Source organism: Polycladospora coralii, from assembly GCF_014773435.2.
In the GTDB taxonomy this organism is placed as follows: domain Bacteria; phylum Bacillota; class Bacilli; order Thermoactinomycetales; family Thermoactinomycetaceae; genus Polycladospora; species Polycladospora coralii.
In genome coordinates, this window is sequence record NZ_JACXAG020000002.1 from 519,045 (window position 1) to 576,715 (window position 57,671).

At 40.5% G+C, this 57,671-nt stretch carries 57 protein-coding genes, 1 pseudogene and 1 CRISPR repeat array (2 of these 59 cut by a window edge); of the genes and pseudogenes, 48 read left to right on the forward strand and 10 right to left on the reverse strand.

The genetic code is table 11. The annotated features are described in order from the left end of the window. From IC619_RS06915 to IC619_RS06935, 5 genes are all read left to right on the forward strand, one after another. A protein-coding gene (locus IC619_RS06915; RefSeq protein ID WP_191139973.1) for a CPBP family intramembrane glutamic endopeptidase crosses the window boundary here: on the forward strand, positions 1 to 685 show its 3' portion. Its footprint begins 149 nt before the window's first position; 685 of the gene's 834 nt are visible here — the last part of the coding sequence; the start codon falls outside the window, past its left edge; it ends in the stop codon at positions 683 to 685. A gap of 153 nt (positions 686 to 838) precedes the next feature. Then, positions 839 to 1,876: a Delta(5) desaturase DesA gene (gene desA, locus IC619_RS06920; protein WP_191139974.1), complete on the forward strand. Its 1,038-nt coding sequence runs from the start codon at positions 839 to 841 to the stop codon at positions 1,874 to 1,876. Positions 1,877 to 1,993: 117 nt separating this feature from the next. Continuing rightward, positions 1,994 to 5,665 carry a dynamin family protein gene (locus IC619_RS06925; RefSeq protein WP_191139975.1) on the forward strand — a complete coding sequence of 1,224 codons (3,672 nt, stop codon included), beginning with the start codon at positions 1,994 to 1,996 and terminating at the stop codon, positions 5,663 to 5,665. Position 5,666: 1 nt separating this feature from the next. After that, positions 5,667 to 6,572, forward strand: coding sequence for a TIGR01777 family oxidoreductase (locus IC619_RS06930; protein WP_191139976.1), 906 nt, complete (start codon positions 5,667 to 5,669; stop codon positions 6,570 to 6,572). 170 nt (positions 6,573 to 6,742) lie between these two features. Further along, positions 6,743 to 7,903, forward strand: coding sequence for a peptidoglycan DD-metalloendopeptidase family protein (locus IC619_RS06935; RefSeq protein WP_191139977.1), 1,161 nt, complete (start codon positions 6,743 to 6,745; stop codon positions 7,901 to 7,903). Between the two features lie 31 nt (positions 7,904 to 7,934). On the opposite strand, the gene IC619_RS06940 is transcribed toward IC619_RS06935, so the two are convergent. Next, complete coding sequence (locus IC619_RS06940; protein ID WP_191139978.1) at positions 7,935 to 8,357, reverse strand: DUF1885 family protein; 423 nt, start codon at positions 8,355 to 8,357, stop codon at positions 7,935 to 7,937. A gap of 141 nt (positions 8,358 to 8,498) precedes the next feature. Between IC619_RS06940 and IC619_RS06945 the strand changes: the two genes are divergently transcribed. The 12 genes from IC619_RS06945 (at position 8,499) to cmr6 (ending at position 20,329) form a co-directional block, all read left to right on the forward strand. Beyond that, complete coding sequence (locus IC619_RS06945; protein ID WP_191139979.1) at positions 8,499 to 8,936, forward strand: GAF domain-containing protein; 438 nt, start codon at positions 8,499 to 8,501, stop codon at positions 8,934 to 8,936. A gap of 263 nt (positions 8,937 to 9,199) precedes the next feature. Then, positions 9,200 to 9,502: a DUF3055 domain-containing protein gene (locus IC619_RS06950; RefSeq protein WP_191139980.1), complete on the forward strand. Its 303-nt coding sequence runs from the start codon at positions 9,200 to 9,202 to the stop codon at positions 9,500 to 9,502. A gap of 208 nt (positions 9,503 to 9,710) precedes the next feature. Continuing rightward, positions 9,711 to 9,833 carry a GapA-binding peptide SR1P gene (locus IC619_RS06955; RefSeq protein WP_191139981.1) on the forward strand — a complete coding sequence of 41 codons (123 nt, stop codon included), beginning with the start codon at positions 9,711 to 9,713 and terminating at the stop codon, positions 9,831 to 9,833. Between the two features lie 268 nt (positions 9,834 to 10,101). Next, positions 10,102 to 11,562: an MDR family MFS transporter gene (locus tag IC619_RS06960; RefSeq protein WP_191139982.1), complete on the forward strand. Its 1,461-nt coding sequence runs from the start codon at positions 10,102 to 10,104 to the stop codon at positions 11,560 to 11,562. A 92-nt stretch (positions 11,563 to 11,654) separates the two neighbouring features. Then, on the forward strand, positions 11,655 to 12,515 hold the full coding sequence (locus IC619_RS06965) for a hypothetical protein (RefSeq protein ID WP_191139983.1): 861 nt from the start codon (positions 11,655 to 11,657) through the stop codon (positions 12,513 to 12,515). A gap of 515 nt (positions 12,516 to 13,030) precedes the next feature. After that, positions 13,031 to 14,059 carry a hypothetical protein gene (locus IC619_RS06970; protein ID WP_191139984.1) on the forward strand — a complete coding sequence of 343 codons (1,029 nt, stop codon included), beginning with the start codon at positions 13,031 to 13,033 and terminating at the stop codon, positions 14,057 to 14,059. A 22-nt stretch (positions 14,060 to 14,081) separates the two neighbouring features. Then, positions 14,082 to 15,068: an RAMP superfamily CRISPR-associated protein gene (locus IC619_RS06975; protein WP_191139985.1), complete on the forward strand. Its 987-nt coding sequence runs from the start codon at positions 14,082 to 14,084 to the stop codon at positions 15,066 to 15,068. Beyond that, positions 15,065 to 16,912 (forward strand): type III-B CRISPR-associated protein Cas10/Cmr2, encoded by a 1,848-nt coding sequence (gene cas10, locus IC619_RS06980; RefSeq protein ID WP_191139986.1) that lies wholly within the window; start codon positions 15,065 to 15,067, stop codon positions 16,910 to 16,912. Before IC619_RS06975 ends, cas10 begins: the two co-directional genes overlap by 4 nt. Then, complete coding sequence (locus IC619_RS06985; protein ID WP_191139987.1) at positions 16,913 to 18,136, forward strand: type III-B CRISPR module-associated Cmr3 family protein; 1,224 nt, start codon at positions 16,913 to 16,915, stop codon at positions 18,134 to 18,136. After that, entirely contained in the window at positions 18,133 to 18,993 is an 861-nt protein-coding gene (cmr4, locus tag IC619_RS06990; RefSeq protein ID WP_191139988.1) for a type III-B CRISPR module RAMP protein Cmr4, read from the forward strand. The genes IC619_RS06985 and cmr4 overlap by 4 nt, the downstream gene beginning before the upstream one ends. Then, positions 18,971 to 19,408, forward strand: a complete 438-nt coding sequence (gene cmr5, locus IC619_RS06995; RefSeq protein WP_191139989.1) for a type III-B CRISPR module-associated protein Cmr5 — start codon at positions 18,971 to 18,973, stop codon at positions 19,406 to 19,408. The genes cmr4 and cmr5 overlap by 23 nt, the downstream gene beginning before the upstream one ends. A gap of 12 nt (positions 19,409 to 19,420) precedes the next feature. Beyond that, a complete protein-coding gene (cmr6, locus tag IC619_RS07000; protein ID WP_191139990.1) occupies positions 19,421 to 20,329 on the forward strand; it encodes a type III-B CRISPR module RAMP protein Cmr6 in 909 nt (302 codons plus the stop codon). Positions 20,330 to 20,397: 68 nt separating this feature from the next. Next, positions 20,398 to 21,167: direct repeats of the CRISPR family, unit length 30 nt; unit sequence GTTTCAAATCCTCATAGGTACGATGGAAAC. A gap of 852 nt (positions 21,168 to 22,019) precedes the next feature. Here the strand turns inward: cmr6 and IC619_RS16770 are convergent. The 4 genes and pseudogenes from IC619_RS16770 to IC619_RS17195 all read right to left on the reverse strand — a co-directional run bounded on the left by IC619_RS16770 (position 22,020) and on the right by IC619_RS17195 (position 25,629). Further along, on the reverse strand, positions 22,020 to 22,355 hold the full coding sequence (locus tag IC619_RS16770) for a sulfatase-like hydrolase/transferase (protein ID WP_249669731.1): 336 nt from the start codon (positions 22,353 to 22,355) through the stop codon (positions 22,020 to 22,022). 314 nt (positions 22,356 to 22,669) lie between these two features. Continuing rightward, on the reverse strand, positions 22,670 to 23,833 hold the full coding sequence (locus tag IC619_RS07010) for an iron-containing alcohol dehydrogenase (protein ID WP_191139991.1): 1,164 nt from the start codon (positions 23,831 to 23,833) through the stop codon (positions 22,670 to 22,672). A 186-nt stretch (positions 23,834 to 24,019) separates the two neighbouring features. Continuing rightward, positions 24,020 to 24,691 (reverse strand): sulfatase family protein, encoded by a 672-nt coding sequence (locus IC619_RS17190; protein ID WP_347239766.1) that lies wholly within the window; start codon positions 24,689 to 24,691, stop codon positions 24,020 to 24,022. A gap of 37 nt (positions 24,692 to 24,728) precedes the next feature. Beyond that, positions 24,729 to 25,629: pseudogene (locus tag IC619_RS17195) on the reverse strand (sulfatase-like hydrolase/transferase). A 134-nt stretch (positions 25,630 to 25,763) separates the two neighbouring features. Between IC619_RS17195 and IC619_RS07020 the strand changes: the two are divergent. Beyond that, a complete protein-coding gene (locus IC619_RS07020) occupies positions 25,764 to 26,465 on the forward strand; it encodes a DsbA family oxidoreductase (RefSeq protein ID WP_191139992.1) in 702 nt (233 codons plus the stop codon). A 38-nt stretch (positions 26,466 to 26,503) separates the two neighbouring features. Here the strand turns inward: IC619_RS07020 and IC619_RS07025 are convergent, their stop codons facing one another. Next, positions 26,504 to 27,967 carry an aminotransferase class I/II-fold pyridoxal phosphate-dependent enzyme gene (locus IC619_RS07025; protein ID WP_191139993.1) on the reverse strand — a complete coding sequence of 488 codons (1,464 nt, stop codon included), beginning with the start codon at positions 27,965 to 27,967 and terminating at the stop codon, positions 26,504 to 26,506. An 81-nt stretch (positions 27,968 to 28,048) separates the two neighbouring features. Then, positions 28,049 to 28,678, reverse strand: coding sequence for a YktB family protein (locus tag IC619_RS07030; protein ID WP_191139994.1), 630 nt, complete (start codon positions 28,676 to 28,678; stop codon positions 28,049 to 28,051). 359 nt (positions 28,679 to 29,037) lie between these two features. Here IC619_RS07030 and IC619_RS07035 point away from each other — a divergent pair, with 359 nt between their 5' ends. The 6 genes from IC619_RS07035 to IC619_RS07060 all read left to right on the forward strand — a co-directional run bounded on the left by IC619_RS07035 (position 29,038) and on the right by IC619_RS07060 (position 33,086). Beyond that, positions 29,038 to 29,229, forward strand: coding sequence for a hypothetical protein (locus IC619_RS07035; protein WP_191139995.1), 192 nt, complete (start codon positions 29,038 to 29,040; stop codon positions 29,227 to 29,229). A gap of 119 nt (positions 29,230 to 29,348) precedes the next feature. Beyond that, on the forward strand, positions 29,349 to 30,836 hold the full coding sequence (locus tag IC619_RS07040; protein ID WP_191139996.1) for a leucyl aminopeptidase: 1,488 nt from the start codon (positions 29,349 to 29,351) through the stop codon (positions 30,834 to 30,836). Between the two features lie 23 nt (positions 30,837 to 30,859). Then, on the forward strand, positions 30,860 to 31,588 hold the full coding sequence (locus IC619_RS07045; protein WP_224749520.1) for a glycerophosphodiester phosphodiesterase: 729 nt from the start codon (positions 30,860 to 30,862) through the stop codon (positions 31,586 to 31,588). A 66-nt stretch (positions 31,589 to 31,654) separates the two neighbouring features. Next, positions 31,655 to 32,485 carry a deoxyribonuclease IV gene (locus IC619_RS07050; protein WP_191139997.1) on the forward strand — a complete coding sequence of 277 codons (831 nt, stop codon included), beginning with the start codon at positions 31,655 to 31,657 and terminating at the stop codon, positions 32,483 to 32,485. A 25-nt stretch (positions 32,486 to 32,510) separates the two neighbouring features. Continuing rightward, positions 32,511 to 32,783 (forward strand): YlaH-like family protein, encoded by a 273-nt coding sequence (locus tag IC619_RS07055; RefSeq protein WP_249669733.1) that lies wholly within the window; start codon positions 32,511 to 32,513, stop codon positions 32,781 to 32,783. 15 nt (positions 32,784 to 32,798) lie between these two features. Continuing rightward, complete coding sequence (locus IC619_RS07060) at positions 32,799 to 33,086, forward strand: hypothetical protein (RefSeq protein WP_191139998.1); 288 nt, start codon at positions 32,799 to 32,801, stop codon at positions 33,084 to 33,086. Here the strand turns inward: IC619_RS07060 and IC619_RS17325 are convergent. Continuing rightward, a complete protein-coding gene (locus IC619_RS17325) occupies positions 33,069 to 33,227 on the reverse strand; it encodes a DUF2197 domain-containing protein (protein ID WP_191139999.1) in 159 nt (52 codons plus the stop codon). The two genes, IC619_RS07060 and IC619_RS17325, sit on opposite strands and share 18 nt — an antisense overlap. Positions 33,228 to 33,328: 101 nt before the next feature. Beyond that, positions 33,329 to 33,850: a YhcN/YlaJ family sporulation lipoprotein gene (locus IC619_RS07070; protein ID WP_191140000.1), complete on the reverse strand. Its 522-nt coding sequence runs from the start codon at positions 33,848 to 33,850 to the stop codon at positions 33,329 to 33,331. Between the two features lie 94 nt (positions 33,851 to 33,944). Here IC619_RS07070 and IC619_RS07075 point away from each other — a divergent pair, with 94 nt between their 5' ends. The 8 genes from IC619_RS07075 to fabV all read left to right on the forward strand — a co-directional run bounded on the left by IC619_RS07075 (position 33,945) and on the right by fabV (position 40,105). Next, positions 33,945 to 34,577 (forward strand): MBL fold metallo-hydrolase, encoded by a 633-nt coding sequence (locus IC619_RS07075; RefSeq protein ID WP_191140001.1) that lies wholly within the window; start codon positions 33,945 to 33,947, stop codon positions 34,575 to 34,577. 56 nt (positions 34,578 to 34,633) lie between these two features. Then, positions 34,634 to 35,218 carry a TlpA family protein disulfide reductase gene (locus tag IC619_RS07080; protein WP_191140002.1) on the forward strand — a complete coding sequence of 195 codons (585 nt, stop codon included), beginning with the start codon at positions 34,634 to 34,636 and terminating at the stop codon, positions 35,216 to 35,218. 12 nt (positions 35,219 to 35,230) lie between these two features. After that, positions 35,231 to 35,941 (forward strand): cytochrome c biogenesis CcdA family protein, encoded by a 711-nt coding sequence (locus tag IC619_RS07085; RefSeq protein ID WP_191140003.1) that lies wholly within the window; start codon positions 35,231 to 35,233, stop codon positions 35,939 to 35,941. Positions 35,942 to 36,005: 64 nt separating this feature from the next. Further along, positions 36,006 to 36,536: a thiol-disulfide oxidoreductase ResA gene (gene resA / locus IC619_RS07090; protein WP_191140004.1), complete on the forward strand. Its 531-nt coding sequence runs from the start codon at positions 36,006 to 36,008 to the stop codon at positions 36,534 to 36,536. A gap of 16 nt (positions 36,537 to 36,552) precedes the next feature. Continuing rightward, positions 36,553 to 36,876, forward strand: a complete 324-nt coding sequence (locus IC619_RS07095; protein WP_224749521.1) for a rhodanese-like domain-containing protein — start codon at positions 36,553 to 36,555, stop codon at positions 36,874 to 36,876. Between the two features lie 29 nt (positions 36,877 to 36,905). After that, positions 36,906 to 37,808, forward strand: a complete 903-nt coding sequence (gene cysK, locus IC619_RS07100) for a cysteine synthase A (RefSeq protein WP_430624106.1) — start codon at positions 36,906 to 36,908, stop codon at positions 37,806 to 37,808. A gap of 9 nt (positions 37,809 to 37,817) precedes the next feature. Next, positions 37,818 to 38,906 (forward strand): class I SAM-dependent methyltransferase, encoded by a 1,089-nt coding sequence (locus tag IC619_RS07105; protein ID WP_191140006.1) that lies wholly within the window; start codon positions 37,818 to 37,820, stop codon positions 38,904 to 38,906. Between the two features lie 5 nt (positions 38,907 to 38,911). Beyond that, on the forward strand, positions 38,912 to 40,105 hold the full coding sequence (gene fabV / locus IC619_RS07110) for an enoyl-ACP reductase FabV (RefSeq protein WP_191140185.1): 1,194 nt from the start codon (positions 38,912 to 38,914) through the stop codon (positions 40,103 to 40,105). Between the two features lie 58 nt (positions 40,106 to 40,163). Here the strand turns inward: fabV and IC619_RS07115 are convergent, their stop codons facing one another. After that, positions 40,164 to 40,460, reverse strand: coding sequence for a DUF2626 family protein (locus IC619_RS07115; RefSeq protein ID WP_347239769.1), 297 nt, complete (start codon positions 40,458 to 40,460; stop codon positions 40,164 to 40,166). Between the two features lie 43 nt (positions 40,461 to 40,503). Here IC619_RS07115 and IC619_RS07120 point away from each other — a divergent pair, with 43 nt between their 5' ends. The 16 genes from IC619_RS07120 to IC619_RS07190 form a co-directional block, all read left to right on the forward strand. Next, positions 40,504 to 41,283: an enoyl-CoA hydratase/isomerase family protein gene (locus IC619_RS07120; RefSeq protein ID WP_191140007.1), complete on the forward strand. Its 780-nt coding sequence runs from the start codon at positions 40,504 to 40,506 to the stop codon at positions 41,281 to 41,283. A gap of 1,941 nt (positions 41,284 to 43,224) precedes the next feature. After that, positions 43,225 to 43,923, forward strand: coding sequence for a CRISPR-associated endoribonuclease Cas6 (locus IC619_RS07125; protein WP_191140008.1), 699 nt, complete (start codon positions 43,225 to 43,227; stop codon positions 43,921 to 43,923). Positions 43,924 to 43,938: 15 nt separating this feature from the next. After that, positions 43,939 to 45,846: a hypothetical protein gene (locus tag IC619_RS07130; protein ID WP_191140009.1), complete on the forward strand. Its 1,908-nt coding sequence runs from the start codon at positions 43,939 to 43,941 to the stop codon at positions 45,844 to 45,846. A gap of 1 nt (position 45,847) precedes the next feature. After that, positions 45,848 to 46,792, forward strand: a complete 945-nt coding sequence (locus tag IC619_RS07135; RefSeq protein ID WP_249669776.1) for a type I CRISPR-associated protein Cas7 — start codon at positions 45,848 to 45,850, stop codon at positions 46,790 to 46,792. Between the two features lie 12 nt (positions 46,793 to 46,804). After that, positions 46,805 to 47,560, forward strand: a complete 756-nt coding sequence (cas5b, locus tag IC619_RS07140) for a type I-B CRISPR-associated protein Cas5b (protein WP_191140011.1) — start codon at positions 46,805 to 46,807, stop codon at positions 47,558 to 47,560. Positions 47,561 to 47,604: 44 nt separating this feature from the next. After that, positions 47,605 to 50,163 carry a CRISPR-associated helicase Cas3' gene (gene cas3 / locus IC619_RS07145; RefSeq protein ID WP_191140012.1) on the forward strand — a complete coding sequence of 853 codons (2,559 nt, stop codon included), beginning with the start codon at positions 47,605 to 47,607 and terminating at the stop codon, positions 50,161 to 50,163. Further along, positions 50,160 to 50,654 (forward strand): CRISPR-associated protein Cas4, encoded by a 495-nt coding sequence (gene cas4, locus IC619_RS07150; RefSeq protein ID WP_191140013.1) that lies wholly within the window; start codon positions 50,160 to 50,162, stop codon positions 50,652 to 50,654. Before cas3 ends, cas4 begins: the two co-directional genes overlap by 4 nt. A gap of 9 nt (positions 50,655 to 50,663) precedes the next feature. Then, on the forward strand, positions 50,664 to 51,215 hold the full coding sequence (gene cas1 / locus IC619_RS17060) for a CRISPR-associated endonuclease Cas1 (RefSeq protein WP_283770938.1): 552 nt from the start codon (positions 50,664 to 50,666) through the stop codon (positions 51,213 to 51,215). Further along, positions 51,152 to 51,646 (forward strand): CRISPR-associated endonuclease Cas1, encoded by a 495-nt coding sequence (cas1, locus tag IC619_RS17065; RefSeq protein WP_283770952.1) that lies wholly within the window; start codon positions 51,152 to 51,154, stop codon positions 51,644 to 51,646. Before cas1 (IC619_RS17060) ends, cas1 (IC619_RS17065) begins: the two co-directional genes overlap by 64 nt. After that, positions 51,646 to 51,936 carry a CRISPR-associated endonuclease Cas2 gene (gene cas2 / locus IC619_RS07160; RefSeq protein ID WP_191140014.1) on the forward strand — a complete coding sequence of 97 codons (291 nt, stop codon included), beginning with the start codon at positions 51,646 to 51,648 and terminating at the stop codon, positions 51,934 to 51,936. Before cas1 (IC619_RS17065) ends, cas2 begins: the two co-directional genes overlap by 1 nt. A gap of 699 nt (positions 51,937 to 52,635) precedes the next feature. After that, the gene (locus IC619_RS07165; RefSeq protein WP_191140015.1) at positions 52,636 to 53,253 is read left to right on the forward strand and encodes an RsfA family transcriptional regulator; all 618 of its coding nucleotides are present in this window, start codon (positions 52,636 to 52,638) and stop codon (positions 53,251 to 53,253) included. Positions 53,254 to 53,522: 269 nt separating this feature from the next. Then, entirely contained in the window at positions 53,523 to 54,863 is a 1,341-nt protein-coding gene (locus IC619_RS07170) for an acetyl-CoA carboxylase biotin carboxylase subunit (RefSeq protein WP_224749522.1), read from the forward strand. Between the two features lie 5 nt (positions 54,864 to 54,868). Next, positions 54,869 to 55,087, forward strand: a complete 219-nt coding sequence (locus IC619_RS07175; protein ID WP_191140016.1) for a biotin/lipoyl-containing protein — start codon at positions 54,869 to 54,871, stop codon at positions 55,085 to 55,087. Between the two features lie 8 nt (positions 55,088 to 55,095). Next, complete coding sequence (locus IC619_RS07180) at positions 55,096 to 55,992, forward strand: hydroxymethylglutaryl-CoA lyase (protein WP_191140188.1); 897 nt, start codon at positions 55,096 to 55,098, stop codon at positions 55,990 to 55,992. Positions 55,993 to 56,005: 13 nt separating this feature from the next. Further along, positions 56,006 to 56,782 carry an enoyl-CoA hydratase gene (locus tag IC619_RS07185; protein WP_191140017.1) on the forward strand — a complete coding sequence of 259 codons (777 nt, stop codon included), beginning with the start codon at positions 56,006 to 56,008 and terminating at the stop codon, positions 56,780 to 56,782. A gap of 12 nt (positions 56,783 to 56,794) precedes the next feature. Then, on the forward strand, positions 56,795 to 57,671 hold the 5' portion of the coding sequence (locus IC619_RS07190) for an acyl-CoA carboxylase subunit beta (RefSeq protein WP_191140018.1). It continues 659 nt past the right edge of the window; 877 of the gene's 1,536 nt are visible here — the first part of the coding sequence; the start codon lies at positions 56,795 to 56,797; its stop codon lies off the right edge, out of view.

Below are 57,671 nucleotides of genomic sequence, written 5' to 3' on the forward strand. Positions count from 1 at the left end.
GGTTTACTTTTTAAGTAGCTTTATCAGTTTGATGATTATCCTCTTTGTATGGGTTAGATTTATAGAGAGAAGGTCACTAGTTACACTTGGACTAGCAAATGAACGGATACTTTTCTTATACGGTAAAGGGGTTTTAATTGGTTTTTTATATTTAAGTATATGCGTTTTGATCCTATGGTCATTTGGGTATCTCGATCTGTCCTTTAGTCTCTCACAGCCAGGTGTTTTCCTGATACTACCGCTATTTGTTTTTATGATTCAAGCCGCTACAGAAGAAATATTAGTCAGAGGATGGCTTTTCCCCGTTCTTGCCAAGCGGATGCCTATTCTTGTAGGTGCAGTCATTTCAAGTCTCTTTTTTGTCGTGGCACATGTGTTAAATCCTAACTTCACATGGATATCTGCGCTAAATATTTTTTTGTTTGGTATGTATGCTGTCGCTTATACACTAAAGGAAGGCGGCATATGGGGAATTTGTGGCTGGCATATGGTTTGGAATTTTGCGCAAATCGCTCTATTTGGGATTCCAGTGAGTGGGATTACACCTTTTTTTGATTCCGTGTTATTTGCGTCTGTTGAAGGACCGGATTACATGAGTGGCGGTAACTTTGGTGTAGAAGGGAGTATCGTCTTATCAATCGTGTTAGGAATTGCAACATTGTACCAATGGATCTATAAAAAATAGTCGTTTTAATTAACCAAGATACACGACGCTTTATATAGTGAAATCATGAAAATCGTTACGACAAAAAATGGAATATGAAGACGGTGGCGTCAGATTTTGTTATAATAAAAACGAATCTGATGAAAACGATACGGATATGAAGAGGATGATGTTATGGACACGAATTCCAAATATGATTTACGAGAGTGGAAGAAAAAGCTTGCTAATTTTGAGCGACCTCGTATTTCAAAGAGTGTATGGCAACTTGTCAATTCGCTCGGCCCATTTCTAATATTATGGGGGCTCGCATACTGGAGTTTATCTATTTCGTATGGTTTAACTTTACTTTTCGCATTGCCTGCTGCGGGCTTTCTCGTGCGTACCTTTATCATTTTTCATGATTGTACCCATTACTCTTTTTTCGCCAATCGTCGTACGAATGAAATTGTCGGCATCGTTTTAGGCTTCCTCACCTTTTGCTCCTATGAACAATGGAAAAATAGTCACGCTGCGCATCATGCTGGTAATGGTAATTTAGAAAAGCGTGGAGTAGGTGATGTATGGACAATGACCTTACAGGAATATGAACGTGCTTCAAAAATAAAGCGCTTTCTTTACCGAACCTACCGCAATCCGATTGTTATGTTTCTTATCGGACCGCTTTATATTTTTCTAATTGATTATCGTTTCAATCGCAAGGGAGCAAGCAAAAAGGAGAAACTGCACGTTTGGCTTACCAATGTGACTTTGGTGACCATTCTCGTAATGGTTGGCTATACGATAGGTTGGAAAGCGTTTGTACTCATTGAGCTCCCCATCTTCTATGTGGCGTCTCTATTAGGCGTATGGTTATTTTATGTGCAGCATCAGTTTGAAGAAGGCTACTTTGAAAATAACGAGAACTGGAATTATGTTGAGGCGGCGCTTAAAGGAAGCTCTTTTTACAAGTTACCGAAAGTGTTACAGTGGTTCTCAGGTAATATCGGCTTTCACCATGTTCACCATCTCAATTCCCGTGTACCCAATTATTATTTGGAACGAGCGCATAAAAGCGATCCGCTATTACAAGAAGTGACGACATTAACGCTGTGGACGAGTTTAAAGTCCCTTACCTTTAAATTATGGGATGAACAATCGAAGAAGTTCGTCGGAAATCGAGCGATTCGTGTCTATTTACGGAGAAATAGACAAGCGCATCATTCCAAAATGTGATATGCAAACAAGACGACCTCCAACGTAGAGGTCGTTTTTTTTATACCCCTATATTCAATGAGGGAAATCGAGTAAAATAAATAAGGATTACTATGAACTGAGGAGCGGCAAGCAACGATGCAAACAATCAACTTGAAATGGTTAGATCGACTAGGATATCTATATCAAGAGATAGAACAACATGGTGATATTGAAAATCGTAATAAAGTACATGATTTAATTCAGAAGGCCGATCGACAAGAGCTTTTGATCGCTTTTTGCGGTCATTTCTCAGCAGGAAAGTCTACCCTGCTTAATCGACTCTATGGAGAACCAATCTTGCCAACAAGCCCGATCCCGACCAGTGCCAATGTGGTCAAAATTGAACGGGGAGAAAATCGTGTCGTATTGGAACTGAGCACTGGAGAGAAACATCTTTTCACAGGAACCTACTCGGATGAAGAATTAAAAGCGTTATGTAAAAACGGGGAAGAGATCTTAGCCGTTCATATTTACCGTGAAGTATCGCATTTGCCCGAACGTGTGGGTTTACTAGATACACCGGGGATCGATTCGGTAGATGAGGCGCATCGAGAAGCGACCGAATCAGCGCTACATGTGGCAGATTGTATTTTTTATATGATGGATTATAATCATGTACAATCTGAAGTGAACCATGACTATATTAAAAGATTAACGGAACGTGGCAAGAAGGTTTACGTCATTATTAACCAAATCGATAAACACCAAGAAAATGAGCTTTCTTTTTCTGCTTATCAAGCGAGCATAGAAAGTTCTTTTCGTGCATGGGAAGTGCCTCTAGCCGGTATTTTTTATACTTCTATGCGAGATGAAACGCATCCAAATAACCAGTTTTCTACATTAAAAAAGAAAATCGATAGCATCATTCAAAATAAATCGACATATATGGAAGAGAGTATCTATGCAGAAGCATCATTTTTAATTGAGTCTCATATGGCATATTGCAAACATGAACAACAAGATCAGCTGCATGCGTTGGAGCAGTGTATTAAGGAAATGGGGCAACCCAAAGAAGAGCTAGACAAAAAAGTAAAACAGGTTACTGAAGCGTACACACAAGTGGAAAAAATGAGTCAAAATATACATGTGAATTTCCATCAGGGACTGGATCAAATCCTGCAAAATGCCTATTTAATGCCTGCTGATTTACGGGATCTTGCATATCGTTATTTAGAGAGCTTACAGACTGGTTTTAAAGTGGGGTTATTTCTAACCAAAACGAAAACAGAAACAGAGAAGAGCGCGCGACTTGAGCACTTTCACACACGCTTATTAGAAGTTGTCACAGCTCAACTTGATACGCATATTAATCAGTATCTGGCTGATTTTATGCGGAAGCAAGAGATTTACAGTGATGAACGCGGAAATGTGATCTATCGAGAGGGGGTCACACTAGAACCTAACTTATTACAGGAGATCCTTAAAGCAGGGGCGGGTCTCACTGGCAATTACGTATTACAATATACGGAAGATCTTGCTCAAGAAATTAAACGGCGTTATAAACAAAAAGGCTTGCATATTTTTTCAAAGATGTATCCCTGGATTGAGGTCAAGTATGCTGAGCAATTAACAGAACTACAACTATCCTTAGATCAACTGAAACAAGCACAAGTAGCCTACGTGCAGTTAGCGAAGTATAAAGATGATTGGGCATTGATGCGTGAAAAATTATGGCATTACCTAGACGGTAAGGTACAGCCTGAGCGAAAGATCGATATCCAACAATTGATACAGGAGGAGCGCGTGATTCGCTCATCCACTAAAATTGGAATGAAGCAAAACATACAAGTTCCGGTAGAAAAAGTTCCAGTTGAATCGGTTACGATAAAGGATGTAAATCCTGATTTGCAATTATCAGGTGTGTGTGATCTATTTGTCCGAGCAGAAAAAACCGTATCTGATCTGACTGGGTTTGAAAACTTGGTATCCACGATGCAGCAAAAGCGAGAGCGAATTCAGAATCAGCAGTATACGATTGCGCTTTTTGGTGCTTTTAGCAGTGGGAAATCATCATTTGCCAATGCTTTAATAGGCGAAAGAATTTTGCCTGTTTCTCCTAATCCGACTACAGCTACGATTAATCAAATTATGCCACCTCAAGCAGGTTTTTCACATGGAGATGTGAAAGTGTTTTTTAAACCCGCGGATATGTTGTTAGAAGATGTAAGACAGGCATTACAGTGGTTTGATTATCATATCGAACGACTAGAAGATGCTTTTTCATATATTGAAGCTTGTATGAAGAAAAAAGCGATGTCGCCCAAGCAAAAATTAGTCCTACCATTTTTAATAGCGGTCCAGAAGGGATTTCACCACTTCGTGGATCTTTTGGGCACTTCGATTACATGTACATTATCAAACTTTCAGGAATATGTAGCGAATGAAGCGAAATCTTGTTTTGTAGAACGTGTCGAACTTTACTATGATTGCCCGCTCACGAGACAAGGAATTCGAATTGTGGATACACCAGGTGCTGATTCGATTCATGCAAGGCATACTGATGTTGCTTTTCAATATATTAAAAATGCAGATGCGATCTTTTTTGTGACGTACTATAATCACGTATTTTCACGTGCAGATCGTGAATTTTTGATTCAATTGGGGCGCGTTAAAGATACATTTACTTTAGATAAGATGTTCTTCATCCTAAATGCGGTTGATTTAGCCGGCTCAAGCGAAGAGCAACATGAAGTACAGCACTATCTGCATGAACAATTACTTACCTATGGCATTCGTCGTCCTAAGCTATTTCCTTTATCAAGCTTGCAAGCACTCGCTGAAAAAGAAGGACGGGCTAAGAAAGACGTAAACTCGGGTATATCGCAATTTGAACAAGCGTTTATGCAATTTGTTCAGAGCGAACTGCAATTGGTAACGATTCAAGGATTAAGCCAAGACTACCACACATTTTGTCAGAAACTAGATCATTTCATTCATTCAGCTACACAGAGTGAAGAGACAAAAAAAGCGCAGCTGATTCAAAATCAACAAGAGCAAACGGAGATTAAAAGTAGATTTGACCGCTTTCAAACAGATACAGAACTTCATATCTTACAGCAAGAGATAGATGAACTAATCTATTATGTAAAGCAACGACTTTTTTATCGTTATCAGGATTTCTTTCAAGAAATTTTTAATCCGTCCATTTTAAAAGAGGATGAGCATACGATGTCTGATAAGCTCATGAGCTGTATGAAAGAATTGCTTGTCTACATGGGTAGTGATTTGATGCAAGAATTACGAGCGACATCTTTAAGGTTGGAAAGTTGGATGGATGAGAAACGCGCTATCGCGATAAAAAATTTACAGGAGGAAGGTCATAAAATAAATGATAAACTCGTTTTCTCGGTTAATGAGCAAGTAAAATATAATTCGATTTTGCTGGCGGAACCCTTTCAAAACCATACTTGGCGCACATTTAAAAAAGAGCTGTCTATGTTTAAAAATCCGAAGCATTTCTTTGAGAAAAATGGGAAAGAGCAAATGCGTGAGCAGATTAGTAAGCGCCTCGAACCTGCTATAGATGATTATTTACAAGCGGAAAAGGATTTATTTATTACGCATTTCCGTAGCGAGTGGGAAAATACATTTCAATTGATGAAAAAACGGGTATATCATGAAGTAAATGCTTTTTATACAGAGATGAACCAGTTTTTAACGGATGAGACGGATATCACAGCATACCATGAAGTGCGAAGTCAATTAGAACATATACTAGACGAGATCGATCAATTTGTGAAAGAGGAACAACTGAGGGGAGAAAACTAACATGAAAATCGCGATCACCGGTGCAACAGGCTTAGTAGGAACGGAACTCGTTAATCAATTAAGTAAACAGGGACATGAAATCACACCTATTTTACGTTCTTCACATAATCCTTTTTCTACAAATGAGCATATTCATTGGAATCCCAATGAAGGAATCATTGAACAAGATAAGCTAGAAGGGCATGATGCGGTCATTCACCTTGCTGGTGAAAGCATTGATGGACGATGGACAGATGAGAAGAAAAAACGTATTCTTTCAAGTCGAGTAGCAGGCACAACCCTATTATCGGAAACGATTGCACGTCTTAAAAATCCACCTAAAGTTCTTTTGTCTGCATCAGGCATTAGTTATTATGGCAATCAGGAAGGTGACCATGCTGTAGATGAAAGCAGCCCAGTAGGGTCTGATTTTTTGACCCAAGTAGTCGTAGAGTGGGAGAAGTCTACAAAGCCAGCAGAAGCGGCTGGCGTTCGTGTTGTATATTTGCGATTCGGAATTGTCTTATCCAAAGAAGGTGGTGCATTAGCTAAAATGCTAACCCCTTTCCAAATTGGAGTTGGTGGGAAGATCGGCAATGGCAAGCAAATGATGAGTTGGATCGCGATTGATGACGTTGCTGGTATAGTAGCCTACTTACTGAAGCATGATGAAATCTCGGGTCCGATCAATATGGTTGCACCCAATCCAGTAAACAATGAAACCTTTACCAAAACGCTAGGAGAAGTATTGAATCGACCTACGATTCTCCCCCTCACACCTTCGATGCTAAGGCTTATATTTGGAGAGGTAGCTGACGAACTTTTAATTAACGGTGTAAAAGTTTTACCTACTCGATTACAAGAAACTGGATATACATTTAAATTTCCAGATCTAAAAGAAGCTTTAATTCATCTGCTAAAAAAATAGCTTGCACTTTCTTATTCAACGAAAAAATTAAAAAAGTCAACCACTAACCTCTTGACCAAGGCAGAGACTTTTCATACAATATATGCTACACTACTATTTTCATAGCGATGAAATACACGAATGACAAATTCAGTGACTGTATATATAAAGTTGCGTAGGGAGAAAAAAAGATGAGAAATCCATCTTTATTATTTGCTTCAGCTTTATTGTCCTTAGTTGTCATATTTACTCCACCTAGTAACCATGCGTGGTGGTACATGTGGCTAAAGTTTGTAAACACAACGGACATTTCAGTTAAGGATGAATTATTGGGTGAAAAAAATCCCTCAGAGCGTGGAAAGGAAAGTTTTTCACGAAATAACACGAAAATTTTTTCAGTGAAAAGCTTTGCCAGTCTAGATCATAGTGGTCAGAAAACCGATCAGTCTGAAATGTATATTCGATTAGATGATGTCAAGAGATATTTGCCAATTCAGACGCTAGTCGACTCGAGAAACGGTACCATACAAATCACTTTAAATGAGAATGTCTTTAAACTGACTAGAGATATTCCTGTTTATGAAGAAAATGGGTTATATGCACCACTCACAGCTCCACCTATCATGGCAGAGGGGGACGTCTGGCTTCCGGTCTCATTTATTGAGGAAACGTTTGGTCAAGTACTACAAATAAAGGGAGACACAGCGAGCTGGCATGTTGACCTAGCTACGATCCCTGCTTTTTCACCACGATTGTCTACAGAAAAGAAAAGTGTAGATGAAATGATTGAAATTTTATCTGTGCTTCGAACACCGATAGATGATGCTCATGTCAGTACTTATGATTCCCATCTTCCGGGCGCAGCACGTACTTATCGTAAGGGAGTACATGAAGGTATTGACTGGTATAGTTATGGAACAGGGATTAAAATCGACCGATTTACGCCCATCTATTCTATGGAACAAGGAAAAGTGATTCGTGCGGATCATGCGTATCAAGAAATGACTTTAACTGAGCGCGAACGTTTGCTTAAAACCAGTACGGCCAATAATGGAAAGACACCCGATTATATCTTGGATAAATTGCGTGGCCGTTCAGTATGGATTCAATATGATAACGGACTAATGGCAAGGTATGCACACATGGATCGTATTGAAGGGGATTTAGAAGTTGGAGATATCGTAAAAAAAGGTGAACGAATTGGTTATGTGGGCAATTCAGGGACTAGTGATGGCGTAAAGAATAGTGCCCGAGGAGTGCACTTACATCTCGATCTGTTTATGTATGGGAAATGGTTCTGGGAAGATTACACATTTGATGAACGCAAACAAATATTAAAATCTATTTTTTAGCGCATGTCCGTATGGACATGCGCTTCACTTTTTACCTGGATTTTCGATCGTTAAAATACATGATGCGACCGTTTAACATATGTAACTCACCTTGTAATGCTTTGGCTAGCCATTTGGCATATTCATTTACTTTCCCTAGATCGCCATGGGTGGCTTGTGATGGTAAGACAATCTGGATAAATTGGACTTCTGTTTCGGCTTCGGTACCCGTTCCTATTATAAAATATTCATAGTGTTCAGTTCCTTTCCCGTTTAGAAGAAGGTAAGGCTGTCCGTCTTGTTCTTTCTCTTCTAGTCGATATGGAAAGGCTGCATCTGCATAATCCCAATCCAATTGTGTCCCAGTTAATCGTGTTCTTTCTTGATAGGTATGTAGGAGTTCTTTCACTTCATTAAGTGAAATTTCAGTTTGCTTAGAGCCTGGCACGAGTTTAATGTATGCGCTTTTACTCAATGTATTGGCCACCCTTCACGAAGTCTCTTTCGTTCCATCTTAGCATGGTGTACGGGGTTGAATCAAATCATGTGTTATGAGATTGTATATTTAGACAATTTATGATAAAATAAATTTTAATAACGTTCTGGAGGATATGTGATGAGCAAGGCCGATTTGCTAGATGATATCAGATATGAAGTAGGGTTGAAGTCTGATAAAAGTAGACGACTTGAGCCGGTTTATGCATTTATCTGTAAAACCATGGTTGAAATGATGACAGATTATGAATCAGTTAGTATTTACATGGCCCAGACATCAGCATTTATCCGTATGTATCATTCTGGCTCTCATTTGTTGCGTAAAGATATACCTTACGGAGATAGTCTACTTAGCTTAGCTGCAGTACGAGGAAATGTCGTACGTGAAATGAAAGATACTGTGACAGAAGTATACGTGCCATTTTATCATGGACACCATCTCATCGGCGTATTAGTAGTTGTCAGTATACCTTTAGGACGCATTGATGATGAAGATGTTACATTATTTTGCGAAATTCGCTCATTATTAGAAACAAGGTTAAAGGAAATGAACAACTAAGTGGTTACTTGGTGTAGACAAAAGTTTGACCGATCATGCTTTTTGGTGAAAGTACACGATGAATCATATGGAAAATCAAAATGCTTGGTTTAAAATGTCCGATCAGGGGGAAATGTATTAAATAGCTTACTAAGTAAACTATTTGAATGTACCCCTCAGAGCATGTTTTTATTCAGGTTAAATGGGGAAGAGAATACTCAATCTCCCTGCGTTTTTGCGCTGACTAACCTTAATATCTGTAAATGAAAGAGGAGGATATGAGTATGAGCCTATTTGACCGCTTGTATGATGATGCTGAGCAAGCTAAAGTACGCTTTGTTGGTTTTGTATCGGAGAATGGACGTTATGATTTTGGTATCATATACACAAACATGTTTTTTGGAAAGCCACTAGTGGTTTGTATGCAAACCGGACGTTCTTCCTTGCTCTCTCTAGAGGATATGGATAACTTAGAATATCTACAAAAGGTTTTTAATCTCAAATCAAGAGAAGAGGCAGATGAAATTGCTGTATTCTTCAAAAATAACCTTCCGGCTGAGTCAATGGAAGCCGAATCTGAACATTAATCGTTGGGATAAAAAAATGTGCGATCAACTGTGAACATGCTATTCGTGTTCCAGATGGATCGCACATTTTTTGTGCTGTCTTCCCTCACTTGTATAATAATGAGTAAAACATATTGACGTAATTAGTATGTCATAATATAATATTTATGACTTCATAAACAAACATTAACTTACTATTGATATATACCATTATGTGGAGGGGTTACGAATGGAAGCGATCGTTTGTCAATCATGTGATCAGGTAATCGAATATATGTACTCTGAAAAAGTAGGCACATTATATGGGAAATGCGTAGGTTGTGACGACGAAGAACCCCAAGAGCAAAATTAAAAATATAAAGCAAAGAGGTATACGAGATGAAGTGTACCTAAGTAAAAACTGAATAACGAAAACGGTCCGATATCATAGGGACCGTTTTTTTTGCATGAAAGGGCCTATTATGCCGATACTATGACAATTGAGTAGACTTACATCTAGGAGAAGACCGTTGAGCCACTACTTAACAGAATGGGGTTATATGAAAGTTGGTGCTTCCTTCTAGATAGGAGTATAATGTATGGGCAGTTATCAATTAAGTAAATAAGGAATGACGCAAACGATGATTAAAGAAATAGAATTTTTAGCCGAAGATCCGAATGTAAAGGTAAAATCAATCATGATCTCACTAATCATTGGTGCTTTTTTTGCCATCTTAAATGAGACGTTACTCAATGTGGCACTGACGACGCTTATGGAAGAATTTCACGTTACAGCTACCACAGTTCAATGGTTGGCAACGGGCTTTTTGTTGGTGATGGGGATTATTACGCCAATCTCTGCGCTCTTACTTCAATCTTTTACCACACGTCAAATGTTTATGGGGACGATGACGGTCTTTGCGATTGGAACCCTCATATGTGCACTAGCTATCAATTTTCCGCTCCTGTTTATGGGACGCATTTTGCAAGCAGTGGGAACTGGGCTACTCATTCCCCTTATATTTAACGCGATTCTGCTGATCTATCCACCTGAGCGAAGGGGAGCGGTTATGGGCACCATTGGTTTGGTGATTACATTTGCACCAGCGATTGGACCGCCTCTATCAGGAATTATTGTGGAATACTTAGGATGGCGCTATCTTTTTATTGTTGTGATCCCTTTCATTCTCTTTTCGATGGCATTTGCGTATAAGTATTTGACCAATGTCGGGGAAATGACCAAGCCTCAGGTCGATCTCAGATCGATTGTGTACTCTACTTTAGGCTTCGGAGGGATTGTTCTCGGGTTTAGTCTAGTCGGGGAAGGGAGTAAAGGTTTTTTTGATCCGAAAATCATACTCATGATTTTACTGGGCTTCATTTTAACTACCTTATTTGTTACAAGACAACTAAAATTAGCGGAACCGCTTCTGGATATGCGTGTATTTCGTTATCCGATGTTTTCACTTGGAGTTATTTTGTTTGTAACTGTGGTCGTGGTGATGTTTTCCACTGAAATTATATTACCCATGTATATGCAAGGACCGCTTGCGCTTACAGCAGCTACCACCGGCTTGATTTTATTACCGGGAAGTCTTTTAAATGGTGTGTTTTCACCTGTTATGGGTAAGTTGTTTGATCGATATGGGCCACGGAAAATTATCATTCCCGCAGCTGTCGTGCTAGCCGGTGATGTTTTGATTATGAGTCAAATCAAAATTGACACCCCGATCTGGATGATTATCGTCACCTTCACTGTGCTTATGATTTCTATTTCAGCGATTATGATGCCAGCACAGACCAATGGTTTAAATGAACTCCCGAAAAATCTTTATCCACACGGCAGTGCAGTGATGAATACCTTAATCCCAGTGATGGGGGCAGTGGGGATATCAGTCTTCATGAGTTTATTAGCTCAAAAACAACAAAGTTTTATCGAGATGAGCCATGATCCGACCGCTCAAACTACACAACAAGCCGCTTTTGTCTCTGGTTTTGAGTTTGTATTTTTTGTTTCATTCGGGATTGTGTTTATCGGACTGATCGCATCCTTATTTGTCAAACGCCCTACACCTGCTGAGTCGATTGAAGAGACAAGCTAAGATCAACTGGTTAATGGATTTTTGACCATTCTTAGCAGAAAAGAGAAAAGCTTACATAAATTTTTCATTTAACATTATGGGAGATAGAGAAAATGAAAATGAATCCAATCGATACGATGATTAAACGTGTACAAGCTGAGCAAAAAGTAGTGTCGATTTATGCAAACCCCGAGCAACCTGATGCATCCATAGTTGGTTATATACACCGTGCTTCCTATGATGATGTGCTTATTCGTCATCTTACACCTGAAGGGAAACAAGATGGTTATGTACTACAGCGTATTTCGGATATTTTTCAGTTAGATGTTGATGGGGATTACGAACAACGTCTAGCCTTACTCTATGACCTCCAAAACCAGCAACATGAACAACTTGATGTTGAACAGGACTTACTATCTGAAATACTATATTACGCTTTGGAAAATGATGAAGTGGTAACGTTATATACAAATCCGGATGACCCTAGTGGTGCTGTAGCAGGATATATTCATGCGTTTACAGATGAGCATGTTTTGATGCGTCACATTACGCGTGAAGGAAGAGAAGATGGGTATGTCGTTCGTAGGGTGGAAGATATCTTTCACCTAGGTATTTTAGGTGAGTATGAAAACGGCTTAGATTGTCTCTATCGCATGCAAGAGCAGGAGCATATCTATTTCTTTCAAGTACTTAAGGATAATAAACCAGATCTACTACGTAATGTCCTTTTACAGGCCAAATTAAAAGGATGGATTCTTAGAATGGGCTTGGAGGACGAAGAGCGTGGAGATGTAATCGGACAGATTCAGCAAAGCGATGGGGAGCATGTAACGGTTCGGCGAATCGATGAATGGGGACATGAAGATGGCTACACGATCATATTTGTAGGTGATCTTGTCAAGTTAAATATTCATGGGGAAGAAGAACGATCCAGAGAGACACTCCTGGCATATCAGCAAGAAAAAGGGATATAAATGAAAAGAACGATAATCAAGTTATTTTTTTGTCTACTACTAATGTTTTGTGTGCTTATCACGCTGTTAAGTATAGGTACGCTAATCGAACAGCAATATACAAAGATTCATTTCACAACGATAATCGCATCTCTCTTCCTATTCTTAGCTTCCACTTTTGTGGGGGGTATATAGTTTGGGAGAAGGATATGTGGCTTGACTGGGTAGATTTTTATTTACTAGACCTAGTTGTCTTCCCCTTTTATAAATTTGTTTATCTATTTATGGTTTTTAGTTTAAGGAATATAGCAGAAAAAGAGCTATTCTGGAGACAATATATGAAAAAATAGTTGATATATAAGCGATATATGACAACGACTTTCAGCATGATGGGAGTCGTTTTTTAGCACTTTGGTAAAGCCTAAGAAAGGATATTTTTATAAAATTCTTTTCAAACCATAGTAAAAGTTATAGAATCTAGTTATCAGATAAATTTTACACTTTACATCGATGGCTTTGAAAGGAGGAGGGCATAAATGCGCTATTTTCATTTTATAATGGTTCTATTATGTAGCATGGGCTTATTTGTACTACAATCTCCGACTACTTATGCATTAGCTCCATCCGGCTCATTGGAAGAAAAAGTAGAGAAATTAGAAGAACAGGTGAAAGAGAACCAGCTTTCCTTTTTACAAGATGAGATAAAAAATTATCGGCAAGCTATGGAAGCGGATAGGGTCTCTCTTTTGACTACACTTGAGATTTGGCTCACAGTATTTACTTTATTCATATCATTCATCATAGCATTTTGTACGCATTATTTTAGACGTCAATTTGGTGAAAGTAAAAAAGAATTATTTGAAATACTACGTCATGATATGAGAGTAGAAGTAATGAAACAGACTGACCAGTTAAACAAAGAGCATGTAGAGGGAATGGCTATTATAAAAAGTAAAATGGAAAAAAACTTATTAGATATGGATAGTGAAATATTAAAGCAAAAAGATGAAGTTGAAAAACATCAACTAACTTTGGAGCAAATAATAAATAAAGAAAGAGCTTTTGTAAATACACGCATAATGGTAATAGGTAGTGAAAGAGAAAATGAAAGGATGAAGATCGAGGAGCTACCATCGGTATATAAAAGAGGAATTGGTGAAGACCAGGTTATCTTTCTAAATACAAATATTAGTGAGTTTCGACGTCATTTAAGCGATCGATTACAAATGAGCGATTATGATATTATCATCTATTCTTATGCAAGAGAGTGTCAACTAAAACCTCATGATAATAAAAATTGTAAAGATCAAGGTGACAAGAAATGCAAAGATATAGAAGAAAACATAGTGAAATCGGTAGCGAAAGAACTATTGGCGCAAAAGAAAAATATCCCACTACTTATCTATACTTATAAAGATTTTGCTAACTTTATTAACAAAAATGATCAGATGATTGTTGAGGAGTACTTGTGGACAACATATGCCAATTACCCAGCTACTCTAGTGGGCCATCTGTTTACATTAGCACATGCATTTAATAGAGAGATGACAGAGAACTCGAAGTGAATATTAAAGGAGTGAATTTCATATGGCTGACTTGCGAGTAGAGTTTTGTATATTAACGAAAATGAATGTTCGAGGATTTGAAAATAACAAAGAGTTCGCATTTCGTCTTTCTTCTTTTAAGGGAGTTTTACGCTACTGGGCACGAGCGATAGAGCCAAGTTTAACTGAACCAGATGTGGAAAGCATTACTGGTGAAGATCGTCTATTTGGAAGTGCGCGTACGGGACAAGCACAATTTCGAATGCGTTTGGATGAGAAGACGAGCGGGAGAAAGTTTTATGGATCTGAAAATCATACGTTTTCCATTATATTCTCGATGAAGGCTTCTAAAAAACAAGAATGGGAAACATTGGTGAAAAGTATTTGGGCATTAGGAATGTTTGGAGGAATTGGATCTAAAGCAGGGCAGGGAAAGGGGGCTGTACAAATAGAGAAGTGGGAGTTTCTTAGAAAAGGTAATGAATCCGAGGTAGAGTTCGGAGCATTAACGTTGCTTTGTGATAAATTACCAATACCCGAGAATAAAAAGGATAGTGGTAAGAAAGAGAAACTGGATAGTTGGTTAAATCAGTTTGAACAGGCGATGAAGCAACATATGCCAAATGGGGCTTATCAGTACAAGCACCCTCAACTTTCAGCGGATTTCTCGCCTTTTATTAGGAAAGAAGGGATTGTGAAATCAGAGTATGCCTTAAAGAAGGCTAGATCTTGCTTCGCGGGTTTTAAGAAACTGAGTGACGACGAAAAAGAGAATTACATGATGGATAAACTTTATCCGGAATACAGAGAAAGTGAAGAAACTTCCAAAGATGACTTTAAACGCGTGATTTCACCTATAAAATTTCGAGTTATTCAAGTAGGAGGATTATTTTATCCGATTATCATACCGATGGTCGTAAATGAACACTTGCCTTCCGATCTAACTGCGGATTTAAAAGTAAAACCACACGAACTTAACCAATTTCTTGACTATATCAAAGAGCAGTCGTTTGAGGAGGTGTATAAATGAATCAATTTCAGTTTACGATTGGTCCGGTGCAAGGTTTCGTGACGCAGTCGCGGCGGACACGTGATTTGCTCATTAGCTCCTTTTTACTCTCTTATTTAAGTGGACATGCCATAAAGAATGTCGTGGATCAGGAAGGGCAGATTCTTTTTCCTAAGGTGGAGAAGGTGGATGGGAAGTGGAATCAAAAACTGCTTACAGCGATTGAGCAGGGAGAAGGAGACGTATATATCGGAACGATCCCCAATCGCTTTACAGCGGAAGTGCCGCATTCCTTTGATCCCGCGAAGTGTGTAGAGACCGTTCAAGCTGCTTGGAAAAAGATTGCGGTTGCGGTGTGGGACGTTTATATCAAAGATATCGTAACTTGCGGGAATCAGACCAAGGAGATCTGGGATCGGCAAGTGGAACACATGTGGGAGATTGATTGGGTGTTGGGGGATGACCCTGATTTACTTAGTTCTCGTAAAGCGTGGCGGACACATATCCCAACGATTGAAGAAGGGGATAAATGCACCTTAATGCCGCACTTGCAAGAAATTTCAGGTTATGCCCGCCCTAATGATCGTAAAAAACAACATACATTTTGGCAAGAATTGCGGCGGAACCATCGTTTACCAGCACATGAAATTAGAGACAGCGAACGATTAAGTGCAATCGGCTTGATCAAGCGTTTGTTTCCGCATGTTTCAAAGCAAGCAATCAAATGGCAACTGCCCAAAAAAGCGATCGTCTTCCCTTCCAAGAGCGATATGGCAGTAATGCCATGGCGCGGTTTAGCTCATGGAGGGATTGAAAAGGAGCACTTTGTTCAAGTACTCCAACAAGCTCAGAACAAGAATAAATCACCACAAATAGATGGATTCGAGCGTAAATACTTTTTAAGAAATGAATGGGAGAAACTGCTTCGGGATAGGGGGCAAAATCAGGGAAATGTAGATCGAAAAACCATTCAAACGGCATACGATCAACTTGTGAATAAGAAAGTCGATGGGCAGGAACTAGGTGAACCAAGTCCTTATTTTGCGATTGTCGTGATGGATGGCGATGGTTTAGGGAATTTATTATTTGAAGCACAACAAAGAGGAGAAGCAGAAAGTAGGGCCGTAAGTGAAGCAGTTGCTGATTTCTCAGAAAATGTTTCAGAGTTGGTAGCGGCTCATAAAGGCGTGACCATCTATGCCGGCGGAGATGACGTGCTTGCTCTGTTTCCCAAAGACCGTGCACTAGCAGCAGCGACTGCATTAAAGGATTTGTATCAGAAACGTTTTGAAGCCATTAATGCGCGCTTTAAGGAGCATGTGACCTCACTGTCGGGCGCCATTGTATACGGTCATCATTTGACGCATATGCAGGCCTTGCTTCAGTATGGCCATTATTTGTTGGATGACGTAGCTAAAGCGAAGACTGGGCGTGATAGTTTAGCGATTGGTATATGGAAGCGCTCGGGCCCTGTCGTAGAGTGGTCAGCACCATGGGATCATATTGAAAAGCCGAGTGAAGATGGGAAATCCCTGCTTGTCTTGATCGATGAAATCAAGCAAGATCCCGCTAATGCCTTTTTCTCAAACCAATTTTTGTTTAAGTTAGAATCGGTTTTTCAGTCCTTTGCGGATCAGTATACGGATAGACAAGTTTTACTTGATTTAATCACAGCGGAATATATGCGCATTATGCAGCGTGATGTCAGTGTCAAAAGTGAAGGGGTCAAAAAGAAAGTGAAGCAACTGTTAGACTTTTCCTACCAGATGATTCGCAACGAAAAGAAAGAAGTGGTTCCTACAGGCGTTTTTCAAACTGAGATAGCGATGTTACTACGGTTTTTAGCGATGGAAGAGAGGGATTAGATGGAGAAGAGAGAAGCGCAAACCTGGTATTTTCAGGCATTAGATAGCTTATTTTTCCGTGATGGAACACCCATTCAGCAGGGTGAAACAGGTATCGTACATCCTCGATCGCAATTCCCGCCAACGATGATGACGCTCCAAGGTGCCATCCGCAGTCGACTGGCGTATGAGCGGGGATGGCGACCAGAGCCGAAAGGGAGAAGAAAGGATCAAACATGGGCAGAAAAGTACCCGTTCCCGAGTGAATTAGGCACGCACGAGTCGATTGGGGATCTCATACTTACCGGACCTTATCTCACGATAAAAAAAGATGGTGCTAGAGTCCGATTATATCCAGCTCCTGCCCGTTTAGTAGGCCAGAAAAAAGGGGGATCATGGACATTTTCCTACCTCAGACCAGGAAAAGCAGTTCACAGTGACTTAGCAGCAGAAGCCATACGTCTTCCACACGCGAGTAAAGAAAAAGGCAAGTATGTTCCTTTGTGGCTAACAACTACAGGTTTGGAGCAAGTACTTCATGAAGCGAAGCTGGAGGAGCAGGAGTATTATTTTCAGGAACAGTTGTGGCAAGAAGAGATGAAAGTTGGGATTGCCCGCGATGAACGTAAGCTGGCTGTGGAAGGGCAGTTATATACGTTTATGCATACGCGTCCGCATATTGGTGTGGAAGTTGGGGTCGATGTAAGCGGTGTTCTTTCGCAAGCGCAATTACCTGCCATCTTTGCTACGCCTTTAGGAGGAGAAGGGCGGTCGGCACAAGTAGAAGTGACAGAACTTACAGCGTATTCAGAGGGGAAGCAACCTACATATGAAGCGGACAAGGATGGCTACATTCGCTTCACGGCAACCTTGTTAACGCCAGGTTGGTTTATGCCGGAGGAAGGAGAAGCCGAGTACCAGCGTCGTTTGTTTGCACAACGCTTAAAGGAAGGGCCACTGCTGGCAGAGGAAGAGCTATCTGATCATCAGTCTATTAACCCCTTTCGCGCGATCTCAGCTTGTATGGGCAAGATGGAAACGATAGGTGGATGGGATATGGTGAATCGTAAGCCACGACCGCTCACGCCGATTGCACCTGCAGGCAGCACTTGGTTTTATGAAGTTTCGAGCGCGTTTCGTGCTGAATTTGAGAGAAGAATGAGGACACATTGTGGCTTTAAAAACGAATATGGGATGGGACAGCTGGTATATGGTAAGTGGACGAAAGAGGAGGAAGGAAAATGAAAGCAAGTATCCTAGGTATGTTAGCAGAAACACCGATTCATCCTGGAGCGGGTCAATCCCTGAGAGGGATTGACCAACCCGTCGCCCGTGAATCTGTCACGGGATATCCTGTGATTGCCGGTTCAGGTATGAAGGGGGCACTGCGGGATTGGGCTAGAGCACAAGTAGCGAAAGAGATAGATATACAGGCGACATTTGGTGAGTCCGATCAGGCAGGTTCTGTAAGTGTAACGGATGCTAGGTTATTACTATTACCGATTCGTACGTTAACGGGTGTATACAAGTGGGTGACGTGTCCTTATATCTTGGAGCGTTTGTGGCGGGATTTACGTTTGATGAAGGAGGAGTCTAAGTTCTCCATTCCGCAAGTTGGAAAAGGAGAATTCGTCTCATTTACGGATACAGACGGGAAGCATTTATTTTTAGAAGAGCATGTGTTTCAACATCGAGAAAAGTCGTCTGATTTAACGATTCTATCCGTAATCAAGGCTCTGATCAGGCATCAAGAAGTGAAGGAGCGTTTGAAAAATCAACTCATCCTGATCCATGATGAAGACTTTGCGCACTTTGCTGCGTATGGGCTATCCATACGGGCACGGAACCAACTCCATAATCAAACGAAAATGAGTGAAAATTTATGGTATGAGGAAACATTAGCACCAGATACCTTGATGTACAGCCTGCTGATTCCACGTGCGGGTATCGAGGATGGAAACAAGGCACATGCTACATTGCTGAAAAAGCTTGAACAAACCCCCTATGTGCAAGTGGGTGGAAATGAGACGCTTGGACAGGGCTGGTTCCATACGCAAGTCGTAAAGGAGGTTGCCGATCATGCAAACATCAAAAACGATTGATCAGAAACGCGCGCAACACGCCTTAGAAAAGATCCGAAAAATGATACCCTGTGATCGTGATCAACCTAAAGAAAAGGAACAGAAAGAGAAGTTGGGAGATGAGTATGCCAGCTATGTGACACAATTACCAGCCAATATGATCACCAATGGCATGGGCCAAGCGCTAGCACAACTGGTAGCAGCAGCCAAAGGAAGCAAAGAAGATGCGCACTACCTTCTCTACGAAAACCTTCAAAACTGGCTATGTGAAAAATACCCCTATTCTTCTAAGTATAAAGGGAAATCAGATTTACTGGATGCGATCATTCAAGGGGATCAACAAGATTACCGATGGGCTTTTCACGAGGCGATGTCATGGTTGGAGTGGCATAAAAAACTGGCAACTGCTTATTTGAAAAAAACGGATAGAAAGTAAGGAGGTGGAGATATGCAATTTGGGAAGAACGTCCATTTACCTTTATATGATAAGCATCACTACATAGGGCTAACTCCTCATGTTCATCGTGGACTGTGGTTTGATAAATTTTGTAGTTGTTGGCGATTTGCAGTTCCACAGGATAAGAAACAGAAAAAAGACCATAAGCGATCTGGAAAAAATAATAAATCACAAAAACCAGCGGTTACTGGTAAGCCATATTTACATGTGAATAAAAGCCAATGGCTTAATCATGTCGCTACAATTCCGACAAGCGATTCCTTCTCCGATGTGCAACAACGAACAAAAAGATTGGTGGAGTCGTTAGGCGGAAAAATGGAAACGTACCAGACGACGAGCCGGTTTGTCACGGGGATCGGCTTATCTAATCCCGTCGAAAACGGGATGGTTTGGCATCATATCTTGGGAGAACCTTATCTACCAGGTTCATCGGTGAAAGGGATTGTGCGTGCTTGGGCACTGGAACAAATGGAGGAATTAGCGTTAAAAGAGAAAATTGAAGCAGAGGAGATATTCCTTCGAATCTTCGGTTCAGCACCCAAACAGGAACCAGAAGGAGAAGCGCAACAAACGGGAAGCATGATCTTTTTTGATGCACTTCCTGAGGGTGCTGTGGAATTAGAAGCAGATATCATGACCCCGCACTTCTCTCCATACTATGATAACCCAAACCAAAATAAAGCTGTCGAATGGTATGATCCCATTCCAATTCCCTTCTTAACGGTTGCGGCAGGACAAACCTTTTGCTTCGCATTTGCGCCACGTCCGGGATATCAAAACGATAACGCTCATGCCGATGTACGCCATGTGAGCGCATGGTTAAAAGATGCCCTCATCGAAATCGGGGCAGGTGCAAAAACAGCGGTTGGCTATGGTCGCTTTAAACGAAAGTGGAAGTGAAAATAAGATAACCCCGTATGACATCTAGTTCTAGAACTAGATGTCATACGGGGTTTCTTTATAATTTAAGCTTAAATCTTTATAGGTACGATGGAAACGGTGCTAGTGTTTGGGGCGATCCCTTGTGTTTCGAGTTTCAAATCCTCATAGGTACGATGGAAACTGGCGTACTTGCATGACATCGGGTATAGTGAGCGATGTTTCAAATCCTCATAGGTACGATGGAAACCTGTTGACTTCGTACCAATCGGCATCACCACCTGGTGTTTCAAATCCTCATAGGTACGATGGAAACTAATAAAGATGGAACTATAGATCTATACGCCTTTGAACCGTTTCAAATCCTCATAGGTACGATGGAAACGAGCCACCGTTGGCATCGGTGGCTTTTATAGTATAATGTTTCAAATCCTCATAGGTACGATGGAAACTCATACGTAGATGTATTCCCATGTTGTCGTTACCCTCAGTTTCAAATCCTCATAGGTACGATGGAAACACCAAAACAATCAAAGATGTTATCAAAGACAAAAAAAGGTTTCAAATCCTCATAGGTACGATGGAAACTTGAACGTCCATTATCAAGTGCTAACTTCCATGCCAGTTTCAAATCCTCATAGGTACGATGGAAACTCTTGGAGTGCTTTCATTGTCTCAGTGACTGTTTGGGTTTCAAATCCTCATAGGTACGATGGAAACCTGGACATCGAGACACGATTTTTTCAAGATTGGAGAAGGTGTTTCAAATCCTCATAGGTACGATGGAAACTTCCACCAGCTGGAATTTGAGATAAGCGTTGCCACGTTTGTTTCAAATCCTCATAGGTACGATGGAAACCCCAAAAAGTAGGAGTATGCCTTATATCTATTATTAACCAAATTCAACAAATAATCTACTCTTTTTCGGGTGAATATTGCTTAGGCTAGGGATATTGCGGAGTTGTGGTGGTGAGGTGTTGTCGTCGATCTCCGGGGTTTAATACGCTATTGGAGGTCGACGACATCTATGGATATCTTTACCTTATTTTTTGCACCATAAGGTAATCATACGATAGAGGAAAAAAACCGTTATGTCAATCAGGTTTATAAGACATATGGCAATTTATTCCCCACCGATTTAATCCGAATTGGAATGATAGATGGGGGATATGATGCTTCTCAATTTGTGGAAGCATTTCATGTACCAGCTAGCTATGAACCTGTTCTGTTAATTGCACTCGGAAAAGCGACACAAGCTGGTTTCCCAAAAATAGGATACCGATAGATGAAGTGACGTCTTGGAATACTTTTCACTCATGCTCTAGCAAAGGATAGACAGATTTGAACATCAACCTGTCTATCTAATATCGGTTTGCAAGATTTCACCATATAAAAAGTCGTGAAAATAGACTTACGGCGAGGTACGGGCATCTTGCTCAAGTTGTTCGAGCAGAGCAATCGTTTGATTCGCATAAATCTCATCCCGTCCTTTCAACCCGATCGCTGAAGAAGGGCCGGAATTACGTGGATGTGCATCATGTGGTTCAGGGCCAGTCCAACCGGAAAAGCCAAATCCATTTAAGCGATCAGCATGTTCATAGCAAGCTTCTTTTTCTGGATCGGGGTAACCGAAGCGATCATAGCTTGATAAACCATCGTTTGTTCCAGGAATTTGGATATCAGCAGCGGAAACATGCCACTTTCCCTTCCATTAGGTCTGATAGCCGGCTGTGCGAAAGTAGTCTCCCATTGTGGGAACGCTATTGGGATCGAGCCAGAAAATATCTGGATTATAAGTATACTTGGCGACACCACTTGTTTGTGTGACGCCATGAAGAGAGGGATACTGACCAGTATAAAGCGTAGCGCGACTAGGAGAGCAGGCTGTACTATTGGTATAATGGTGTTGGAAACTAAAGCCGTTATCTTGCAAAAATTGTCGGGTACTTAAGTTTTGCTTACGCCAATCCTGCAATGCAGCTGTTTCATAAGCCGTTGAAAAGCGTTCTTTGTCCACCATTAAGATCAAAAAGTTAGGTCTTTTCATATGGATCAGCTCCTACAATGTGGGTGTTCAAGTCTGATAGGAAGTCTTCTCTCAAGTCTTAATAGAGTATTCTAAATGAAAAATAAAATGGAGATGATGATGTATATAAAATGATGCGCATATATGAAATGAATAGGTGGGTAACGATTTAGGCTATGAAGGAGATATTAAAAATATGGCAAAATGAAAGGTATCATTTCAAGATTGCAGCGGGGCTTTTAATATTAAGCAAATCACGCGAATCGATACGCTTGTTTTCAGATCTGTTTCAAAAGTAGCATGCTACTTTTGAAACAGATCTAGCTGTGGGCACTTTAGAGGCTTGATTTTAAGATTTCTGTCACATCTTCCAATGTACTAGGGGCAAATCCACCGATACGACCCGACGGTGCAGCTTTACTTGCCATTTCGAGTAGACGTTGGTCATCAATTTGATAATCCATTAAGCGATTGGGTGCACCGAATTGATCCCAAGTTTGACGTAACCGTTTAAGACCTTCTTCCGCAATCTCACGGTCGGATTTACCTACTGGATCAACCTCAAATACGCGGATCGCTAATTGTTTCATTTTCTTCTCAGTCGTATCTAAATGATGGTGAATCCAATGCGGGAAGATAATCCCAATCCCGCCACCATGCGGAATATCATACACAGCAGACACGGCATGTTCAATTACATGGGTACTCCAATCTCCATTCATTCCTTGGTTGAGTACGCCATTAAAGGCCATTGTTCCGCAGAATAAAAGGGTAGCACGTCCTTCATAATCTTCCGGATTCGCCAGTACTTTCGGTGTTGCTTCCATTACAGTAGTAAGTAGAGATTCGACCATCCGCTCATTTAGAGGGGTGTTTGATGCAGCACTAAAGTAATGCTCCATAGCATGCGACATGATATCAACGGCGCCATAGATGGTTTGTTCTTTGGGGACGCTAAACGTATGTACCGGATCAAGAATAGAAAATGTCGGATAAACATAAGGTGAAGTCCAAAGCAGCTTTTCTTTCGTTTCCCAATTCGTAATGACGGATATGGGATTCATTTCAGAACCTGTAGCCGCAATCGTGAGAACAGTACCGAAAGGAAGGGCTTTTTTCGCCTCATCTTGGCCTGTAATGATATCCCAAACATCGCCTTCATAAAGCGCTCCTACTGCAATCGCTTTGGTGGCATCAATTACGCTTCCGCCACCAATGGCTAAAATAAAGTCGATTTTTTCTTCTCGACATAGGGTAATCCCTTCATATACCGTGGTGAGACGTGGATTGGCTTCAATACCGGACAACTCAAAGATTTGCATATCGAGCGCGGCTAACAGATCCAGTGTACGATCGTAAATGCCATTTCGTTTAATGCTTCCTCCACCATATGTAATTAAGATGCGTGAACCGTACTTAGGAATCTCTGTCTTTAATTCGTCTAAAGTATCTCTTCCGAAAATGAGCTTAGTTGGATTGTTAAATGTGAAATTTTCCATTTTATAACAGTCTCCTTTTTAGAACCTGTAGAGTGAATCCACATATTTCATAGGAAGTGGGGGTTCTATACCAGACTAACAAACGAACCAATAAGCTGATGTGATTCTAATCACAAATGACAGAAAAGTTCACTTTAATAGATAGAAATTCGCAGTAACTTGGATCTGAATCCCTATGTCATAAGATCAAGTTGTGATGTCAAATGAAGCATGAGATGTATGCGTTGGGGTTAATCGTTTTTCCCGTCTTTGCATGACTAAAATCTGTAACAACTGTTCTTTAATCACCATGTTTTCGGGAGAAAGAAGGGGGGGATAGGCCAGATTCTGTTCTTCGAAAGGATCTGCCGATAAATTGTACATCTCCCACTCATCGGCGACGGTCACCCGTTCTCTAGAAAATCGCTTTGTAGCATCGTAATAACGGGCTAACTTCCAAATGCCTGTGGGAAGGGTCGTAATGACGGCTTCAATACTGTTCGGTTGGGTTACAGATTCATAAGGTTCTCCCCTGCTATTTACTTGATGTAAACCTTTTGTTACATCGTCTTCAGTCATGAAATAGAGGGGTTCGTCTGTATGCATCATGCGGTTTCTACCTTCGAGTAAGGGGCTGAGATTACGTCCTACTAAGGGATGTACTTCCGTATGATTCACTTGCATTTGTGACTGTGCTTGTTGGGGGTTAATTCCAGCTAATCCTAACAAGGTAGGTAAAATATCCACGTGGCTCGTTAATCGTTCAATCTGCTGTGAAATCCCAAACCATTTTGAATGATGAATCATTAAAGGGAGATGAATTGCTTCTTCATAAATGGTATACCATTTTTGACATAAACCACCGTGTGCGCCCAGCAATTCACCATGATCCGTTGTAAAGATGACATATGTATCCTCATAAAAAGAAGTATGCTGTTCCCATTTCGCGATCGACCTGTTTTTGCAGTGAAAAATAAAGTTTGCGTAAATCTTCTGTATCTCTGGTCGGTTGTAAAGCCTCTTGATAAACAGAACGATAGCTTGCTTGTGCAGATGGTTTCGTGTATAAGTCTTCCACAGCAGTAGGGGGAGGCGGAATCCGAGGTAGAGTAGGATCAATTTGAAAATCATACAATGGTATTCGAGCCGATAGTTGTCCATATAAGGCAATATCATGCGGATTAACAAATGAACACATGAAAAGCCAAGGATGTGTATCGCTATGCTGGTCGAGCTGCATTAACAAATTGACAGTTTGAGTGGCATAAATTTCATCACGACCGCGCAAGCCGATCGCTGCGGAAGAGCCTGAATTGCGAGGGCTGGAACCATGAGGCTCAGGACCGATCCAACCAGAGAAGCCATAATTTTCTAGACGATCGGAGTAATAATAAAATGATTCTTCTTCTGGATCAGGATAGCCTAAACGGTCATAGCTGGACAAGCCGGATGTGGTACCAGGTATTCGGATATCAGTCGCAGAAGCATGCCATCTTCCCTTCCAGAATGTGTGATATCCAGCTGTGCGAAAGTAATCTCCGATTGTAGGGACACTATTGGGGTCTAACCAAAAAACATCAGCATCATAAGTATGTTTGTGTAACACCATGAAGAGAGGGGTATTGTCCCGTATACAGAGTAGTGCGACTGGGACAGCAAGCCGTGCTACTAGTATAATGGTGAAGAAAGCTGAAGCCGTTATCTTGTAAAAACTGTCTTGTGCTTAGATTTTGTTTACGCAAGTCTTGTAATTCCGTCGTTTCATATGTGGTTGGAAAGCGTTCTTGGTCTACCATTAAGATTAAGACAAGGGTCATTCCCTTCAATACGGTTGATGTTGATCTTTAGGATGTATCACTCTTGTAAAATGAGTCGTATTGATCCTATACCCACTTTTTGTGTGGATCATGATACAATATGAAAATGTACTTCTTAATTAGGATGTGATTTTATGCAAATTGAAGTTTGGTCAGATATCGTCTGTCCTTTCTGCTATATCGGGAAGAGAAGATTAGAAACAGCATTGGAACATTTTAAACATAAGGAACAAGTTAAAATTATTTATAGAAGCTTTGAACTCAACCCGCATGCATCCACTACAAATAATCAAATCTATGCAGAGGCGCTTGCGGAGAAATATCAAGTGAGTATAGAACAAGGACAAGACATGTGTGATAGCGTGGCTGTACAAGCGCAAGAAGATGGATTAACGTATCATTTTGAAACCATGATTCCACGGAATACTTTTGATGCACATCGTCTGATTCACTTTGCTGCAGATCAGGGTAAGATGGATGAGATGTCTGAACGTTTATTTTATGCTTTCTTTACTGAAACAAAAAATATTGCAGATCATGATACATTGGTCCAAATTGCCACGGAATTGGGGTTGGATGGTGCTGATGTTCTAAACATGCTAACAACCGATGCCTATACCAAAGAAGTACGAAATGATGAACTTCGGGGAAGTGAGCTAGGTATTAATGGTGTTCCTTATTTTATCTTTGATCGCAAATATGCGATCTCTGGTGCACAACCCGTACATGTATTTGAGGAAGTCTTAGCGAAAGTGTGGAAAGAAAGTAGTGGACTAACAAATATCGCGAGTGGTGGAGATCAATGCACTACTGACTCATGCGATGTATCTTCATAAATCGGATACGATGGAGAAAAGAGCTGAATCAATTTGATTCAGCTCTTTTCTAGGACTAATACATTTTTTATAGTAGGGTCTTCGGTTCCTTGTACGGGGAGACCTACTTCGATATGTTTTTGAATGTAGTCGATATTCTCTTCTGAAATACGTTCCCCTGGCAATAAAATGGGAATACCAGGTGGGTAAATCATAATAAACTCAGCCATAATCCGATTTGCTGCTTCAGCAAGCGGAACAGATACGGTATGACTATAAAAGGCATCACGCGGTGAAACAGATAGCTCTGGAATCTCAGGTAACTGAATTTGAATATAAGCTGTGCGATCAGGCTGATAAAAATGTTCAGATAATGCCTGTAACGCTGTAAGAAGGGTATTCACACTTTCCTTTGTATCTCCAAGTGTGATGAGACACAAAATATTATAAAGATCGCTAAGTTCTACCTCGATATTAAAGTGTTCCCGCAACCAAATCTCAGCATCATGTCCATTGATATCGAGATGTTTAAGATGAATGAGTAATTTGGTTTCATCTAGATCATATACAGCGTCACTTCCCAGCCACTCTCTCCCTACGCAGTGAATACCTGGAATTTCATTGATGTGACGACGGGTATAATTAGCTAGCTCAATCGCTTGCTCAGCGATCTGGTGTCCATTTGTGGCTAAATGCCGACGTGCAGCATCAAGTGATGCAAGTAAAATATATGAGGTAGAAGTTGTTGTGAGCATACTGATGATGGATTGAACGCGTCGCGGATTTACCAATCCATCTCTCATATTTAAGACAGAGCTTTGGGTGAGGGAACCACCCAGTTTATGCACACTGGTAGCCGCTAAATCTGCACCCGCTTCCATGGCAGACATCGGGAGCTGATCGTGAAAATGTGTGAGCACACCATGCGCTTCATCTACTAGGACAGGAATATGCCAGCGGTGTACCAAATCAACAATCTCTTTCAGGTTACCTGCTACACCGTAATAGGTTGGATTGATTACAAGAACAGCTCTGGTATCAGGATGTCTCTGCAAGGCTCGTTCTACTTGATTGGCTGTAATACCATGCGCCACCCCTAATTGCTCATCCATCTCAGGATGAATAAAAATGGGGTAGCCTCCCGCAAAAATGATGGCAGACAACACGGATTTGTGAACATTACGCGGAACGATAATTTTGTCACCAGGTTGAATGACGGACAAAACCATGGTTTTAATGGCTCCACTGGTCCCTTGTACTGAGAAGAAGGTGCGGTCAGCACCAAATGCTTCGGCGGCTAATTCCTGTGCTTCTTTAATAATACCTTGTGGATGATGCAAATCATCTAAAGGCGCGATATTAATCAAATCTATGGATAGGGCATTATCCCCTATAAATTGTCGAAATTCTGGGTCCATCCCCAGTCCTTTTTTATGACCAGGTATATGAAATTGAATCGGGCTTCGTTTGGCATGTTCTGTAAGAGCTGCGAACAGTGGCGCACGATGTTGTCTAGCGTTCATGGAGCTTCCGCCTGCCTTTATCTATAATTATGCACGACGGTAAGTATACCAGATTGTCATTTAGATCGAAAGTAAAATCTGTTAGGGTTGAAGTGCTAAGTGATAAAGTGGAAGTGTTGCATGAAAAACATCTTCCACACGACTGATTAATGCTGTTTGGGACAACGTTACCGCTTCTGCTCGTGGTATGAGTGTGCCGCATAAAAATTCAGCTTTTTTAACCTGCTGTAGGCGCTCTAGACGCTGTGTGATTTGTTCTTCAGAAAGATTATGGATTGGTGTTCCACCTGGCTTCGTATGATCTTCCGATAAATAAAAATCAGTCGGGATTTTCTCCCAAGCGCTATCTGAGTGGTGGAGGAGTTGACGAGCAAAATGGGACTTATGTTCACATTCATAAATTAAAGCAAACCAAACAAATACTTCTTGATCATTTAACCCAACTTGGAAGTGGGGAAGTGCTTTGTAACCCCGCTTGTTCGTAGACCATGCTACCCAAGTGTCTTCAGGTGGATTTACTGTACGGCGAGCATGTTTTGCTACATGAAAGTGCATCTCTTGTTGGAGATGAGTAGATAAAAAAGCAGATAAATCAGCGCCCAGTAATTCTAACTTGGGGCGAATGAGTCCTTTTAATGATGCCATTCTGGCATCTAGCCCATCTACTTGAAAGACATGGAAATCTTCTTCTGTGAAAAATGATGATTTCATATAAAGGCACACCTCTTTTATGTATCATTGCTATTACTATCTTAACATATCCTAAAAGGGAATCATCAATCATACGGTTGAATAAGAGCAGGTATAAGGGTCTATTTTATCAGAAAAATAAAAAAATAGTATCCGTTTAACACTATTCTGCATATCTATATAGTAGATAGCATGACCGATTCCTATAAAATCTTATATTTGACGAATAACATCACACTTAATTTAGATGAAGTCAGATTAGCTCTTTTAATAGGTTTAATTTACCAGTTTGGCGGGCATGCTGGAGCCAAGTAATCGACTAACAAATATGAGCAATTTGACCCAGTCCCAAAGGTGTATGAAAAGGGGTGCAAAGTTGTATGGAAGATGTTATTCGTGCTTATAAGTGCTACGATCCAGAGCAACGGATTACTGTATTACGTTTAGAACTAGATTATGAGTTAGCGCTATTGCATGAAGCGATGATGGACGAAAATACACATATTATGGATCAATGTAAATCGAGACTAAAGTCAATTCGTAGGGAAATGCTAATGTTGGAAGCATTGTGAGTGGAGAATGTCGAAGCATATGAAGTGGTTCATACCATCTCATGTGCTTTTTTTTGTTTGCGCATGGTATGATAAGTAATTATGAATACATAACCACTAGAAATGGGAGGCATTTATTGATGGAATGGAGAAGAACTGAAACACCGATTGAACAAACTGCTGTAGACGCGATTATTCTCTTTCAAACCGAAGAAAAAGAGGGTGTAAGTGAATTTGTCAAAAAAGTAGACGAAGCGATCGAGCATCGCATTTCTGTCCTCATTTCGGAAGGAGAAATTACCGGGAAGTATTGCGAGCTTACGGCGATTCACAACTGGGGGAAAATACCAGCAAAACGTGCGATTGTGTTAGGATTGGGGGCAGAGGAAAAGATTTCTCTGGATCGACTCAAAAATGTAGTGGCTACTGCGGCTCGATATGCGAAGAAAAAAGGATTGAAGCAATTAGCGCTCGGCTGTCCAACATGGTTATCGGAGCGCTTTACGGCTGTAGATGTCATCCAATCGCTAGTAGAAGGAATGGAACTTGGAGTTTATCAGCATCCTTCTTACAAGCAAAAAGAAGAGTCGAGCAAACAAATTGAATCGATTTGGCTGTCCTTACAAGACGTGAGTGATTCTGCGGTGAAAACAGGAATTGAGCGGGGTAAGGTATATGCACATGCTACCAATTATGCACGTATGCTTACACATGAGCCAGCTAATTTCTTAACACCTCATAAAATGGTGCAGCATGCTAGACAAATTGCTGAAAAAAGAGGCTTATCGATCGAGGTTTTAAACAAAGAGAAATTACAAGAACTTGGAATGGGCGGTTTACTGGCAGTTTCACAAGGAAGCTCTCAGGAACCCTATATGATTGCCCTAACCTATAAGGGAGCACCTGAAAGTGCAGAGACATTAGGTTATGTGGGTAAAGGGCTCACCTTTGACAACGGGGGGTTGCAAATTAAACCGGCTAATTACATGTATGGGATGAATGAAGATATGGGGGGGGCGGCAGCTGTCCTCGGAGCAATGGATGCGATTGGGGCGTTAAAACCGCACACCAATGTGGTAGCCGTTATTCCTACTTGTGAGAATGCCATCAATGGAGAAGCTTTTCGCCCAGGCGATGTGATTACCTCTTATAGTGGTAAAACGATTGAAATTCACCATACGGATGCAGAGGGACGTGTTGTTCTGGCTGATGGCATTACGTATGCTAAACGCCTAGGTGCTACTAAACTAGTTGATATTGCGACTCTGACAGGAGCAGTCATCATTGCGCTGGGACATGAGAGTGCTGGCTTGATGAGTAATGATTCTGCATTTGGTCAAGCTGTCAAAAAAGCAGCCCATGTTGCGGGTGAACGAGTATGGGAACTGCCTATGTATGAAGAGTATGAAGAACATATCAAAAGTGATATTGCGGATGTCAAAAATGATGATGGATCAAAAGCGGGTACCATTCAAGGTGGCTTATTTTTACGTGAATTTGCCGATGGCACGCCTTGGGTACATCTCGATATAGCAGGTTCTGGAGAAGCGATGCGCGAAAAAGGCATTCATGTTAAAGGCGCAACAGGTGCTGGAACGCGAACCTTAATTCAACTCGCAATGGTTTAAATCTTGTAGAGGAGCGATTCGGATTGAAAAAAACCAAGAATATGGCGCATCGTGGTTTTTCTGCTCAATATCCGGAAAATACGATGGTGGCATTTGAACAAGCACGCTTAGCAGGTGCAGATGGTTTTGAGATTGACGTTCACTTAACAAAAGATGGTCAAATTGTCGTCATACATGATGAAAAAGTAGATCGCACGACCAATGGAACAGGCTGGATTAAAGATCTAACTTGGGAACAGATTAAGGAACTGGATAGCGGATCATGGTTCCATTCGCAATTCGCAAGCGAGCAGATTCCAAGTCTACAAGATGTTCTTCAATATGTGTATAGGCACGGGTTGATGTTAAACATAGAACTAAAAAACAATATTGTACCGTACCCAAGCTTAGAAGAAAAATTGATTCAGGAAATCATTCATTTTGGGTTAGAAGATCAGGTATATCTTTCTACTTTCAATCATCATAGCTTGCATGTGCTTAAAGAAATCGCTCCTACCATTCAAAGTGCCGCCCTATATGTGGCACGTATGTATCAACCTTGGCAGTATGCGAATCTGATCGGTGTCGAAGCGATCCATCCTCATTATCAGTCGATTACAGATTCAGATATTAAACAATGCCACGAACAGGGTCTGAAGGTGAGAGCTTGGACAGTGGATGATGAAACGCAGATGCAAAGGTTGCTACTTGCTGAAATTGATGCGATTGTCACCAATGTACCCGATCGACTTGCTCAACTACAAGCGGTTTAGATTTCAAGTTTCAGAAAGAAAAGGTGGCGCCTGCTTGTGGCGCCATCTGCATGAAGGAGGAACATGATGCAAATCGGATGTCATATTAGTGTAGCGAAAGGGTTTGAAAAGGCTGCTAAAAAAGCACATTTACTAGGTGCTGAATCCTTTCAAGTATTTACTAAGAACCCGCGTGGTCTTAGACCCAAAAAACTAAACGAGAATGATGCAGCGAAGGGGAAAGCTTATTGTGAGGAGCACGGAATCACGCTGGTTTGTCATACCCCTTACATTACCAATTTGTCAACGCCCAAAGAAGATCTACATGAGGTTACGATTCGCTCGATTAAAGAAGACCTTAAAATTGCTGAAGCATTTGGTGCAATCGGTGCGGTCGTGCATTGTGGCAAGCATGTAGGCGAAGGTGAAACTTATGGGAAACAACGCATGATTGAAACCTTAAATATCATTCTAGAAGATTACCAAGGGACGACCAAGCTCTTGTTAGAAAATACAGCAGGACAAGGAACTGAGCTAGGATTACAGATCGATGATCTGATGGAGATCCGCAATGGGCTAGATCATCCCGAAAAAGTAGGTTTCTGCTTCGATACGTGTCATGGGTTTGCAGCGGGCATGTGGAATCATGCGTTATTTGAAGAAATGATTGATAAGATGCAGACAAGTGGCTATTTAGAAGCGCTTGTTGCGATCCATTTCAATGATAGCAAGACCCCTTTTAACAGTCATAAAGATCGTCATGAGAAAATTGGAAAAGGTGAGATCGGAGAATCAGCTCTATCCTTATTTTTACGGGCGCCTCAGTTTGAAAAACTGCCATTTATCTTAGAAACGCCTGTACAAGATGAAGTGGAATATGAAGCTGAAATTCAATACCTACACACACTCCGAAGCTAGTTTGCATAAGAAAGGAAGACACGACATGTACAGAGACGTGATGATATGGATCAATGAGCTACCCTACCAAGTGGTCTATCTCATAATTGTGATCCTAGCGAGTATCGTCTATAAATTAGCCTTCGCACGAAAACTACCATTGCTTAAAAGTATAATGGTTTATATCTTTTTAGCGATTGGATGCGTGATATTATTCGTATTTCATTATATGGGTTTCCCAATCATGGTTGCGATGTTACTCACAATCATAATGGTTGTGGTGACACGAGTACGTTTGTCCTTTGTGAAGCGAGACTAATAGAGGAGGAATGACATGCAACTTCGAGATGCACTTTTTAATTGGTTGCAGATTCAAATCGTTTGGGAAGCGAGATCAAGTGATAATGCAGCACAGGAGACGGTACAATTTTTCGAGGGGATCCTGGGTCAAGATCACAAAGTGCGGGACATTCATAAAAAAATCGACCAACATGAATATGTAGTCGATTATGTAGAAGACGGAACCGTAAAAACCATGCGTTTTCCGCGTGAACAAGCAGATCAATTACTACAAGATATTATGATGGAACCGAAGTATAACGCTTCATGTGATGGAGTCTGATCGACGAGCGGTTACCTGTGTGGTAATACGCGCTTTACATTTAGGGCAAATCTGAATCTTATGGGGATGTTTTAAGATTTTTTTGCGTGTAATGGGATCTGGAACAAACCTAGTGTCGCATAAAATGCAACGAACATTCATTAAATCGTCATTCCTTTTTCACTTGAGATTATAGGTAAAAGTGAGAGTCAGTCTCACCTTTACCTATTTCTCTATATCATATAGTAAAAGAAAGCGATTAGCTATGATTTTTCCGGTAACTCCTTCTTCTGTTGCTTCGGTACTTCTTTGGATGGTTGGGGTGAAATGCGACTTACAATTTCAGCCATTTCTTCGATGATACCGCTGATGGGTTTCCCATCTTGAAAATCCTCATTGATTGCTTTGATGCGGTTCGTCAAATCGATATCAGCAGTAACCAACACATTAGACCCCTTGGGATCTTCTTTAATGGCTTGTGCCACGGTGTACTTGAGCGTCCCGACTTTACCTCGCTCATAACCTGCTTCTACATCAAGACCCACAAGCGAGTAAGGGCCTATGGATAGTGCTGTGGCATTTTTCACCCCAGGTATTTGCGTGGCAATGGAAACCAGACGCTGTGCAACGGCTTCTGGAGACTCGTTTTTTTGTGGTGTAAGGTTAGAATACTGTACTTTTTCTACTTGAGGTGAAGGTGTAGAAGTTTCGTTTTTGGAAGCACACCCAAGTAGAAGAAATGTGGATATAATGGAAATGAAACTTATTTTGATCCATCTTTTCATTGAATACACCGTCCTTTTCCGGATGATCATATGGTTATCCTGTCCGGAGTGATGATGGTTCATGCATAATATTTAAAAAGTGAGGGGAACTGAGATGGAAATCGAAAAATTTGAGTTAGGACCTGTCATGACAAATGCCTACTTGGTATATGATGAAACAAAGGGGACAGGGGTTGTCATCGATCCCGGTATGAACCCAGATCGACTCATAGACAGAATCTCTGATTTGAAACTCAAGATCGAAGCGATTTTATTAACACATGCCCATCTGGATCACATCGGTGGCCTAGAAGAAGTACGTACACGCTTTAAAGCACCTGTCTATATTCATGAGTTAGAGCAGTCGTGGTTGTCTGAGCCTAAGCTAAATGGTTCAGCCTTTTTTCCAGGGTTCACACCCATCGTATGTAAACCAGCTGAAAATACCTTGACAGGGACCGAAACACTCTCCTTATTAGATGAACAGATTCAAGTTTTACATACACCGGGGCATACACCGGGCAGTGTCACTTTTTATTGGGATGGGCTTGCTTTTAGTGGGGATGCTTTATTTCAAAATTCGATCGGGAGAACAGATTTACCAGGAGGAGATTACGATATCTTGATGAAATCGATTCGTAACACCTTGATGGAAATGCCCGATGAAACGAGAGTCTTAAGTGGTCATGGTCCAGAAACGACGATAGGCCGGGAACGCGTTCACAATCCATTTGTCACAGGAATGTAAGGAGTGATGTGTTTATCACTCCTTTTCCTGTTCCATAATGGTGAGGAGATTGAAAAATGAAGGAGTATCGTCATATGCAGATTAGAAATATACTCATTTTTCTTCTGATTGGCATCGCCATTGCGCTTACCATAGGGGTATATATGGTGCAAGAAGACAAGGACGAGCTACAAGCTTCAATCCAGTGTACAGGTGAAATTGGACTTGAAGTTGGCAATTGTGCACCTGATTTTATGTTAACGACAATAGACGGAGAAAGCCTTCGTTTATCAGAATCAAATGGTAAGCCGACCTTTATCAATTTCTGGGCAACTTGGTGTGGTTATTGTAGAGATGAGATGCCATTTATTCAAAAGGCATTTGAGCAGTACAAGGATCAGATTCATTTTTATATGGTAAATGCAACTTCAACAGAAACGAGCTTAGCTGATGTCAAGAAGTACTTAGATGATCATCAGTACAGCTTTCCTGTCTTATTAGATCCAAAGAAAGAGAATCAAACCGTGACTTTTGGTCAATACGAAGCCATAGGCTTACCTATGTCTTTTTTGATCGATCGCGAAGGACGAATCGTTCAAAAAGTGGGAGGGGCTTTGGAGGAAAAAAAGTTTATACAGATGTTAAAACAAGTAATGAAATAGGGAGAAGATAGGATGGATGAGCTCTCTTTGTGGGTGGCATTTGCTGCGGGGGTACTATCGTTTATCTCACCGTGTTGCTTACCACTATACCCGTCGTATTTATCATATATTACAGGAGTTTCCGTAGCGCAACTGACCGATCAGGATCGCTCACAAGCATTAAAACGCAACTTACTGATACACACGATTTTCTTTATGATTGGTTTTTCGATCATTTTTTATAGCTTAGCGTTTGCACTTAGCTTTGTAGGTGACTTTTTTAAAACTTATCAAGATCTCATTCGTATGCTAGGTGCGATCTTAATCTTTGCAATGGGACTTGTGATGTTAGGCGTATTTCAGCCTAAATTTATGATGAAGGAAAGACGTTTAAATATTAAAACCAAAGGAGTCGGGTACCTGAGTTCGACTTTGGTAGGGGTGATTTTCTCAGCAGGATGGACTCCTTGTATGGGGCCGATTGTGATCTTAATTGTGGGACTTGCTGCAACGAATCCTGAAATGGCCTTTATATATATGACTGCCTATATCCTTGGTTTTGCAATTCCCTTCATTGTCATGGCCTTTTTTATTGGACGAACCAAGTGGATTTTGCGTTATTCAAATACCATTATGAAAATCGGTGGCGGCATTATGCTGATTTTAGCCTTACTCCTTTACTTTGATCAAATGACAGCGATTATCGTATGGATGCAAAAAGTAACTGGTTTTTCTGGGTTTTAATGCTGAAATGGTGCCCCCATTTCAGCTTTTCTTTAGGATATGGTACAATCGAGAGGTGAACACGATGAATAAACAAACACGTTATTGGGTCAGACGTATTTTATTTGGGATCATGATTGGAATGATCGCATTTACACTGTATCGGATATTGACAGAAGATCAAGCAAAAGTAGATGTGGGAGATCAAGCCCCTGATTTTACTTTACAAACCTTAGATGGAAATCAGGTTAAACTTAGTGAACTAAAAGGAAAAGCCGTTATGCTTAACTTCTGGGGAACTTGGTGTAAGCCTTGTCGTGAAGAAATGCCTGCGATGCAAGATGCATATAATAAATACCACAAGCTTGGGTTTGAAATTGTTGCTATTAATGTGGGGGAGACAGAAGTAGCTGTACAACAATTTGTAGACCAATACAAACTAAGCTTCCCAACCGTTTTAGATGAAGAGAAAGAAGTTCAGAGACAGTATGATGTAGGTCCCCTACCAAGCTCATTCTTTATCTCGTCAGAAGGTGTTATTGTAAATAAAATAGAAGGAGCACTTGACCTACAGCGTTTAGAATATTATGTGACTCAAATCTTACCGCAAAAATAGGAAGGGGTAAAAAATCATGCGTACTTTTGAAGAGCTAGAGGCGTCAAAATTAAGCAAGTTAAAGAACGAAGAAAGAGATCAGTATATATGGGTGGATGTGCGGACAGAAGAAGAGTATGCGGAGGGTCATATTCCAAATACGATACATATTCCACACGATGAAGTGGAAGCACGTGTTACAGAGCTTGAATCATACAAAGAGAAAGAACTCATACTGGTATGTAGAAGCGGACGTCGTAGCGAGTATGCTGCGGAAATATTAGCTGAGAAGGGCTTTAAAAACTTGTACAATTTTAAAGGAGGAATGCTTGAATGGACAGGTCCAGTCAAGCACAAATAAAGCGTACTTCACTTCGTGTCGTAAACCACATGAATGAATTGATCGGGCAGACTCCCGTTGTAAAATTAAATCGTCTTACAGAAGAAAATGATGCCACTGTATATGTGAAATTGGAAAAATTTAATCCAGGCGGTAGTGTGAAAGATCGAACAGCTTCTCATATGCTAAAGCGGGCAGAAGAATTGGGATATTTGTTACCGCATTCTACCATTATCGAGCCAACAAGTGGGAATACCGGTGTGGGTTTAGCACTGATGGGGGCTTTAAATAACTACAAAACGATTTTAGTGATGCCAGATACTGCGAGTGATGAGCGAATCAATCTTTTAAAAGCGTATGGCGCTCAAGTTGTTTTATCACCTGGAGAAGAGCGCATGCCAGGTGCAATTCGGATTGCCAAAGCCATTATGAAGGAAGTGCCGCATGCCTTTATGCCACTGCAGTTTGAAAATCAATTTAATCCTGAGGTGCATCAGTTGACTACGGGCCCCGAAATTTTAGCGCAAATGAATGGAGAACTAGATGCCTTTATTGCGACGGCTGGTACTGGTGGAACGATTACAGGGACAGGTGAATATTTGAGAAAGCATCTTTCTCATCTCTATATAGGAGTAGTTGAACCCGTAAACTCGCCCGTATTAGCTGGTGGGTGTCCAGGCTCTCACCGTATTCCAGGTACATCACCGGGATTTATACCCCCCATACTTAATCGATCGATTTATGATCATATCTACCATGTAAGCGATGAGGCCGCTGCTGCAACAGCTCGTCAGCTAGCACGTCAAGAAGCGATTCTAGTCGGGCCGTCATCTGGTGCATCTGTGTGGGCAGCGTTACAGGTTGCCAAGCAACTGGGAGCAGGAAAAAAAGTGCTCTGTATGGCACCGGATACCGGAGAGCGCTACTTGAGTACAGATATTTTTACAGCTTGAGGAGGGATTTTGCTGTCATTAAAGCCATTTTTAATCGAGCAAATCGAGAGGACGCCTAATAGAGCCATCACCTTTGCCGATTATATGGCGCACTGTCTCTATCATCCCCATGATGGTTACTATCAGCGGCGGAAGCAAAAACTAGGCAAACAAGGTGACTTTTATACCAATGCCCATGTAGGGGATATTTATGGTGAGGTGCTCAGTCGTTTCTTTTGGAAACAACTTGCATCTCATACCCGTTTAAAAGATTGGACGATCGTTGAGGTGGGAGCAGGTGATGGTCGGCTGGTAGCTCAACTGATAGCAGGTTTCGCTCATTTAGGAGGCGCAATCGATGATGTCCAAATTTATTTGGTGGAAACCAGCCCCTATCACCGCGCCGTTCAGCAAGCATACCTGGCAAAATTAGGTGCACAGATCAATTGGGTAGAAAAGATAGCCGACATCCCGCAAAACACCTATTCTTTTATTTATAGCAATGAATTGCTCGATGCGATGCCCGTCCACCGCCTCAAACAAGAAAAAGGTCAACTGAAAGCGGTATATGTTACATACGATCAGCAATATGACGACTGGCAAGAAGTATGGCTGTCTGCTCCATCAATCTGTCATGATCGATTAGAAGCATTAGGTGTTTCTTTAGCTGAAGGGGAAGAGATTGAATTCTCGACGCAGGCGTTAGAGTGGTTGGAAACCGCTTATCACTGGATGGAAAGAGGCGCGATCTGTACCATTGATTATGGTTTGACACATCAGTCTAGCTCTATTCGTGCCTACCGGGATCATCAACTTATCGACGATTGGTATCGATATCCGGGAGAGGTAGATTTAACTTACAATGTGAATTTTGAGTTTTTAGAGAAATGGGGAGAAAGGTTAGGGCTCACTACTTTACTTTCTAAATCACAGTCTCAATTTTTGCTTGAAGCAGGCATTTTGAAGTGGATGCTACATGAAGGGGCGCGCGATCCATTTAGCCCTGAAGCCAAGCGAAATCGTGCCATCACACAATTGATACATCCAGATACAATGGGAGATCGTTTTCATGTTCTTTGGCAAGGGAAAAATTTAAAATTTTTGAAGGAAGAGGGATGACACATATGATTATAAAGCCTAAATTCCGAGGGTTTATCTGTACAACAGCCCACCCTGAAGGTTGTCAAGCGCAAGTTGAAGAACAGATTCGCTATGTATTGGAGCAAAACAAAATATCGGGGCCAAAAAATGTTCTCATTATAGGTGCATCGACGGGTTATGGACTTGCTTCACGTATTGTATCCACATTTGGTTGTGGAGCAAATACGATTGGTGTATCATTTGAGCGTCCGAGTAGTGGAAAACGTACTGCTACAGCAGGATGGTATAATACAGCCGCTTTTGAAAAAAATGCGAGGCAGGCGGGTGTAAAGGCATATAGCATAAATGGTGATGCGTTTTCAGATGAAATTAAGCAAGAGACGATCGCCCTCATTCAAGCAGAGATGGGGCAAGTTGATTTAGTGATCTATAGTTTAGCCTCTCCTAAGCGAACCCATCCACATACAGGGGAACAGCTCAATTCGGTTCTAAAACCGATTGGACAATCTTACACCAATAAAAATGTAGACTTCCACACGGGCGAAATTAAGTCATTAACCGTTGAGCCAGCAACTGAAGAAGAAATCCGTCAGACCATTGCAGTGATGGGCGGAGAAGACTGGCAGATGTGGATCGACGCGTTAGATCAAGCTGATGTACTAGCAGAGGGGGTTACCACACTAGCCTATTCCTATATCGGTCCGGCTTTGACCCATCCCATTTATCGCGAAGGTACAGTGGGGAGAGCGAAAGACCATTTAGAAGAAACCGCACAAATCTTGCAGCGGAAATTGGAAGCCAAGCAAGGACGGGCTTTTGTGTCCATTAATAAGGCTTTGGTGACGCAGTCTAGTGCAGCGATTCCCGTCGTACCACTGTATGTATCGCTCTTATATCGCATTATGAAAGAAGAAGGATTACATGAAGGATGTATCGAACAAATTTATCGCCTTTTTGCAGAAGAAATTTTTGGGGGCTCTTTACCGCATTTGGATGCTAAAGGGAGAATTCGCATTGATAACTTAGAAATGAGAGAGCATGTACAGGCTGAAGTGGACAAGCGTTGGGATACCGTCACCGATCAAAACTTAGTCGCTTTATCTGATATCGAAGGGTATCGAAAAGAGTTTTTCCAGTTATTTGGATTTGAAGTAGCGGGCATCGATTATGAGCAGGAAACAAACGCGGATGTTGCGATACCTAGTATCGATAAATAATGTAAAGCAAGACAAATCCCGATCTTGTTGATGAGATCGGGATTACTTATGACTTGCTTTACATCATAAATGTGGAATAGTAAACCATACCAGTAAATGAAACGAGCATATAAGCACCAAATAGGTACAAGTATGTTTTTTCAGTAAGTCCTAAGTAGCCTAAAATGACAAAAATAGCTGTTTGAACTGCAAAAAGTGCAGCCGGAATATACATATGCCCAGCTAAAAACATAAGTGAAAATATGAGACACCAAAAACCTAATACGGCAAACATGCGACCCATTCCCGTCATGTTACGCTCACTCCTTCCTAAAGCCATAACTTCAAATAAATAAGGGCACGGTTCAACACACATATTATACCCTCATAACTAAGGTCTATCAAGCAGGAGAGATGGGATGTTCATAATGAATACACTTATTACACATAAAAAGGATGGAATTGGATGGATTCAATTTCATCGACCAGCAGTTCGAAATGCCGTCAATCAAGAGATGATGGCGGAGTTAGAGCACGTGATCACCGAATGGGAGCAAGATGAAACGCTACAGGTGGTCGTACTTTACGGAGATGAAAAAGCATTCGTTTCAGGTGGTGACGTTGAAGCGTTCCACCAAATTCATACAAAAGAAGAAATATACCCTGTAATGAAACGAATGGGTGATCTATTACAGCGCATATCTGAACTGAAATGCATCACCATTGCCGCAGTGGAAGGTATTGCAGTTGGTGGGGGCTGTGAGGTTGTGACTAGTTGTGATTTTTGCTTGGCATCAAAAAAAGCCAAGTTCGGCATGATTCAATCACGAATCGCTATCACGACTGGCTGGGGTGGAGCAAGTCGATTAATGAATAAGATAGGCAAGCCTAATGCACTGAAAATGTTGATTACAGGTGAAGTCATAGATGTGGAGCGCGCAAAGGAAATGCAACTCGTCGATGAAGTGATTGAGTCATCGCATTTTTTGGAGGAGGTACAAGTCTTTGCCCAGCAATTTGTATTACCTAGTCCGATGATAGGCCGTGCATACAAAGAAGTGGCATTAGCACTGGAACAAGGAACACCCTTATCCGCATTTGCCAAGATTGAAGCCACAAATTGCGCCGACTGCTGGGAAGCCGAGGAACACGTGCAAGCCGTTGAGCGCTTTTTAGCGAAACGGAATAAAGTGGACTAAAAAAGGATCAAAGAGGTCGTTGCGACCTCTTCATCCTCAACCATCACCGCTAAAACCATCCGGTGGGTCATGGTGTGTGCGTTGCGGAAATATGATCAACTGCTAATAAGAGCAGGCTAGATGGAAAAACAACGAAAATAAGTGTGCACCGCAATTTGATCCCAACCTCATTGAAGTTAAAAACGCTCAAACCCTTTGATATATAAGGAGTTTGAACGTTTATTTGCCAGTTCACAAAAACAAACCTAGAGATTGGGATAAAACTGTCAAATCTCTTGCAAACTCAGTGTTTTTCCAGTATTGTAGAAAATAAGATTCCAGTGTTTATCGGGGTTGAACATTAACATAGGATGTATATAAACGTGTGGATGAAAAGTCGGGAGTAGCCCTCAGACGAAGTAGGGAGCTCTCAGCTTCTATGAGGTTGAACAATAACATAAGATGTATTTAAACAAATACGTCCCGTCTAACCATATGCTAAGATCGTTGTTGAACAATAACATAGGGAGTATTCAATTCCAATGCTTCGATTCGAGTACCTGCTTTGATTTTATATTGAACATTTAAAAATCCTTTCATCCTCTCCTAGATATTAGAGATTTGAAGTGGTGTTGGCAAGGCTTTTACTACACTATTGTATAAAAATAGGTGTGCATTGTTCGGTTTTCGAACTATGCACTTTTAATTTTCATTTCCATTTGATCGTTTAATTTTACGCATTTTATCAGACAATACGTATTAATGCCCTTATTGAAACCATTTGAATTTTAATGTTTTTTGTTACCCAGGGTCTTCGCCTCGCTAGGAATTAATTGCGTTAGTTCATTCAAAGCGATAAAGATATCCTATAAATTACTATCGAGTAAAAGTATTGCCTGCTTTTATCGTCGTGTTTTGTCTTCAATAGGTAACGCTGACAGCGGTTCTCTTTGACGAATCCCTCCCTGTGAATGACTAATAAATATTACTTTTTTTCAGAAAGAAAGATTAACCTAATAATTTATTAGGGGCATGAAGGGATTAAGAAGCAGGTATCAATTATACACGGGTTAGTTAATTTTATCTGATTAGAAATGTGTGATGATAAGATTTGATATACAATCTATTTGAATAGTGTTGAGATTAAGGTGAAGAAAGATGATGCAAAATTTAAAATCGATGCTAGTAATGCAAATGCTACTGTTAAGAAGCTGAATACCAACTTGAAATACTTTTTGTTCATTTTTTTCATTTCGATTCCCCTTTTTATAAGATCAATTAAAGATGATGTTTAAAAGTACCTTTATATAATTCTGAATATATACTGTACTGTGTTTGTTGTCAATTAGATTCTCAATGCATAAAAAAGTAAGTTTATTCAAAAAAAAGAAACTTTAACTTTGTGACTTATTGAAAAAATATCCAATAGTGGCTCCGTGTTCTGAATCATGGCTGTCATATAGTGATACAATTCAAGTCTTTTTACTTTAAAGTACAATTAGATTTTTCTTGATGTGGGAATGATAACAATATGAGATATTCAATAAAAGTAGCGGCCCTGGTTATCCAAAATATAAACATAGTTTGAAATTAGATCATAGAACCTCTTGCAAATTCATTACTTTTTCAGTATTGTAGGGGTTAAGGAACTGAATTGATTAACTGGGAACCATAACATAAGGTGTATTTAAATTCTTTTATTGATCTTGCACGTTTTTGACGTGTTTTAGTTGAACCATAACATAAGATGTAACTTAATTCTCTTTCATGTTCAGATGCTTCTAATCATTTTAAATCAAGCTACCCTCATTAGTAGATATAGAGGGTTTTTTTATTTCTCTATAATATGCACAGAAAAATAAAAACTAATTTTAAATCATTGACAAAATATAACTATATTGCTATTTTTGAATTAGATTTGTTGTGAAATTGAATGATGTAATGCTTTAGGAGGATGTTGAGTTGGGGTATGATGAACTGACGGTCACGGTGATGGTTCGTGAAGATTTGTATTACCAAAATGTGCAAGCTGCTTTAGGGAGTTATCTGAATCGTAGTATGCTTCAGATGGAGCGATTAAAACAACGCCATGCCGAGCGGGCATCGAAGCTGTATGTCTTTTCTGGGTTATATCCAGTAGAGCGTAAGACGAAAATTTACCGCAAGGGTGCAGTTTATATTTTTCGAGTGCGAAGTTTAGATTCAGAGTTTTTGGAGTTAATGGAGAAATGCATACGCAAGCAGAAAGATGCGCATTTTGAATGCCTTGCGATCGAAAAGCATCGCGTGAGAGATCGGATGATTCAAGAACTATATTCGATCACGCCCTTCATTGTAACGGTGAATAATCAGCCGTGGCTTCAGCCGCATGGGGATATCGATGTCTTAATAGAACGACTCGAGTCCAATGCAGAAAAAAAATATCAAGATGCTTTCCAAAATAAATTAGATTCTTCCCATTTTATTGAACGTATTGAGTTGATCAATGAAAAGCCACTCGCCATATCATATAAAGGGATACGTCTACTCGGAAACAAAGTGCGTATTGCTGTAGCGAGTGAGCCACAAGCACAGAAATTGGCCTATACGGCATTAGGTGCAGGTTTAGGTGAAAAAGGCTCTTCAGTGGGAGCTGGATTTTGCTTCGCCAATTTTAGCTAGGTGAGGGGGAAGTACATGTTAAGAGATCTGGTTCCGCAATTTACGATTACCTGTGCAGAAAATCCAGATTTGGTAAATGATCATCATAAATTGGCAGAGGGTCTGTATATCCGTCTGTCTTTACACGAACCCTTTCATGAAATCAAAGATAAAGATTACGTGGTGATCAAGCCCAAAGATCAAGGTGATCATGCCGCCAAGTCAGAATTGTGGCGTTGGTTCAGAAGTCGCGATCGGCTTAGTATGATGTTAAATGCGAACAAAGCAATTGATCGTGGCAAAAAAATACATAATGTTCATTTTATGGCACTAATTGCTAAAAAAGATAGCTTAATGGGTAGCGATAAAGTGAAGCCGGTGATAGACCAAACTTATGTGAAGCAATTTCTGAGTGGTATCCTCGAAAAACCACAAGCCAAAATGATGGATCTCTTTCCGATCAATGCGCGCAAAAAAGCAGAACGAATCGCACAGGAAGAAGTGCGCGAGCGTTTTTTTCAAGAAAAGTTCCCTGAACTTTTTGCGCATTTATCCTCAGAAAAGCGGCGTAAGATTCATCACGAAGTACTGCAATTTTGGGAAAATAATTTCGAGCAAGTGTTGGAAGAAACGAAAAAAATAGCGCAATCAAAACATGTGAAAAACTATATTAAATTGTTTTTTCAAATTGAGGATAATAAAGATGAATCACTTTATGATTTAGAATACCAAGCTTATCTCTTTCCAAATATCTTTAATGTGAATGATTACAATGCGGTGGTCGATGATACCCTACTGGGTTTACCAAGTACAGATGTGAATATGAATGCAAAGAAACCCTTTCTTGAACTAAAAACAATGAAAACAAAGGTTCCCACACGTGTGTCTCTGACTGAGGCTGTAGCTGGACAAGAGATGTACCAGTGGTTACAAAATAAGGGGAAGTTTAAGGAAATCCGCTTGCCGACTCATGATCCATTTGATGGGCAAATTGCCCATGAAAGTAAGAGACGTGTAGCTGAAGGTGCTTATTACTTAAGCTTAGATAAAAACGGAAGTGTAGATTACTTTGACCATGTTCCGTTCCTACCGAAAGAGAAACAAATAATTTGTATGGAAGATATCTTACAGATTGGATTCAAGCAAAAAGATAAGTCCATGTTAAAGGATTATCCAGAATTAAATAAGGAAAAGGGACAAATAAGACAGGAGATTAGCCGCCTTTTCTTCGGAAACGCTCTACCTCGAAATTTACTCGGCTCTGATACACCTAAAGCAATCGTAAATGTGTTTACATCTGAAATGGTTTCGATCTTTGTGCGATCAAGACAAGCTTTATTCGATTATTTGGTCAAAGGATTGGATGAAACGATTGTACCTTTTTTGCGTATGTATGCTTTAAGATTAATTGAAATTCAGATCCTACAATGTATGCAAGGGCTTTCTTACGATAAAATGGCGGATGCTTTTCACTTGCGCCTAGCTTTATTGAAAGAGGTTAATCCCGAGGAGGGCGAAACTATGGTTGATCGAATGAAAGAAGTATACGGTACGATAAAAGCAAAACTGACGCTGACAGATGAGGTATGTGTATGCGAGCGTGATGAGGAGTTTTTCTTTTTAGCAGGGCAGCTGGGTTATTATTTGCTGTATCAATCTGAGAAAGATGATAAGACATACGGTTTAGCAGAACCGATATTAAGAGCGCGTAACCCTAAAATGTTGAAGCAAAAGTTAGGAGATTTATTTGATGTTTATAAGCATAAAATCTCTCTTGAACATCGACGATTCAAAACGGCGATGGCGATGGTTCAAAGTTATCAGACAGATGCCAAGTTAGACGGAGAAAATAAGGAGATGCTTATGGCGGGTTTATTAGCCAATAATCTTTTTCTAGAGAAGAGCAAGGAAAATGTGAATAAGGAGGAGACGTTACGTGGCTAAAATGGAAAAACGCGTGTATGGGTTAGTTGGAGTGGGATCCTATATGTCAAATTGGAATGCGGACTTCACAGGACGTCCCAAATCGATTAGTGATGGCGGCATATTTGGTAGTGATAAAGCACTTAAATATAGTGTGAAAAATTACTGGGTGCAGCTCGGTGAGAAGGTCCTTTATTACAAGTCTTTTATCATTCCGAAAAAAGGGGATGACAAAGAAAAATTACAGCCCAGAGACTTAATCGAGCGTTATCATGAAATATTTGAAACGGAACTAACGGATAAGACTTCATCCAAAGAAGTGTTAAAGCATCTTTTCTCAGCAGTCGATGTGCTCAACTTCGGTGCGACTTTTGCCGTTAAAAAACAAAATATCTCGTTGACTGGTGTCGTTCAAATTGGACAAGGTCACAATAAATATGAAGAATCTGAGGTAGAAGTGCAAGACATTTTATCTCCTTTTCGTAACTCTAAGAAAGGGAATGCCGATGCTTCTTCGTTAGGGAAAAAAATAGTCAGTAATGAAGCACACTACTTGTATCCATTCAGTGTCAATCCACACCATTATGATGAATATATCCCACTTATTGAGGGGTTCGAGGGTTATACTGTAGAAGCATATGAAAAATTACGAGAAGGATTCTTACGCGGTGCGACAGCCTTAAATACCAATAGTAAGGCCGGATGTGAAAATGAGTTTGCACTGTTTGTAACGTGTGTAGCGGGATCTCGTTTATATTTACCGCAGTTAGATGCCTATGTTAAAGTGACCCAAGCAGATAATGGCAAAGTGACGTATGATTGTGATGCACTAAGTTCATTCTTAGAATCAGTTCAAACAGAGATTGAGTCGATTGAACTCTTTTATAATCCATATCGGATTCATGTGACCCATATGCCAGATTTTATCACGACCAGACATCTATATACCAACGAAGTGCTTACTTAAGGACGTGTTGAAATGAAACAAGCTGTCGCATTTGAACTATCTGGTGAGACTGCTTTTTTTAAAAAACCAGATGTCAATGCTAATGTGTACTTTACGTATAGCCATATCCCACGTATCGCTTTGCTGGGTTTGCTGGGTGCCATATCCGGCTATGGTGGATATATACAGCAGAGTCAATCGATTGCTGATGAAGGTGAGACAGAGCATAATCGTTATCCAGAATTTTATCAGAAACTGCATTCACTTCGAATCAGTATTGTCCCTCAGGGGAAACGAGGATATTTTCCACGTAAGATTCAGGTTTTTAATAATGGCGTAGGCTATGCCAGCAAAGAAGAAGGTAATAATTTAATCATAAAAGAGCAATGGCTGGAGAAACCGCATTGGACGATTTATATCGAGAATGACCAGAGTGAAGTTTACCAAAAATTAGAAGATCTGCTTTGCAATCGGCAAGCGGTTTTCATGCCCTATCTCGGGAAAAATGATCATCCAGCACGAATTGAGCAACCACGAAAGGTGAGACTTGACGAGATAGAGCGAGATATGATCGTCCATTCACTCGTAAGGGCTGTGGATGTGGAATTTGGTGGATTTAAGCGAGGAATCCAACCTTTCTATTATCGAGAGAGACTTCCGAGTGGGCTTGATCCAAAGTTAAATGGCTATGATTTTACAGAGTGGATACATACCAATCGCACGGTTACAAATTTAGTGGCAAAAGAGACCTTTTATCGGACAGAAGAACGTTGTATTGCGTTTTACTAGAAGAGGAGGGTCTCTTCTTTTTTCGTTTGGAGGGTTATTAAAGGATGAAGATAGCGTCTTTGTTTATAGAGGGAACGCCATTACTAGCACATATCGGGAGAAGTCAGGATGAAACCGTAACAGAGCATTCTGAGCTAGTAATGACCTTTTGTAAGAAACTGATGCAGGAAAATGGTCTGGGGGAAGCCGTATCACGAACGATCGCTGCACTTACCTATCAAGGTGATCCCTTATCAATTGAAGAACAAGCACAGATAGAGAATTGGTTCTATCAAGCGATTTACTTACATGACTTAGGGAAAGTAAACCCAGCCTTTCAAAGCGTCAAAATGAAAAATAAAAAAGTGATCCGAGATGAAGCATTAAATCACACGCATCATTCGCTCTTATCTTCGTTATTGTATCTCGAACTGTATGAGCAGGATTTACCAACAGGGGAGGAAGATGAAGAAAAATGCATGTTTTTCGCTTTTATCTTATATATTTTTTCTTATATCATTTCACGACATCACTCCTATTTAGAAGATCTATCCTTGCAAACGTATGGGGAGAAGCTACAAAATCTATCTGGGCGTATCGATCGTACACCGCTTTATTTGGCTTATTATGTACAGAAATCGCGGTACTTTGATGTATTTCGATTGGAAGAATTTACGGATGATTCTTCTTTGAATTACGACAGTCACAATCCTTATCCTTTGTATATCTTAACGCGGTTGCTTTACTCTGCTCTAGTAGCCTCTGATTTTTACGCAACCTATACGTATGATCGTGATGGTGTAGCACCATCTTTCCGCTATCTGAGCCAAGCAGACAAAGCAGTGCTTCGGCAGACCTATAATCAATCCCAAGTCGTACAAGGGATTGAGGCATATAAGGTCAATCCTCACCACTTTGATCATGTACCGATCAATCAAGTGCGTTCAGATATGTACCTAGAAGCAGAGCAGCAATTAATGGAACACGATCAGCAATCACTTTTTTACTTAGAAGCCCCTACAGGCGGTGGAAAAACGAATCTGTCTTTAAATTTGGCGCTCTCCTTGTTAGAAAAGGAAGAGCAGCTTAATAAGATTTTGTATATCTTTCCATTTAATACTTTGGTAGAGCAGACGAAAAAAGTATTTGATGAGATTTTCCCGCCAGAAATTCAGAAGCACTATCCGATTGCCGTTATTAACTCCGTTACACCCATTCATCATGATTATGAAAAAGAAGATATCGAATACGTGGATGCATCTGTGCCGACGAAAAAAGCTTTCTATGACGATAAAGAAGCGGTTTTGTATCGTCAAATGATGCAGTATCCCATGACTCTGACGTCACATGTGAACTTTTTCAATTACTTGTTTGGCACGGGTCGTGAAGCTAATCTAGCATTGGTGCATTTGTGCAACAGTGTGATCATACTAGACGAAATCCAAAGCTATAAAAATGACCGTTGGATGGAAATTATTGCGTTTTTGGAGCGATTTTCTGAGCTTCTCAATTTCAAGGTGATTATCATGTCGGCTACACTTCCTCGACTTGATCAATTGCTTGAACAACAGAGAGCGACCGTAGAGCTTTTGCCAAATGCCAGCCGTTATTTTCAACACCCGCTTTTTAAAAAACGTGTCCAATTGCATTATGAACTATTAGATGAAGGAAGAATTACAGCAGAGCGGCTTGTTGCGTTTATGGACGAACTGCGTGAGCGCTATGGACGTAAGCGTGTTTTATTGGAGTGTATCAAAAAGAAAGATGCACGTGAAGTGTACCGCCTGCTACTAGATCGATATGCAAATGTACCCGTTGTGTTGTTAACTGGACAAAACCATGCCTATTATCGTAAACGCGTATTGGATCAATTAGGAAAAAATGAAGAGGGTACCTTTAAGATGGAGGAAGTGATTGTAGTTGCCACGCAGGTGATTGAAGCGGGTGTAGATATTGATATGGATATTGGACTCAAAGATATTTCAACGCTAGATAGCGAAGAGCAATTGTTAGGGCGCATTAATAGATCCTGTCTGCGTACCGACTGTCACGCTTTTTTCTTCCATATGAGTGATGCAAAAGAGGTATATCGGAATGACTTTCGCTTAGCACATGACCTTCGTGAAGAAGAGATACGGCTGAAATTGGAGAATAAACAATTTGCAAGCTTCTACCAAACGATTTTTGCAGAACAAGCACGTGAAAAAAAATATCAGATTCAACAATTTCAGCAGGTCATACAAGCCTTGCAGTATACGACGATCGGAGAACATATGAAGCTGATTCAAGACAGAAAGTATCGCCTTTTCCTTGCTCATACGATTGAAACAGAGGCAGGCACCCTGCATGGGGAGGAAGTATGGGCCAAGTTCAAAGCACTAAATGATCCTAGACAAAAAAGGGAATATGCCAACAGGCGCATGGCGCTGTCACGTGTGATGGAAGAGATGAGTTACTTTATTTTTTCGGTGTACGAAAGGCCAAGTGTATATGATGGCGACCCAATCGGAGATATTTATTACATTGAAGAAGGCGAACGGTATTTGCAAGTCGATCCTTTTACGGGATTGATGATCTTTGATGAGGAAAAATATAAAGCGGTAGATGAGGAGTTGTTTTTGTGAAAGTCACAGGGACGATGGTGAACTACTATATTCACTGTAAACGTCAGTGTTGGCTTTTCGCCAATAAAATCAATCTCGAGGATAACAGTGAAGAAGTGCGTATCGGCAAATTACTGCATGAATTAAAAACCGAAAAAGCAAAGCACAAAGAATTGTCTATTGAGCAAGTGAAAATCGATAAACTGACCGAGGATTATCTCGTAGAAATCAAAAAGTCAGACGCGGATGTTGAGGCGGTTACTTGGCAAGTTCTGCTTTATTTAAAAATCATAAAAAACAAGGGGATTGAAAGGAAAGGGAAAATTGAATTTATTGAAAAGAAAAAGCAATCGCGCAAAACCATGACGGTTATATTGACAACGGAACAGGAGCGAAGATTAGATCAAATGATCCAACAGATCGAACAATTAATAGCTGGTGAAGAAATCCCGGCTATACGACATGATAAAAAGTGCAATAAATGCGCTTATTATGATTATTGTTATATATAGGAGGTAAATATGCGTTCGGTTAAATACTTAACGTCCATGGGAGAACTGAAACGTAAAGATAACTCTCTTGTGTTTCGAACGGATAAGGGTCATACCTATATCCCAATTGAAGGAATCAAAGAAATCTACTGTCTGAATGAAATCAGTATCAATAGCAAGCTATTTCAAATTCTTGCCAAAGCGGGCATTGTCGTTCATTTTTTTGATTATCATCGCCATTATACGGGAACCTTTTATCCCAAACAACAACTGGTTAGTGGGAGACTTATCGTTAAGCAAGTCGAAGCTTATCAATCAAAGCGACTCCCTATTGCTAAAGCCATTGTTGGTGGTATTGCTAATCATATTTACCAGGTTCTCCTTCATTATTACAAACATGGAACAAGTGATTTAAAGCCCCTTTTGGATTGGCTTAGAAAAGATGTTCCAAGCCTATTAGACAAAGAATTAAGGATCGATCAGGGGCTATTTGGAAGAAATTTTACCAATCCTTTCAACTGTTTTTACCAGAAGATTTTTTGTTCAACAAACGTGTCCGCAATCCTCCTGATAATCCAATGAATGCTCTAATCTCATATGGAAATGCGCTTTTGTATACCAAAACGATTTCTCAAATCTACCAAACGCACTTAAATCAGTCTATTAGTTTTTTGCATGAACCATCAGAAGGGCGTTTTTCTCTCAGCTTGGACTTGAGTGAAGTTTTTAAACCACTGATCGTGTATCGTACAATATTTGAATTGGTGAACCGACGAAAAATACACGTTTCCAAGCATTTTAACAAAAAATTAAATTATTGTTTATTAAATGATGCAGGCAATGAAATCTTCATTCGTGCTTATGAGGAAAGATTAAATAAAATATTTCTTCATGAAAAATTAAAACGAAAAGTTACTTATCGGGAAGCGATCAAACTGGACGCATATAAGCTGATTAAAAGTATTATGGAAGGGCATATGTTCCAACCTTTTGACGAAAGGAAGAAGATGTGATGGCGAATAAGTTGAATTGTAACTATGCATTTGTATTTTATGACATAAATGAAAAAAGAGTCCAAAAAATATTTAAAATATGCAAGAAGTACCTTGTCCATTACCAAAATTCGGTCTTTCGTGGAACGATCACCTCTTCCAAAATCTTAAAGTTAAAAAAAGAAATTGAGACAGTGATCAATCCAGAGGAAGACTTTGTGTCTATCATCACCATGATGAATGAACACACATTCTCTGAAATTGCGTTAGGAACATCCCAAAAAACAGATGGAGAAGCTTTATTACTCTAAATTTATCCCAACCTCATCCAAACCAAAAACGTTTCAATCTGTTGATATAAAAGGGTTTAAGGCGGTTTTTATTTCATTCTCCAATTTTGAGAAGAGGTTGGGATAAAATCGTCAAACCCCTTGCCAATTCGGCCTTAATCCAGTATTGTAGAAATTAAGAACCCAGTGTTTACCGGGGTTGAACATTAACATAGGATGTATTTAAACCTCTCTTTCTTCTGCTCATCAGATAAAGTAAAACCGTTGAACATTAACATAGGATGTATTTAAACCCTTTACTACCTTCTGTATCGACAACCGCAGTCAAGTTGAACATTAACATAGGATGTATTTAAACTGGTGCATAATGATTACTTGGTTCTACAATACGGAAGTTGAACATTAACATAGGATGTTTTTACACCTCATACGAGTACCAGGTTTAAATAACGAATAGCATCTATAAAATCCCTTCATTTCTCTATATGAGAGTGGGGGATTTTTCTCTTTTTCATGCTACTTCCAATCTAGTCTGTTTTTGTTTTTTGGCGATGATGCTACCTAGCAGATGCTGGTAGAAATGCTTTCTGTGGTATACATCGGGTATGTCTTGGTAATAAAAATTAATAGATGACTATACTATGTAATATATGAAATGCATAAAGTGAAGAGAAGGAACATTTAAGATTGTATAGCGGACAGCAGATTGGAGGCACTTACATGGTTCTTAAGCGTCAAGATGCATGGACACCAGAGGATGATATGATACTAGCTGAAGTGACGCTTCGTCAGATTAGGGAGGGCGGTACCCAACTCGCAGCTTTTGAGGAAGTTGCTCAAAAACTGGGCAGAACACCTGCTGCGTGTGGTTTTCGCTGGAATAGTACGGTCCGAAAAAACTTTGAAGATGCGATTAAAATTGCTAAGTCGCAAAGACAAAAACGTTATCACGAAAAAAAGACAAGACCACTCCGTATTTCACAGGCTGATTTTGATGACGAGCAGGAAAATACAGTATTTACAATTGAAGGGATCATTCGTTTTTTAAGGCAGTATAAAAACGAAGTAAAAGAGCTGCAAAAGAAACAAAAGTATCTAGAAGAGGAACTAAGAGAGAAAACCAGCTATGTCATGTTACTGGAACGCGAAAATTTGGAAATGAAGGGTCAATTAAACCATGTGCAAAGTGATTATCAATTGGTAAACGATGATTACCGTACATTGGTTCAAATCATGGAAAGAGCGAGAAAGATGGCCATTCTAGATGAACGTGATTCATTAAGTGATGAAGGTGGTTCACTTGAAGTAAACAATGATTTGGAGAAGGTTGATAAATAAATCATCTGTTACCAGAAGGTAATAGATAAGGTTAAAATAAAAAAGTCAGATTTCCTGTAGGGCAAGAAATCGACTTTTTTATTTTTAATAAAGAAATGCAAGCGCTTACAACATAGCAGGAAATTGCTTCATATCTGTCGAAATTCCTAGAGTCAGGACGGGCGTCCTCCAGCATGTAAAAATAGGTTTGGAGGAGGAGGCTTTTTGTTTTTTCAGAAGAGCGTGATGACATGTCTGGTATTACTACATCTATTAAAATGAGGTGACTTATGCCGATTCAAAAAGTATTAATAGCAAATCGTGGTGAAATTGCTGTCCGTATCATACGTACATGTAAGGAGAAAAACATAAAAACGGTAGCGGTCTACTCGGAAGCAGACGAAGGTATGCCTTTTACCCAGCTTGCTGATGAAGCCGTGCTACTAGGTCCTCCCCCGATTGCACAAAGCTATCTCAATGGTGACGCGATGATCAAAATTGCATTGGATCAGCAAGTGGATGCCATACATCCAGGTTACGGTCTCTTATCGGAGAATGCTACATTTGCCCAAAAAGTGCAGGACGCAGGATTAATTTGGATTGGCCCTGAACCAGATGTGATTCAGAAAATGGGAGATAAAGTGATTGCACGTCAAACGATGTTAGAAGCAGGTGTTCCGATTGTACCAGGTGTAAATGAAGTGAAAGATTTAGAGCAGGCGAAGCTAGCAGCAGAGCAAATCGGATATCCGGTTATGTTAAAAGCGAGTGCTGGTGGTGGTGGGCTTGGCATGCAAGTTTGTCAAAATGAAGCGGAATTGCAAGCATCCTTTCCTACACTGCAAAAAAAAGCCGCCTCTTATTTTGGAGACGATTGCTTATTTCTGGAGAAATGGCTTTCTCAAACCAAACATATCGAAGTTCAGATTGTGGCTGATCAACTGCGCGTAACCCATTTATTTGAGCGAGACTGTTCGGTTCAGAGAAGAAATCAGAAGGTGATCGAAGAGAGCTTAGCGCCTTCTATTCGTCCGCAAACCCGTGAATATTTATATGAAATGGCAGTTCGAGCAGCAGAAGCTGTTCAATATACAGGCGTGGGCACCGTTGAGTTTTTGGTGGATGAACAAGAACAAATCTATTTTCTTGAAATGAACACACGCTTGCAGGTGGAACATACGATTACTGAAAGTATAACAGGGCTTGACTTAGTTGCACTTCAAATCCATCTGATTGAAGGAAATCACTTACCAGATTCAATTTGGACGATTCGCCCACAAGGACATGCTTTTCAATTTCGTATTTATGCAGAAGACCCAGAGACATTTTATCCATCACCCGGAACGATTCAAACCTATCGCATTCCGCAAGATGAAGGGATACGGATGGACAGCGGAGTTGAGCTGGGTAGTATTGTTTCCCCGTATTACGACCCTTTGATTGCCAAGTGTATCGTACATGCGGATAGCCGAGTGTTAGCGCTCACAAAAAGTAAAAGAGCACTTACAGAATTTGAAATTAATGGAATAAAAACAAATATCCCACTATTACTGCGTATATTAGAAGAGCAAACGTTTGTGCAAGGAAATTACCGAACGAACTTACTGGAAAAAAGTAAAACGAAGGGATGAAGATCATGTCTACCATACAAGCCAGCATGGCTGGAACGATTTTTAAAATCTTGGTTAAAGAAGGCGAACGTGTTGACTTTGGTCAAGATGTCGTCATTTTAGAATCCATGAAAATGGAAATTCCTCTGCAAACTGAAGATAGTGGGATTGTCACTTCTATCAAAATGAATGAAGGCGACGCAGTGAAAAAAGATCAAATTATATTAGAAATTGAAGGGGATTAGATTTCTTGATGAAGATCAAATTGGTAGAAGTAGGATTACGGGATGGACTGCAAAATGAATCTGTTACCTTGCCTACAGAAGTGAAAAAAGAGATTGCTGTACGACTTCTCCATGCGGGTGTGAAACACTTAGAGGTTTCTTCGTTTGTATCACCGAAATGGATTCCACAACTAAAGGACGCAGAAGAACTTTTTCATTTACTACCAGTCAGGGATGATGTGACCTATCGTGCACTAGTTCCAAATCTAAAAGGGCTGACGCGTGCCTTGATGACACCTGCGAGTGAATATGCCGTTTTCATGTCAGCTAGTGAGTCTCATAACTTAAAAAATATTAATAAAAACATAGCCGATACCTTAATTACGATAAAAGAAGTGGTGCAACTCGCCACTGAAAAAGGAAAACCAGTGCGAGGATATGTATCCACCGTTTTTGGCTGTCCTTACGAAGGAAATATAGCAATGAGCCAAGTCGTTCATATTTGTGAACAACTGATCGAGATGGGAATCTATGAAATTTCGCTCGGTGATACGATTGGTGTGGCAACCCCGAAGCGGGTAAAAGAAGTGATTCAAAGTGTGCGTCAATCCGTCCCTTTGCATCAATTAGCGGGACACTTTCACGATACGCGTGGAATGGGTGTGGTGAATAGCTACGTAGCTGTTGAAGAAGGCATTACTACACTGGATAGTGCAATCGGAGGGTTAGGTGGCTGCCCGTATGCACCAGGAGCTTCGGGAAATGTATCAACGGAGGACTTGGTTTATCTGTTTGATCGTGAAGGTATCGAGACGGGACTCAACTTGACTGAATTAAACGAAACGAGCTTATTCCTCCAAGAAATTTTTGCTAAACCCTTACCTTCAAAAGTTTTCCAAAGCTATGTCGCACAAAAAGAAGCATAAAGGAGAGCGAATCATGTCACTGATTCATTGTACTCAAAAAGATGGGATTGCGATGGTTAAGCTCAATCGTCCAGAGGTATACAATGCATTAAATCTAGCGACTTTAGAGGCGCTTTCGCAGCAGTTGAATGAACTTCACTTTGATGACACTGTACGTGTTGTCATCATTACAGGGGCTGGAGAGAAAGCTTTTTGTGCAGGTGCCGACTTGAAAGAGCGGCGCTCTTTTAGTCCTGAGCAAGTGCGCTATTTTGTACACTTGATTCGAGATACGATGAACAAAATCGAAAATTTGCCTAAACCCGTTATCGCCATGATCAATGGGTACGCGTTTGGTGGTGGGGCAGAATTGGCACTTGCATGTGATCTCAGAATTGCAAGTGAGCAGATGCAAATAGGTCTAACAGAAACTTCACTCGGTATTATTCCAGGGGCTGGTGGAACCCAGAGGCTCCCACGTTTGATTGGTAAGACAAAGGCTAAAGAGATGATTTTTACAGCACAGAAGATGCAAGCTACAGAAGCACTGGCGTGTGGTTTAGTCAATCAAGTTGTTAAAAGATCGGAACTGGAGGAAACCGCTTATCAAATGGCTGAGCAAATAAAAGAAAATGCACCACTCGCGCTCAAGGCAGCTAAGTTTGCGATTGATTTAGGGATGGAAACAAATTTATCGACAGGACTTGCTTTAGAAACGAAAGCTTACGAAACGTTAATTCCAACTGAAGATCGACTTGAAGGATTACAAGCTTTCAAAGAAAAACGTAAACCCCAATATCGAGGGCGATAAGGAGGATGAGCGATGGATCAGAAATGGATCGATCAATTACAAACCCGTATCGAGGGCATACAAGCTGGCGGGAAAGAAAAGTACCACGATAAGTTAAAGGAACAAAAGAAGTGGTTTGTTCGTAAACGTCTAACCGCTTTATTTGATGAAGATGTTACGGTTGAGGATGCGATGTTTGCCAATTGTATGGACGAAAATTTGCCGGCAGATGGTGTTGTAACCGCAATCGGCAAAGTGAATGGGCAAACGGTGTGTGTGATGGCTAATGATTCTACGATTAAAGCTGGATCATGGGGCGCACGTACCGTAGAAAAAATAATACGAATTCAGGAAACTGCTCAAAAATTAAATGTACCGATGCTTTATTTAGTCGATTCTGCAGGAGCGCGTATTACAGATCAAATCGATATGTTCCCCGGTAGAAGAGGAGCAGGTCGCATCTTCTACAATCAAGTCAAAATGTCGGGACAAATTCCTCAAATCTGTATTTTATTTGGGCCATCTGCTGCAGGTGGCGCATATATTCCTGCTTTTTGTGATGTCGTTATTATGGTGAATAAAAATGCAAGCATGTACCTTGGATCACCCCGTATGGCTGAGATGGTCATTGGAGAAAAAGTAAGTTTAGAGGAAATGGGCGGAGCAGCCATGCATTGCACCGTAAGTGGTTGTGGAGATGTACTTGTGAAAACGGAGGCAGAGGCAATTACTTCCGCTCGGGCCTATCTCAGCTATTTCCCTGCCAACTATACCCAGACACCGCCAGATGTGTTGGGGAAATTGCCTTTACCAGATGCACGGCCAGTGTCAGAGATTGTACCAGATAATCAAAATGCACCATTTGATATGATGGAGCTTATTACCAGTATCATTGATGAAGGTTCATTTT

What these genes read in the sequence shown, in the direction of transcription:
- desA (WP_191139974.1), top strand. Translation starts at nt 839, where the DNA reads ATGGACACGAATTCCAAATATGATTTACGAGAGTGGAAGAAAAAGCTT.
- IC619_RS06925 (WP_191139975.1), top strand. Translation starts at nt 1,994, where the DNA reads ATGCAAACAATCAACTTGAAATGGTTAGATCGACTAGGATATCTATAT.
- IC619_RS06930 (WP_191139976.1), top strand. Translation starts at nt 5,667, where the DNA reads ATGAAAATCGCGATCACCGGTGCAACAGGCTTAGTAGGAACGGAACTC.
- IC619_RS06935 (WP_191139977.1), top strand. Translation starts at nt 6,743, where the DNA reads ATGAGAAATCCATCTTTATTATTTGCTTCAGCTTTATTGTCCTTAGTT.
- IC619_RS06945 (WP_191139979.1), top strand. Translation starts at nt 8,499, where the DNA reads ATGAGCAAGGCCGATTTGCTAGATGATATCAGATATGAAGTAGGGTTG.
- IC619_RS06950 (WP_191139980.1), top strand. Translation starts at nt 9,200, where the DNA reads ATGAGCCTATTTGACCGCTTGTATGATGATGCTGAGCAAGCTAAAGTA.
- IC619_RS06955 (WP_191139981.1), top strand. Translation starts at nt 9,711, where the DNA reads ATGGAAGCGATCGTTTGTCAATCATGTGATCAGGTAATCGAATATATG.
- IC619_RS06960 (WP_191139982.1), top strand. Translation starts at nt 10,102, where the DNA reads ATGATTAAAGAAATAGAATTTTTAGCCGAAGATCCGAATGTAAAGGTA.
- IC619_RS06965 (WP_191139983.1), top strand. Translation starts at nt 11,655, where the DNA reads ATGAAAATGAATCCAATCGATACGATGATTAAACGTGTACAAGCTGAG.
- IC619_RS06970 (WP_191139984.1), top strand. Translation starts at nt 13,031, where the DNA reads ATGCGCTATTTTCATTTTATAATGGTTCTATTATGTAGCATGGGCTTA.
- IC619_RS06975 (WP_191139985.1), top strand. Translation starts at nt 14,082, where the DNA reads ATGGCTGACTTGCGAGTAGAGTTTTGTATATTAACGAAAATGAATGTT.
- cas10 (WP_191139986.1), top strand. Translation starts at nt 15,065, where the DNA reads ATGAATCAATTTCAGTTTACGATTGGTCCGGTGCAAGGTTTCGTGACG.
- IC619_RS06985 (WP_191139987.1), top strand. Translation starts at nt 16,913, where the DNA reads ATGGAGAAGAGAGAAGCGCAAACCTGGTATTTTCAGGCATTAGATAGC.
- cmr4 (WP_191139988.1), top strand. Translation starts at nt 18,133, where the DNA reads ATGAAAGCAAGTATCCTAGGTATGTTAGCAGAAACACCGATTCATCCT.
- cmr5 (WP_191139989.1), top strand. Translation starts at nt 18,971, where the DNA reads ATGCAAACATCAAAAACGATTGATCAGAAACGCGCGCAACACGCCTTA.
- cmr6 (WP_191139990.1), top strand. Translation starts at nt 19,421, where the DNA reads ATGCAATTTGGGAAGAACGTCCATTTACCTTTATATGATAAGCATCAC.
- IC619_RS16770 (WP_249669731.1), bottom strand. Translation starts at nt 22,355, where the DNA reads ATGAAAAGACCTAACTTTTTGATCTTAATGGTGGACAAAGAACGCTTT.
- IC619_RS07010 (WP_191139991.1), bottom strand. Translation starts at nt 23,833, where the DNA reads ATGGAAAATTTCACATTTAACAATCCAACTAAGCTCATTTTCGGAAGA.
- IC619_RS07020 (WP_191139992.1), top strand. Translation starts at nt 25,764, where the DNA reads ATGCAAATTGAAGTTTGGTCAGATATCGTCTGTCCTTTCTGCTATATC.
- IC619_RS07025 (WP_191139993.1), bottom strand. Translation starts at nt 27,967, where the DNA reads ATGAACGCTAGACAACATCGTGCGCCACTGTTCGCAGCTCTTACAGAA.
- IC619_RS07030 (WP_191139994.1), bottom strand. Translation starts at nt 28,678, where the DNA reads ATGAAATCATCATTTTTCACAGAAGAAGATTTCCATGTCTTTCAAGTA.
- IC619_RS07035 (WP_191139995.1), top strand. Translation starts at nt 29,038, where the DNA reads ATGGAAGATGTTATTCGTGCTTATAAGTGCTACGATCCAGAGCAACGG.
- IC619_RS07040 (WP_191139996.1), top strand. Translation starts at nt 29,349, where the DNA reads ATGGAATGGAGAAGAACTGAAACACCGATTGAACAAACTGCTGTAGAC.
- IC619_RS07050 (WP_191139997.1), top strand. Translation starts at nt 31,655, where the DNA reads ATGCAAATCGGATGTCATATTAGTGTAGCGAAAGGGTTTGAAAAGGCT.
- IC619_RS07055 (WP_249669733.1), top strand. Translation starts at nt 32,511, where the DNA reads ATGTACAGAGACGTGATGATATGGATCAATGAGCTACCCTACCAAGTG.
- IC619_RS07060 (WP_191139998.1), top strand. Translation starts at nt 32,799, where the DNA reads ATGCAACTTCGAGATGCACTTTTTAATTGGTTGCAGATTCAAATCGTT.
- IC619_RS17325 (WP_191139999.1), bottom strand. Translation starts at nt 33,227, where the DNA reads ATGAATGTTCGTTGCATTTTATGCGACACTAGGTTTGTTCCAGATCCC.
- IC619_RS07070 (WP_191140000.1), bottom strand. Translation starts at nt 33,850, where the DNA reads ATGAAAAGATGGATCAAAATAAGTTTCATTTCCATTATATCCACATTT.
- IC619_RS07075 (WP_191140001.1), top strand. Translation starts at nt 33,945, where the DNA reads ATGGAAATCGAAAAATTTGAGTTAGGACCTGTCATGACAAATGCCTAC.
- IC619_RS07080 (WP_191140002.1), top strand. Translation starts at nt 34,634, where the DNA reads ATGAAGGAGTATCGTCATATGCAGATTAGAAATATACTCATTTTTCTT.
- IC619_RS07085 (WP_191140003.1), top strand. Translation starts at nt 35,231, where the DNA reads ATGGATGAGCTCTCTTTGTGGGTGGCATTTGCTGCGGGGGTACTATCG.
- resA (WP_191140004.1), top strand. Translation starts at nt 36,006, where the DNA reads ATGAATAAACAAACACGTTATTGGGTCAGACGTATTTTATTTGGGATC.
- IC619_RS07095 (WP_224749521.1), top strand. Translation starts at nt 36,553, where the DNA reads ATGCGTACTTTTGAAGAGCTAGAGGCGTCAAAATTAAGCAAGTTAAAG.
- cysK (WP_430624106.1), top strand. Translation starts at nt 36,906, where the DNA reads ATGAATGAATTGATCGGGCAGACTCCCGTTGTAAAATTAAATCGTCTT.
- fabV (WP_191140185.1), top strand. Translation starts at nt 38,912, where the DNA reads ATGATTATAAAGCCTAAATTCCGAGGGTTTATCTGTACAACAGCCCAC.
- IC619_RS07115 (WP_347239769.1), bottom strand. Translation starts at nt 40,460, where the DNA reads ATGTGTGTTGAACCGTGCCCTTATTTATTTGAAGTTATGGCTTTAGGA.
- IC619_RS07120 (WP_191140007.1), top strand. Translation starts at nt 40,504, where the DNA reads ATGTTCATAATGAATACACTTATTACACATAAAAAGGATGGAATTGGA.
- IC619_RS07130 (WP_191140009.1), top strand. Translation starts at nt 43,939, where the DNA reads ATGTTAAGAGATCTGGTTCCGCAATTTACGATTACCTGTGCAGAAAAT.
- IC619_RS07135 (WP_249669776.1), top strand. Translation starts at nt 45,848, where the DNA reads ATGGAAAAACGCGTGTATGGGTTAGTTGGAGTGGGATCCTATATGTCA.
- cas5b (WP_191140011.1), top strand. Translation starts at nt 46,805, where the DNA reads ATGAAACAAGCTGTCGCATTTGAACTATCTGGTGAGACTGCTTTTTTT.
- cas3 (WP_191140012.1), top strand. Translation starts at nt 47,605, where the DNA reads ATGAAGATAGCGTCTTTGTTTATAGAGGGAACGCCATTACTAGCACAT.
- cas1 (WP_283770938.1), top strand. Translation starts at nt 50,664, where the DNA reads ATGCGTTCGGTTAAATACTTAACGTCCATGGGAGAACTGAAACGTAAA.
- cas2 (WP_191140014.1), top strand. Translation starts at nt 51,646, where the DNA reads ATGGCGAATAAGTTGAATTGTAACTATGCATTTGTATTTTATGACATA.
- IC619_RS07165 (WP_191140015.1), top strand. Translation starts at nt 52,636, where the DNA reads ATGGTTCTTAAGCGTCAAGATGCATGGACACCAGAGGATGATATGATA.
- IC619_RS07170 (WP_224749522.1), top strand. Translation starts at nt 53,523, where the DNA reads ATGCCGATTCAAAAAGTATTAATAGCAAATCGTGGTGAAATTGCTGTC.
- IC619_RS07175 (WP_191140016.1), top strand. Translation starts at nt 54,869, where the DNA reads ATGTCTACCATACAAGCCAGCATGGCTGGAACGATTTTTAAAATCTTG.
- IC619_RS07180 (WP_191140188.1), top strand. Translation starts at nt 55,096, where the DNA reads ATGAAGATCAAATTGGTAGAAGTAGGATTACGGGATGGACTGCAAAAT.
- IC619_RS07185 (WP_191140017.1), top strand. Translation starts at nt 56,006, where the DNA reads ATGTCACTGATTCATTGTACTCAAAAAGATGGGATTGCGATGGTTAAG.